At 64.4% G+C, this 47,115-nt stretch carries 41 protein-coding genes (1 of these 41 running past the window's edge); 19 read left to right on the top strand and 22 right to left on the bottom strand.

The window, feature by feature from the left end:
* Window positions 1-141 precede the first annotated feature (141 nt).
* The 3 genes from D6B98_RS30605 (at window position 142) to D6B98_RS30595 (ending at window position 4,462) form a co-directional block, all read left to right on the top strand.
* Complete coding sequence (locus tag D6B98_RS30605) at window positions 142-2,433, top strand: hypothetical protein (RefSeq protein WP_205680536.1); 2,292 nt, start codon at window positions 142-144, stop codon at window positions 2,431-2,433.
* A 45-nt stretch (window positions 2,434-2,478) separates the two neighbouring features.
* Window positions 2,479-3,813: a T6SS phospholipase effector Tle1-like catalytic domain-containing protein gene (locus D6B98_RS30600; protein WP_126260738.1), complete on the top strand. Its 1,335-nt coding sequence runs from the start codon at window positions 2,479-2,481 to the stop codon at window positions 3,811-3,813.
* A 349-nt stretch (window positions 3,814-4,162) separates the two neighbouring features.
* Complete coding sequence (locus tag D6B98_RS30595) at window positions 4,163-4,462, top strand: PilZ domain-containing protein (RefSeq protein WP_164718967.1); 300 nt, start codon at window positions 4,163-4,165, stop codon at window positions 4,460-4,462.
* A 262-nt stretch (window positions 4,463-4,724) separates the two neighbouring features.
* Here D6B98_RS30595 and D6B98_RS30590 read toward each other — a convergent pair whose 3' ends face one another.
* From D6B98_RS30590 to cobS, 5 genes are all read right to left on the bottom strand, one after another.
* Window positions 4,725-5,132, bottom strand: a complete 408-nt coding sequence (locus D6B98_RS30590; protein ID WP_126260736.1) for a hypothetical protein — start codon at window positions 5,130-5,132, stop codon at window positions 4,725-4,727.
* A 240-nt stretch (window positions 5,133-5,372) separates the two neighbouring features.
* Window positions 5,373-6,485: an NADH:flavin oxidoreductase/NADH oxidase gene (locus D6B98_RS30585; protein WP_126260735.1), complete on the bottom strand. Its 1,113-nt coding sequence runs from the start codon at window positions 6,483-6,485 to the stop codon at window positions 5,373-5,375.
* Window positions 6,486-6,719: 234 nt separating this feature from the next.
* Window positions 6,720-7,802, bottom strand: a complete 1,083-nt coding sequence (locus tag D6B98_RS30580; protein ID WP_126260734.1) for an esterase-like activity of phytase family protein — start codon at window positions 7,800-7,802, stop codon at window positions 6,720-6,722.
* Window positions 7,799-9,703, bottom strand: a complete 1,905-nt coding sequence (gene cobT, locus D6B98_RS30575; RefSeq protein WP_126260733.1) for a cobaltochelatase subunit CobT — start codon at window positions 9,701-9,703, stop codon at window positions 7,799-7,801. Before cobT ends, D6B98_RS30580 begins: the two co-directional genes overlap by 4 nt.
* A gap of 211 nt (window positions 9,704-9,914) precedes the next feature.
* On the bottom strand, window positions 9,915-10,898 hold the full coding sequence (cobS, locus tag D6B98_RS30570) for a cobaltochelatase subunit CobS (RefSeq protein ID WP_430642544.1): 984 nt from the start codon (window positions 10,896-10,898) through the stop codon (window positions 9,915-9,917).
* Window positions 10,899-11,209: 311 nt separating this feature from the next.
* Between cobS and D6B98_RS30565 the strand changes: the two genes are divergently transcribed.
* Window positions 11,210-11,863: a DedA family protein gene (locus tag D6B98_RS30565; protein WP_126260731.1), complete on the top strand. Its 654-nt coding sequence runs from the start codon at window positions 11,210-11,212 to the stop codon at window positions 11,861-11,863.
* 840 nt (window positions 11,864-12,703) lie between these two features.
* On the opposite strand, the gene D6B98_RS40185 is transcribed toward D6B98_RS30565, so the two are convergent.
* A complete protein-coding gene (locus tag D6B98_RS40185) occupies window positions 12,704-12,865 on the bottom strand; it encodes a hypothetical protein (protein ID WP_164718966.1) in 162 nt (53 codons plus the stop codon).
* Between the two features lie 786 nt (window positions 12,866-13,651).
* On the opposite strand from D6B98_RS40185, the gene D6B98_RS30560 reads away from it, so the two are divergent.
* Window positions 13,652-14,161 carry a methyltransferase family protein gene (locus tag D6B98_RS30560; RefSeq protein WP_126260730.1) on the top strand — a complete coding sequence of 170 codons (510 nt, stop codon included), beginning with the start codon at window positions 13,652-13,654 and terminating at the stop codon, window positions 14,159-14,161.
* A 268-nt stretch (window positions 14,162-14,429) separates the two neighbouring features.
* Here D6B98_RS30560 and D6B98_RS30555 read toward each other — a convergent pair whose 3' ends face one another.
* Window positions 14,430-15,647 carry a citrate/2-methylcitrate synthase gene (locus D6B98_RS30555; RefSeq protein WP_126260729.1) on the bottom strand — a complete coding sequence of 406 codons (1,218 nt, stop codon included), beginning with the start codon at window positions 15,645-15,647 and terminating at the stop codon, window positions 14,430-14,432.
* A gap of 78 nt (window positions 15,648-15,725) precedes the next feature.
* On the opposite strand from D6B98_RS30555, the gene D6B98_RS30550 reads away from it, so the two are divergent.
* Window positions 15,726-16,820: a citrate synthase/methylcitrate synthase gene (locus D6B98_RS30550; RefSeq protein ID WP_126260728.1), complete on the top strand. Its 1,095-nt coding sequence runs from the start codon at window positions 15,726-15,728 to the stop codon at window positions 16,818-16,820.
* A gap of 165 nt (window positions 16,821-16,985) precedes the next feature.
* On the opposite strand, the gene D6B98_RS30545 is transcribed toward D6B98_RS30550, so the two are convergent.
* On the bottom strand, window positions 16,986-17,618 hold the full coding sequence (locus D6B98_RS30545) for a J domain-containing protein (RefSeq protein WP_126260727.1): 633 nt from the start codon (window positions 17,616-17,618) through the stop codon (window positions 16,986-16,988).
* A 96-nt stretch (window positions 17,619-17,714) separates the two neighbouring features.
* On the opposite strand from D6B98_RS30545, the gene D6B98_RS30540 reads away from it, so the two are divergent.
* Window positions 17,715-17,993 carry a BolA family protein gene (locus tag D6B98_RS30540; RefSeq protein WP_205680535.1) on the top strand — a complete coding sequence of 93 codons (279 nt, stop codon included), beginning with the start codon at window positions 17,715-17,717 and terminating at the stop codon, window positions 17,991-17,993.
* Window positions 17,994-18,120: 127 nt separating this feature from the next.
* Here D6B98_RS30540 and D6B98_RS30535 read toward each other — a convergent pair whose 3' ends face one another.
* From D6B98_RS30535 to D6B98_RS30525, 3 genes are all read right to left on the bottom strand, one after another.
* A complete protein-coding gene (locus D6B98_RS30535) occupies window positions 18,121-19,473 on the bottom strand; it encodes a hemolysin family protein (RefSeq protein ID WP_126260725.1) in 1,353 nt (450 codons plus the stop codon).
* Between the two features lie 67 nt (window positions 19,474-19,540).
* A complete protein-coding gene (aroB, locus tag D6B98_RS30530) occupies window positions 19,541-20,683 on the bottom strand; it encodes a 3-dehydroquinate synthase (protein ID WP_126260724.1) in 1,143 nt (380 codons plus the stop codon).
* Window positions 20,680-21,303: a shikimate kinase gene (locus D6B98_RS30525; RefSeq protein WP_126260723.1), complete on the bottom strand. Its 624-nt coding sequence runs from the start codon at window positions 21,301-21,303 to the stop codon at window positions 20,680-20,682. The genes aroB and D6B98_RS30525 overlap by 4 nt, the downstream gene beginning before the upstream one ends.
* Window positions 21,304-21,475: 172 nt before the next feature.
* On the opposite strand from D6B98_RS30525, the gene D6B98_RS30520 reads away from it, so the two are divergent.
* The 4 genes from D6B98_RS30520 to D6B98_RS30505 all read left to right on the top strand — a co-directional run bounded on the left by D6B98_RS30520 (window position 21,476) and on the right by D6B98_RS30505 (window position 25,827).
* Entirely contained in the window at window positions 21,476-21,622 is a 147-nt protein-coding gene (locus D6B98_RS30520; protein WP_035685402.1) for a hypothetical protein, read from the top strand.
* A gap of 17 nt (window positions 21,623-21,639) precedes the next feature.
* Window positions 21,640-22,596, top strand: a complete 957-nt coding sequence (gene xerD, locus D6B98_RS30515) for a site-specific tyrosine recombinase XerD (RefSeq protein WP_126260722.1) — start codon at window positions 21,640-21,642, stop codon at window positions 22,594-22,596.
* A gap of 265 nt (window positions 22,597-22,861) precedes the next feature.
* A complete protein-coding gene (locus tag D6B98_RS30510; RefSeq protein ID WP_126260721.1) occupies window positions 22,862-23,824 on the top strand; it encodes an acetyl-CoA carboxylase carboxyltransferase subunit alpha in 963 nt (320 codons plus the stop codon).
* Between the two features lie 437 nt (window positions 23,825-24,261).
* A complete protein-coding gene (locus D6B98_RS30505; protein WP_164718965.1) occupies window positions 24,262-25,827 on the top strand; it encodes a L,D-transpeptidase family protein in 1,566 nt (521 codons plus the stop codon).
* A 1,009-nt stretch (window positions 25,828-26,836) separates the two neighbouring features.
* Here D6B98_RS30505 and D6B98_RS30495 read toward each other — a convergent pair.
* The 7 genes from D6B98_RS30495 to D6B98_RS30465 form a co-directional block, all read right to left on the bottom strand.
* Window positions 26,837-27,532 carry a branched-chain amino acid ABC transporter ATP-binding protein gene (locus tag D6B98_RS30495; protein WP_126260720.1) on the bottom strand — a complete coding sequence of 232 codons (696 nt, stop codon included), beginning with the start codon at window positions 27,530-27,532 and terminating at the stop codon, window positions 26,837-26,839.
* A complete protein-coding gene (locus tag D6B98_RS30490; protein WP_164718964.1) occupies window positions 27,525-28,259 on the bottom strand; it encodes an ABC transporter ATP-binding protein in 735 nt (244 codons plus the stop codon). Before D6B98_RS30490 ends, D6B98_RS30495 begins: the two co-directional genes overlap by 8 nt.
* Window positions 28,246-29,349, bottom strand: coding sequence for a branched-chain amino acid ABC transporter permease (locus D6B98_RS30485; RefSeq protein WP_126260718.1), 1,104 nt, complete (start codon window positions 29,347-29,349; stop codon window positions 28,246-28,248). Before D6B98_RS30485 ends, D6B98_RS30490 begins: the two co-directional genes overlap by 14 nt.
* A 6-nt stretch (window positions 29,350-29,355) precedes the next feature.
* Window positions 29,356-30,573, bottom strand: a complete 1,218-nt coding sequence (locus tag D6B98_RS30480; protein ID WP_126260717.1) for a substrate-binding protein — start codon at window positions 30,571-30,573, stop codon at window positions 29,356-29,358.
* Window positions 30,574-30,577: 4 nt separating this feature from the next.
* Entirely contained in the window at window positions 30,578-31,435 is an 858-nt protein-coding gene (locus tag D6B98_RS30475; RefSeq protein ID WP_126260716.1) for a branched-chain amino acid ABC transporter permease, read from the bottom strand.
* A 36-nt stretch (window positions 31,436-31,471) separates the two neighbouring features.
* Window positions 31,472-32,986 (bottom strand): amidase, encoded by a 1,515-nt coding sequence (locus tag D6B98_RS30470; RefSeq protein WP_126260715.1) that lies wholly within the window; start codon window positions 32,984-32,986, stop codon window positions 31,472-31,474.
* Window positions 32,987-33,139: 153 nt separating this feature from the next.
* A complete protein-coding gene (locus D6B98_RS30465; protein ID WP_164718963.1) occupies window positions 33,140-34,324 on the bottom strand; it encodes a substrate-binding domain-containing protein in 1,185 nt (394 codons plus the stop codon).
* 179 nt (window positions 34,325-34,503) lie between these two features.
* Here D6B98_RS30465 and D6B98_RS30460 point away from each other — a divergent pair, with 179 nt between their 5' ends.
* Complete coding sequence (locus D6B98_RS30460) at window positions 34,504-34,947, top strand: MarR family winged helix-turn-helix transcriptional regulator (protein ID WP_126260713.1); 444 nt, start codon at window positions 34,504-34,506, stop codon at window positions 34,945-34,947.
* A 177-nt stretch (window positions 34,948-35,124) separates the two neighbouring features.
* Here D6B98_RS30460 and D6B98_RS42015 read toward each other — a convergent pair whose 3' ends face one another.
* Complete coding sequence (locus D6B98_RS42015) at window positions 35,125-35,526, bottom strand: DUF6006 family protein (protein ID WP_502699946.1); 402 nt, start codon at window positions 35,524-35,526, stop codon at window positions 35,125-35,127.
* Between the two features lie 327 nt (window positions 35,527-35,853).
* Here D6B98_RS42015 and D6B98_RS30455 point away from each other — a divergent pair, with 327 nt between their 5' ends.
* Both D6B98_RS30455 and D6B98_RS30450 read left to right on the top strand, forming a co-directional pair.
* On the top strand, window positions 35,854-36,396 hold the full coding sequence (locus D6B98_RS30455) for a protein NO VEIN domain-containing protein (protein ID WP_245481493.1): 543 nt from the start codon (window positions 35,854-35,856) through the stop codon (window positions 36,394-36,396).
* 899 nt (window positions 36,397-37,295) lie between these two features.
* The gene (locus D6B98_RS30450; RefSeq protein ID WP_205680534.1) at window positions 37,296-37,496 is read left to right on the top strand and encodes a hypothetical protein; all 201 of its coding nucleotides are present in this window, start codon (window positions 37,296-37,298) and stop codon (window positions 37,494-37,496) included.
* 38 nt (window positions 37,497-37,534) lie between these two features.
* Here D6B98_RS30450 and secA read toward each other — a convergent pair whose 3' ends face one another.
* On the bottom strand, window positions 37,535-40,375 hold the full coding sequence (gene secA / locus D6B98_RS30445) for a preprotein translocase subunit SecA (RefSeq protein ID WP_126260712.1): 2,841 nt from the start codon (window positions 40,373-40,375) through the stop codon (window positions 37,535-37,537).
* Between the two features lie 354 nt (window positions 40,376-40,729).
* Between secA and D6B98_RS30440 the strand changes: the two genes are divergently transcribed.
* The gene (locus D6B98_RS30440; RefSeq protein ID WP_126260711.1) at window positions 40,730-41,638 is read left to right on the top strand and encodes a peptidylprolyl isomerase; all 909 of its coding nucleotides are present in this window, start codon (window positions 40,730-40,732) and stop codon (window positions 41,636-41,638) included.
* A gap of 155 nt (window positions 41,639-41,793) precedes the next feature.
* Entirely contained in the window at window positions 41,794-43,035 is a 1,242-nt protein-coding gene (gene argJ, locus D6B98_RS30435) for a bifunctional glutamate N-acetyltransferase/amino-acid acetyltransferase ArgJ (protein WP_126260710.1), read from the top strand.
* A gap of 103 nt (window positions 43,036-43,138) precedes the next feature.
* On the opposite strand, the gene D6B98_RS30430 is transcribed toward argJ, so the two are convergent.
* Window positions 43,139-44,491: a TadE/TadG family type IV pilus assembly protein gene (locus D6B98_RS30430; RefSeq protein WP_126260709.1), complete on the bottom strand. Its 1,353-nt coding sequence runs from the start codon at window positions 44,489-44,491 to the stop codon at window positions 43,139-43,141.
* A 140-nt stretch (window positions 44,492-44,631) separates the two neighbouring features.
* Between D6B98_RS30430 and D6B98_RS30425 the strand changes: the two genes are divergently transcribed.
* The gene (locus tag D6B98_RS30425; protein ID WP_126260708.1) at window positions 44,632-45,042 is read left to right on the top strand and encodes a (deoxy)nucleoside triphosphate pyrophosphohydrolase; all 411 of its coding nucleotides are present in this window, start codon (window positions 44,632-44,634) and stop codon (window positions 45,040-45,042) included.
* A gap of 110 nt (window positions 45,043-45,152) precedes the next feature.
* Here D6B98_RS30425 and D6B98_RS30420 read toward each other — a convergent pair whose 3' ends face one another.
* A complete protein-coding gene (locus D6B98_RS30420) occupies window positions 45,153-46,001 on the bottom strand; it encodes a methyltransferase domain-containing protein (protein ID WP_126260753.1) in 849 nt (282 codons plus the stop codon).
* A 144-nt stretch (window positions 46,002-46,145) separates the two neighbouring features.
* On the opposite strand from D6B98_RS30420, the gene D6B98_RS30415 reads away from it, so the two are divergent.
* Entirely contained in the window at window positions 46,146-46,943 is a 798-nt protein-coding gene (locus D6B98_RS30415) for a ComF family protein (protein ID WP_126260707.1), read from the top strand.
* A gap of 47 nt (window positions 46,944-46,990) precedes the next feature.
* Window positions 46,991-47,115, top strand: partial view of a glutaredoxin 3 gene (gene grxC / locus D6B98_RS30410; protein WP_126260706.1) — the 5' end (the start) only. Its footprint extends 151 nt past the window's final position; only the first 125 of its 276 coding nucleotides appear in the window; the start codon lies at window positions 46,991-46,993; the stop codon falls past the right edge of the window.

The following is a 47,115-nucleotide window of genomic DNA, read 5'->3' as shown; positions in this document are numbered from 1 at the left end:
GCACGGCAGCCTAACCCCGGCAGAGGCTCCACTTATCGACGCGGATATTCTGTTCAGACAACCGGGGCCAGCTCAGACAGCTGGGTTGGTCGACTCGCAGCGAACTGCCCGACGGCGCTTCAACCAGAACTACAGCGTGATTTGCCTGAGCATCCGTATGAGCTTATCCGTACAGCCTTGGTTCAAGACCTCTTCGAGACGGACGCGTTTTCATCAGCTCTTGCGCCGCTTAAGAGTGGTCTGAGTGAATTGTGTAACCAGCGGCTCCCCCAACTTCCCGCCTTTGCAGAGCCGGAAATTCCATCGTTTCCCCCGGCATTGGCCAACGCAACATCCCCGCTACTCGTGAGCCTTAAACGGCTCGCACGCGCACGCGCATTTGCACAATGGCGAGAAACTTATAAGTCGGAGGTCGCGGCGACAACAAAGGCAATATTGCAACAAGATAACGACCCACACTCCCCGATCAACGAGCTCACTCCGATTGGGCGCAAACTTGACGCGCTATCATCGATAGTAAAGGGCGTTGCGCCAATCAACTCAGCCCTTGAATTACGCGAACGCATGTCAACTCATCTCGCAGCGCGCCGTGCGAAGGAACAGCGTATAGATCTCTATAAGCGAGCGGCGATCGCCCTCGAAAGCATCGTAGAACTTGGTGAACTCGCTCAAAAGCAAGTCGAAGCCCTCCGCAAACTCTTACATACTCGCGCAATCTATTGGCGTGATCGCTGCTACCACAATTCATTCCCGATGGCTGGCCACCAGCTGCGCACCACCTCCATGGACGTAAAGGGCGTGCTCGACATTCGCGTTGGGTTCGAAAAGGCGACTGCGCCCGCAGAGCATATTTCAAATGCGTCTGCACTACGAGCGAGCCTGATGGGCTTCTACTTGGCTTTTTGGGAGCACGTTCTCAATACCCGCGGTGGCTTATCTCTTCTAGTTTTCGACGACCCTCAGGAACTTCTCGACCACGACAACAAGCAAAAGCTGGCTCGTTTATTGCCGGAATTGGTGCAGCAAGGGGCGCAACTATTCGTTGCGACCTACGACCGACACTTTGCGCGCGCTGCCGTGGCAGCAGCACGCGAGCACGCTGATGTTGAACATCGAAGCGTCCATCCTGTGAATCCATCTCGGAGTCGCCTGGAGACCGCCCAGGCCGTCGAAGAGCTTGACCGGAAGCGGATCTCTTACGAACAAGACAAAGATAATGCGTATCTCGCGCAAGATTACGCTAACCAGGTTCGGGTATTTCTTGAGGCACGTCTAGCCGACCTATTTGACGACCCTGCTTATCCTGCTTACGGATTTCCATCGAGAGCCCCAACATTCTCGGACTATCTGGGGCGCCTCCGTGGACTCGTCGGCACTCCTCCGAACGCTCTATTCAAGGCCCCTGCCATCAAAGAGTTCGCTGCTTGCAGCGCCTTAATCCAAGGAGCAGATTGCCTCAGAATATTGAATACATCTCATCACGATCGCGCATCTTTGAGCGCGGGCGACGTGTATTCTGTCGTCAATGATCTTATCGCTGTTCGTAAACTGGCTGAGAAGATGCACAGCGAATTTCGTCATTGGCGCTGGCACGAGCCGATACAGGCTCAATCGGTTCCGATTAATGTTGTCCCCTTCAATCCCTCTAGGGTGCGGCCTTTCCGAGTTCCTACGTACCCAGACTTAGCAGCGTTCACCGCGAGTTCACCTTCCGTATCTAGCCAGGCGGAGGCAGAGGAACTTGACCATTCGTGGTTTGATGACAAATCGCTATTTCTCGTCCGCACGAACAATCTCGGATTTTCTGTACCGGAGGGCTGCATAGCAATTGCTGAGAGCGCACCGTATGCAGGTAGAGACCACAACTTGGTTATCGCACGTCAACGCGGACATTTGCTCGCGCGGCGTCTTTTTCGCACGACTAGAACAGATCAGCTTGCGCTGGCTGCTGAAGCGCCCGATCCCCGAGGGTCCAAACCAACTCTCTTTTTTGATGTCGGGAGCATCACATTACATCGAATCGTCGGGCTGTTGACCGAACAGCCTATGCCCCCAATAGGGGGTGGCGAAGCAACGCTGCTTTCGGAAGCAGCCAGCCTAGCGCAGATTGAAGCGGCTTATCGCGTCCGAGAGGAAAGCGGTATTCCATTGGTGCTTCCGGGCCAAGTCGTTCTAGGCGGGCGTACCATTTTGAAAGACGAGCTGAGTAGTTTGGAGGGCACGCTGATCGCATTGGGGCTCGATGACGGAAATAATGTTTTTAAGCGGATAGGCAAACCCGTGCCGGGCACGGGCGGCCGGCTGCGACAGTTTGAGAGTGTTGGGGGTCTTGGCTCGTCACTGATCGTGTCTTTGGTTGAATCGGATGAGGAAAGCGACGCACCCCGATTTATTTGTGCTCGTGAAATTATTGGCGTTCTTTATGCGGTCTAAATTCCGCTATACTCGCCCCGGTAGCATCCCTCCGAGGCGCATCCCATGGACCACGCGCGCGATCCCGACCCCCACCCCACCGCCAAAAACCTCGTCATCTGCTGTGACGGCACCGGCAACGAGATCTCGGAGAACATCTCCAACGTCCTGAAGCTGTATCGCTGCCTGCGCAAGACCGACAGGACGCAGCCGCGGCAGATGGTGTTTTACGATCCCGGGGTCGGCACGGTGACGGAGCCGACGACGTGGCACCGCTTGAAAGCCAATATCAATCTGGTGCTGGGGCTCGCCACCGGCTACGGGCTCGATGACAACGTGCTGTCGGCCTATTGCTTCCTGGTCGAGCATTACGCGCCGGGCGACCGCATCTATCTGTTCGGTTTTTCGCGCGGCGCCTATACTGTTCGCGTGCTGGCGGGGCTGATCCACAAGATCGGCCTGATCAGGCCGGAGCAGGCGAACCTCGCAGGCTCGGGCCTCGTCGCCTACAAGCAATATTCCGGCACCGGGCGCGGCAACGACGTCGAGGATCTCAGCGACGTCGCGTTCGACGAGAGCGGGCCGCTGCCGAAGGACGAATTCGACCTCGCCGCGCAGTTCGCGCGCATCACCTCGACGCGCTGGCCGACCATCCATTTCATCGGCGTGTGGGACACCGTGGCGAGCGTGATCGTGCCGCGGCGCGACAACTTCTTCTTCCTGTTCAGCCTGGAGGAGCTCGCCTTCACGCGGCGCAATCCGAGCGTCAGGATCTTCCGGCAGGCGATCGCGATCGACGAGCGGCGGCGCATGTTCCGCCTGAACAGATATGAGGAGCCGCAGGAGTTCTGGAGCAACCGCTACGTGCCCGATGAGAAGAAGGTGCCGCAGGACATCCTGCAGGTGTGGTTCGCCGGCGTGCACAGCGACGTCGGCGGCGGCTATGAAGAGGCCGAGAGCGGCGAGTCCAAATATCCGCTGCTGTGGATGATCGCGGAGGCGGAGAAGGCGGGGCTGAACTTCAACCCGGCGACCATCAAGCAGCTCGCCTGGGGCATCCAGCGCAAGAACTCGCCGTTCAAATACGTCGAGCCGGCCTACACCGGCAAGACCGGCATGCTGCACGATTCCATGACGGCGGGCTGGCGGCTGCTGGAGTTCTTTCCGAAGCGCGCGACGTACCGAGAGTGGCCGGAGCGGAAGGTGTTCTTGGGCTTCTACATCCCCGATTGCGAGCCGCGCCTCATTCCCGACGGCGCGCATGTGCATGAGAGCGTGTTGAAGCGGATGGCGGTGGAGCCGGATTATCGGCCGGTGAATCTGCCGAAGGATTATGTGACGGTGCCGATGCCGGTGCCGCCTGGGATGGAGCTGGCGGCGGGGGAGAGCGTGACGGGGTGATGGGGAGCGCGCTCTCTCTCCCTCCTGGGGGCAGGGCTATCGCATATCCCGCCTTGCGGGATCCTGAGCGCACGCCTCGTCCTTCGAGACGACCGCTTTCAGCGGTCTCCTCAGGATGAGGCTAAGCAGCATTGGTGCTCGTCGAAACAGATGCCGCGCACCCGGTCCTCATCCTGAGGGCCCGCCAACGGCGGGCGTCTCGAAGGATGGCCACGGGCGAGATCGCTCCCCTATGCGATTGCCCCGGCCGAGAGGGTGGCCGGCTACCTTTGCTTTCTTCCTTCGCCGACACTTTTCATTAAAATTCTCCCGCGCGCCTTAGCTGGATCGGCATCATCTGCGTTCCATCATGGTCCCTCGAACACGCCGCGAAACCTTGCGGAGGCTGGAGGAGACGGTGCCGCAATTCCCACGCAAATATGCCCGCGTGAAGCCGGCCGGGCTGGTGTCGCGCCAGGCCAAGATCATCACCGATGCGCGCGCGCCGGTGATCCCCTGCACGCTGATCGACTATTCGCCCGGCGGCGCCTGCGTCGATCTCGGCGGCCAGGTCAACATCCCCGACCGCTTCGAGCTGTTGCACGTCAACACCAAGAAGCGCTGCCGCATCGCCTGGAAGCGCGGCACGCGCGTGGGCGTGGTGTTTTAGGCCAGGCGGCTGCTTGCGCTGAGCGCGGACGCATTCGCAACAACGTCGCCCCACACTCCGCTCGGCTCCCTCCCCCCTTGTGGGGGAGGGTTGGGGAGAGGGGTGGCCCAGCAAAAGGTGTCGGTCATAGGCGAAGAAGCGGCAATAAAGTCTCGCCTCGTTCGATAGAGCTCGCCGTGTGGCTACCCCTCTCCCTAGCCCTCCCCCACAAGGGGGGAGGGAACGCAGCGAGTGCGGGGCGCGATCGTCTCTAACGATGAAACTACTTCCGCATCCTGGCCTTTGCTCCCGCGACGATCTGCATGGCGACGCCGGCGATCCAGCCGGCGAAGACGAGCCAGGTCCAGCCCACATGCGGATCGAGGCGGAGCACGATGACGGCGACGGAGACGAAGGCGGTGAGCGTGGCGCAGAGCGTGCCGGCAGAGCTCATGAGTTCGGCGGCGTCGATCTGGCTGTGCGCATCGTCGAACGGCATCTGCGGCGTGTCGATGCCGAGATAGAAGCCGATCCCGCCGAGCAGCATCATCAGCAGCAGGAAGCCCTGCGTGGTCAGCGCCGGAATGGCCGAGCCGACATAGGCGCCGACGAACAGCCCGCACGCGGCGCCCGCCATCGCAAGGCCGACACGCTCGAAGATGTGAGCCGTTTTGCGGACGGGATAACGCATGGCGGGCCTCCGCGAGGAATTGACTGCGCAGAGGTTAGGCCAGATTGGGGGAGTGTGGAAGCTCGGAGGAGAGTTACGGATATAGCGCGCGAACTCCCTCTCCCCGTTCTTACGGGGAGAGGGTTGGGGTGAGGGGCCTCTCTCCACACGTGAGATTGTAGCCGCACCTGTACCCCCTCACCCGAATTCGATCTGCGATCGAATTCGACCTCTCCCCGCAAGCGGGGAGAGGTGAAGAAGCTACCTCGCCCCGAACGTGGTCTTGCCGAACAGCGCCTTCTGCGCCTGTGGCTGCGAGCGCCAATATTGCGGCGGGGCTTCGACCTCGCCGCCGAGCTCGGCGGCGGCGTGCCAGGGCCAGCGCGGGTCGTAGAGCATGCCGCGGGCGAGCGCGACCATGTCGGCCTTCCCCGATGCGACGATCTCCTCGGCCTGCTTCGCCTCTGTGATCAGGCCGACGGCGATGGTGGCAAGGCCGGTCTCGCGCCTGATGGCCTCGGCGAACTGCACCTGATAGCCGGGGCCGAGCGGAATCTTCTGCAGCGGCGAGACGCCGCCGGAGGAGGCATCGATCCAGTCGACGCCGCGCGCCTTCAATGCTTTGGCGAATGCGATGGTCTGCGAAAGATCCCAGCCGCCCTCGACCCAGTCGGTCGAGGACACCCGCATGCCGACCGGCTTGTCGTGCGGGAAGGCGGCGCGCACCGCGTCGAACACTTCGAGCGGAAAGCGCATGCGGTTCTCCAGGCTGCCGCCATATTCGTCGGTGCGCTTGTTGGAGATCGGCGACAGGAATTGATGCATGAGATAACCGTGCGCGCCATGGAGCTCGATGGCGTCGATGCCGAGGCGCGCGGCGCGCCTGGCGCTGTCGACGAAGGCCTCGCGGATGCGTTTCAGGCCCGCGGCGTCGAGCGCGAGCGGGGCGGCCTCGCCCTCCTTGTGCGGCACCGCCGACGGCGCCACCGTCTGCCAGCCGCCCTGTTCGATCGGAATCAGCTGGCCGCCGTCCCAGGGCCGCGCACTGCTCGCTTTCCGGCCCGCATGGGCGAGCTGCATCGCAATGGCTGTGGAGGAATGCTTGCGCACCGAGGCGAGGATCGGTTGCAGCGCGGCCTCGCAGGCATCGCTGTAGAGCCCGAGGCAGCCCGGCGTGATGCGGCCGATCGCCTCGACATGGGTCGCCTCGATGCAGAACATCGAAGCGCCCGACAGGCTGAGATTGTTGACGTGGGTGAAGTGCCAGTCAGTGGCGACGCCGTCCTCGGCCGAATATTGGCACATCGGCGACACCACGATGCGGTTCTTCAAGGTCAGGCCGCGCAGCTCGATCGGGGAAAACAGGACGCTCATGCGGGGGAGTTCCGAAGGTGGGAGGGCAATGGGAGGAGTTTAGTGAGCGAGGTGCGGATTGCCAGCCGCGCGTAGGGAATGGCGGGTAGTGGCGGCACGCATTGCGCCTAGTCCCTGGATGCGAGCCTACCTCCACGTCATCATTGCGAGCGCAGCGAAGCAATCCAGTCTGCCGCCGCGGAAGGATCCTGGATTGCTTCGCTGCGCTCGCAATGACGGGGAGGGATTGGTGCCCTACTCAGCCAGCGTGAATTGCAGCAGCAGCGTCCGCTGCAGCATCGAGAAATTGTCGTCGGAGATCAGCGTCAGCACGGTCTCGCCCTCGGGCGTGACGTGGGCGTCGATGCCTTCCATGTTGTCGATCTCGTGGCCGAGATCGGCGACGAACAGCGCGGGGCCGTCGACCAGCGCGCCGGGCGCGATCGATTTCAGCGGGATCGAGCGGATGCGGATGTTGACGCCGGTGAACCAGGAGAACTTGCGCTCGAGAATCAGAAGCTCGCCGGAGGGCAGCAGCACGGCATCGCTGATATCGTATTTCTCGGTGCGGCGCACGCTGAACTGGCCGGGCGTGGGGCCGCCGATCAGGAAGGCTGTGAGATTGCCGTCGGCGTCGAGCCCGCGCTCGGAGAAGGCGATCAGGGTGCCCGCCAGCGGCAGGCTATGGTCTTTGCCTTTGGGCACGACGACCAGCGCCTCCAGCCCCTTGTTGGACGGCAGCCTGCGCACGCCCGCCGGCACCGGGATCACCTCGCCGCGCGCGCGCGTGCCGCCCCTGGCAAAATCGTAGCGCAGGATCTGGTTGACGCGCTCGAGCCCGACATAGACGAGGCTGCCGTCGCGCGCGATCGATTCCGAATCCCACCACAGCCGCTTTTCCGTGATCGGCCGGCCCTCGGCACCGAGCAGCGGCGCGGCCTCGACCTCATCGAGGCCAACCATTTTGCCCTCCGCGTAGCGGATGCGGCCGGTGAACCAGCCGCCCTGGTCGGACACCGCGAGGAAGCGCTCGCCCCTGGCATCGAGCCGGATGCCGGACAAGCCGCCGAAGCCGCGATAGGGCGAGGTCAGCACCAGGCCGCTGCGGTACTCCAGCGAACCGAAGCGCGTGCGGGTGCGGTCGCGCGGCTCGAAATTGGGAATGGGGCGCGCATTGACCTCGACGCTGACGGGGTCGGTGACGGCGTTCTCGACCTGAAGCGCGCGCGGCGGCGGCTCGGCGGGGGCTTGCGCCAGCGCGATGCGGGAGGCTGCGAGAGTGGAGAATCCCGCCGCTGCGTACTGAAGAAAGCTGCGGCGGGATGAATGCGTGCTCACGAATGCAATTTGCGCCGCGGGCGGCCGGGTGCCTGCGTGGGCGCCGTGGCGGTCTCGCTGAACAGCTCGGCGAGCTTCTCGGTGATGGCGCCGCCGAGCTCCTCGGCGTCCACGATCGTCACCGCGCGGCGATAATAGCGCGTCACGTCATGGCCGATGCCGATCGCGATCAGCTCGACCGGCGAGCGGGTCTCGATCTCCTCGATGATGTGGCGCAGGTGCCGCTCGAGGTAATTGCCGGGATTGACCGACAGCGTGGAATCGTCGACCGGCGCGCCGTCCGAGATCATCATCAGGATCTTGCGCTGCTCGGGCCGGCCGAGCAGGCGCTTGTGCGCCCAGTCCAGCGCCTCGCCGTCGATGTTCTCCTTGAGCAGACCCTCGCGCATCATCAGGCCGAGATTCTTTCGCGCACGACGCCACGGCGCATCCGCCGACTTGTAGATGATGTGGCGGAGATCGTTGAGGCGGCCGGGATTGGCCGGCTTGCCGGCGGCAAGCCAGGCCTCACGCGATTGCCCGCCCTTCCAGGCGCGCGTGGTGAAGCCGAGAATCTCGACCTTGACGCCGCAACGCTCCAGCGTGCGGGCGAGAATGTCGGCGCAGGTGGCGGCGACCGTAATCGGCCGTCCGCGCATCGAGCCGGAATTGTCGAGCAGCAGCGTCACCACGGTGTCGCGGAACGTCGCCTCCTTCTCGTGCATGAAGGACAGCGGATGATAGGGATCGGTGACGACGCGCGACAGCCGTGCGGGATCGAGGATGCCCTCTTCGAGGTCGAACTCCCAGGCGCGGTTCTGCTGCGCCATCAGCTTGCGCTGCAGCCGGTTGGCGAGGCGGGCGACGATGCCCTGCAGATGCGCGAGCTGCTTGTCGAGATAGGCGCGCAACCGCTCCAGCTCGTCATGGTCGCAGAGGTCCTCGGCGGCGATGACCTCGTCGAACTTGGGCGCGAAGGCGTGATATTCCGGCCCGCGCGGCTCATTTTTGCCGTGCTGGTTCGGACGCGTCGCCTCGCCGGGCGTCTCGTCGTCGCCGAGCTCGCCGTCGTCGAAGCTGTCGGAGGTCGAGGCCTGCGCGCTTTCCATCGCGCTCTCGCTCATCTCCTCGCTGGTCGCCTGCGCCTGGTCGGCGCTCATCTCCTGCGCGGCATCGGAATCGGGCGAGCCCTCGGCGCCGGACTGATCGTTGTCGCCGTCCTGGTTCTCGTCGTTGTCGTCATCGTCCTCGCTGTCGGCGTTGCGCTCGTCGCCGAGCTCGAGCGCGGACAGCAGGTCATGCACGGCATCGCCGAATCGGGTCTGGTCCTCGACGACGCTATCGAGCCGGTCGAGCCGCTTGCCGATCTTGTCCTCGAGAATCGGACGCCAGAGGTCGACCATCTTCTTCGCGGCGGTCGGCGGCGCCATGCCGGTGAGGCGCTCGCGCACCAGCATCGCCAGCGCATCGGCGAGCGGGGCGTCGGCTCGGTCGGTGATCTCGTCGAACTTGCCGCGATGGAAATGGTCGTCGAGCATCGCGGTGAGGTTCTTGGCCACGCCCGCCATGCGGCGCGCGCCGATCGCTTCGACCCGCGCCTGCTCCACCGCCTCGAACACGCCGCGTGCCTGCGGATTGCCCGGCATCAGCTTGCGATGCAGCTTGGCATCATGACAGGCGAGCTTGAGCGCGATGGAATCGGCATGGCCGCGCACGACCGCCGCATCGCGCTTGGTCATCTTGCGCGCGGGCTCGGGCAGCCGCGCCTTGCCGGGCGCGAGGCCCGGGCGCTCGGCGGCGAAGGAGACGTCGAGCTCCGGCGTCTTGGCGATCGCCTTCAGGCAGGAGGCGACCGAGCGCTTGAACGGCTCGGTCGGCGCTTCCTTGCTGCTGCGGAATTTGGAGTTGGAGGTGGTGCTCATCTCGATCTCACCGTCATCCCAAGCTCAACCTGAGCCGTCGTCCCGCGAAAGCGGGGACCCATAACCACAGGACGTCATTTGGCGAAGGGTGGCAATTGATCGCTCGCGCCACAACGCGGGCCTGTGGCTATGGATCCCGGATCTGCACTCACTCCAGACGGCGCTTCGCGCCGCCAGGAGTGAGCTTGTCCGGGATGACATCATTGTTGAATCAGCTCAGCGCCACGTTGACCGCCGATTCCGGCAGCTCCGCGTTGAAGCAGCGCTGGTAGAACTCGGCGACCAGGGGACGCTCGAGCTCGTCGCACTTGTTGAGGAAGGTGACCCGGAACGAAAAACCGATATCGCCGAAGATGTCGGCGTTCTCCGCCCAGGTGATCACCGTGCGCGGGCTCATCACCGTCGACAGATCGCCGTTGGCGAAGGCGTTGCGGGTCAGGTCAGCGAGGCGCACCATCTTGTTGACGATGTCGCGGCCTTCGCCGGTGCGATAGTGCTTGGCCTTGGCCAGCACGATCTCCACTTCCTCGTCATGGCTGAGATAGTTCAGCGTGGTGACGATCGACCAGCGGTCCATCTGGCCCTGGTTGATCTGCTGGGTGCCGTGATAGAGGCCCGACGTGTCGCCGAGACCGACGGTGTTCGCCGTGGCGAACAGGCGGAACGCCGGATGCGGCTTGATCACCTTGTTCTGGTCGAGCAGCGTCAGGCGGCCGGAGACTTCGAGCACGCGCTGGATCACGAACATCACGTCCGGGCGGCCGGCGTCGTATTCGTCGAACACCAGCGCGACGTTGTGCTGCAGCGCCCAGGGCAGGATGCCGTCGCGGAATTCGGTGACCTGCTTGCCGTCGCGGACCACGATGGAATCCTTGCCGACGAGGTCGATACGGCTGATGTGGCTGTCGAGGTTGACGCGCACGCAGGGCCAGTTCAGGCGGGCCGCGACCTGCTCGATATGGGTGGATTTGCCGGTGCCGTGATAGCCGGTCACCATCACGCGGCGGTTGCGGGCGAAGCCGGCGAGAATGGCGAGCGTGGTGGCGCGGTCGAAGCGATAGTCGGAATCGACTTCGGGCACATGAGGATCGACTTCGGAATAGGCCGGCACTTCGAGATCGCTGTCGATCCCGAACACCTGGCGCACCGACACCTTCATGTCGGGCAGACCGGAAACTTCCTCAACTTTGGACATGGCGGCGGTCGTCATCAATCCTCCGAGGTCCCGGGCGGTCCCGAAACCGGTTATTCGCACGTTGGCTGCGGCTGGGTGCTGAAACTCAACCTATCAGAGTCAAGTGGCCGGCAGAAGCCCGCCCGCCAATCAAAGTTCCGTTGTCTTTTCATTTAGATAGGCAAGGAACGCAGTTTTTGGAGGGCTGCCTTGCGAATCACGCCCAAATTCGGGCGGGTTCGCAGGGAGCCGCCCACGCGAATGGCAGTTTGGCCGCATGCCTTTACTTATGTAGGGTCGCAAGCCCCGTGCTCCAGCCCGCCAGAGGCGACGTGACGTCCTTTCTCGATCCGCTCATATCCTTCGTCTCGGCCCATCCGTGGCTGGGCTATCTGACCCTGTTCCTGGCGGCGCTGCTCGAGGCCGTCCCGGTGGTGGGATCGGTGATCCCCGGCTCGACCATCATCCTGGCGCTGAGCGCCCTGGTCCCGGGCGGCGAACTCAAGCTGCAATGGGTGTTGCTGGCGGCCGCGCTCGGCGCCGTGCTCGGCGACGGCTCGGCCTACTGGATCGGGCACCGGCGCCAGCGCGAGATTCTGAACACCTGGCCGCTGACCAACTACCCGCGCGTGGTCGCCGAGAGCGAGAGCTTCTTCAACCGCTTCGGCACCTGGGCCGTGTTCTTCGCCCGCTTCGTGCCGCCGGTCCGGGCCTTCGTCCCCGTGACCGCCGGCGCGCTCGGCATGGCACCGGCCAAATTCTACGCGGTGAACATCCCGGCCATTCTGGCCTGGGCGCCCGCCCATGTACTGCCGGGCGTGCTGGCGGTCTCGGCCCTGCACGAATATGCCGGGCTGCATCTTCATGGGCATGTCGGCAAGCACATCTGGATGCTGACCGTCGTGGGCGTTGCGATCGTGGCGGGTCTGGCCCTGTGGATCCGTCACCGCCGCAATGGCGTCGCGGCGGCGAAGTCGCAGGCATGACGCTCAGTTGATGGTCGTCCTGGCGAAAGCCAGGGCCATTCGGGCGTGTACTCAACTCAATCAGCCCGTGCCGATGCCCGATCAGTCTTCAAAACCAGACATGGCAAGTTGGCCATGGCTAGTCGGCCAAGGCCCAACGCGGGGTCCAAAGCGCTTGTCGAGAAAGTGGAACAACGAAATGAGAGTGAGAAGTGGCAGTCCCCAAAACATGCTGAATAGGACGAAGAGTCCCGCGAAATTGCGCGCGTATCCGCCCGCGCCGGTCGTGAGCACTAATAGTGAAACAACGACCATCACTACAATTCGCGAAAACGATCTCAAGGCAACTCTCTAGACACGCGATCATCGTCACCGCCAACGTGCGCGGCAGGTGTTAACACTCCCTAAAATTGCATGTCCGCTTTGGGTCAAAGGCTGCCCTCGGCAGTCGCTTCACCGTGATCGGCTTACCTGTCGAAAGCAGACGAAGCGGCTCTCTGCGCGGAGGTCGGCAGCGGGCCATTTCCGGACTCCTTGATTGACGCCGTAACCGTTGTTGACAGGTTTTCAATGTCTACGTGAGAGAATCGCTATGGTGAGCGTCGCACCATTGCGAGGGCAAATACTAGCGCGATCACTACCACAAAGCCCACGTTCATTGGCCAGTTTGGCGACGATAGATTGTCACTGCGATCCGAGTCTTCGGAAGATTCTCTGGATCGCTCACCCTGATCATTCCCGATGAAAACGATGGACTGAAAAAGCTCCCCGCCCACCTTGGACGGGGAGGTTGCAAGCACGACGGGGGACGGCCCCGCCGCCTACAGGCTAAAAAAGCCAGATGACGGTGATGTAACGCAGCTAATTGATTTTGTCCAAAGGAAGCCGCAATGCGGCCGCGCGCTCCTCGCGATCCTTCTTGCGGAATTCGCTCTCTTGCCGCTCAAACCGCGCCATCTCATGGATCGCGGCTTCCAATAATCGGCTGCGTCGATCTTCATGCAATTGCGCGTTTTCCGTCATGTCGCACTCGCCATGCTGGCGGCCATGCCACCATAGACAAGGCCGGCCACCCCAAGAAGGTTCTGCGCCCCAACATGACGTATTTATGACGATTGCGCTGAGGCGGCCCTAGTTTCGGACGTTCGCTCAGTCCGGTCACCATAGCACGGCCTGCGGCATGTGTGCCGTTTCACATCTTTTACGTGAAAAGATGCTACCATCCAACGGAACGCCATTTTTGCGAACGTGAGTGTTTTTAGCAGTTGCACTTCTTGGGATTCGCAATGAGTAATCGTGGTCAGATCTACGACCGTATGGTCATTTTGGATCAACGAGTCTGGTTGCTCAACTGTCAACTTGCCGAACTTCGGGATCTTCGTGCTCGCGTATCGAAGACCGTTGAAAGAAGCAGCCGCAAGCGATCGAAAGTCCGAGGTATCTGGGCCAAGCGGCGCAGGCGACCGCTCTAATAAAGTTTCTTGTCGCTGTCCGGTTACTCATTCTTCCCGCGGCTGACCAAAAGCTGCGTTGGTTACCGATTGGCTCGCGCCGCCTAACGCGACTTCTGTTCCGGGTCAAAATGCGAAGAGCTCAACCTGAGCAAATCTTGTTCGCCAAGCCTCAACAAGCGGACCTCATGGAGCGATGCTGCCACTTCGCCGAAGGGCCATAAGCGGTCTTGAGGAGCGTGACCCGGGCCAGTCAATCCTTGTCGCCCCAATCGCCGGCCGCTACGATGAGGCCGCCGATCGCGACCGTGTCGCTATCGCGGGTGCACGCTGGGATTTGTGAGGCCGGAGCAACATCATGACCAGGGGCTTGGCAGCTCTGGGGTCGGCGGTCTTTTTTCTGATTGCCCCCACGACGGTCGCCGGTGTCGTGCCGTGGTCGATTTCGCGATGGCATCTGCAAGCGCCGTTCTTCGATCTCCAGCTTATCCGATGGTTCGGCGTTGTTCTGATCCTGCTTGGCATTCCGGTGTTGGTCGAAACCTTCACACGATTTGCGTTGCAAGGCGGTGGCACGCCAGCGCCGGTCGCACCACCGCAACATTTGGTGATCACCGGCCCCAATCGTTATGTCCGCAATCCGATCTATCTTGCCCTGGTGGCGATTGTACTGGGCCAAGGACTGATCCTCGGAAACACAGGGCTTCTGGTCTACGGCGCGCTACTGTGGATCGCTTTCCACGTTTTCGTTCTGGCTTATGAGGAGCCGACGCTGCGTAGGACATTTGGAGCGGAGTACGACACCTATTGCGCCAACGTGTCGCGCTGGTTGCCACGCTTGCCCGGCTCTACGTCGGCGTCGTCCTGATCGACCGCGAGTGCGAGTGCCGCGGCCATCGTCGCCGGATCGGGGCGTGTAGGGCCTATCTCGCATTGCGGGATTTCGATCCCGCTAATGTCTCTTGTGGGGTCAAATGCTGCCGGTCACGCTCAGGCCGGAGACTTCCGCTTTGCGTTAGTAGGCTGACGTCTTGGGATATCCCGGTCCTTGAGAGTTTTGCCGGAACTCCCACTGCCGCGAGGATGGTATGGGTCCTGGCCTTCAGGACGACGGCGGAGAAGATCACTTGACGACGCTAGGTCGCGCCCCCCGCCCTTCGCCCCGGCGCCGGCCCGACATACCTGGCCCTTGGCCGTATCAACTTGCCGAACTGCAATTGCTCGCTGGCGTGGGCGATCCAGCCGACGCTGCGGGCCATTGCGAACAAGGCGAGCTCGCTGCCCCCGGGCAGGCGCAGCGCGTGCACGAGCACGGCAAGGGCATAGTCGATGTTGACGAATTCGCCGGTGGCTTCCGCGATGCGTTCCGGCACCTCGCGGGTGAATTTGCGCGGCGCGCCGGCGCGCGACAGCGCATTCAATAGCGATTGCGCGCGGGGATCGCCACGCTTGTAGACGCCGTGGCCGAAGCCGGCAAAACGTTCGCCGAGCGCGACGCGCTCGCGCACCATCGGCTCGACGTCGCGATCGATCAGCGTCTTGACGAGCTGCGAGGCCAGCACGCCGGCGCCGCCATGCTGCGGACCCTTCAGCGCGGCCAGGCCGGCGATCACGGCATCGTACAGGTTGAGGCCGGTCGAGGCCGCGCAGCGCGCGGTGAAGGTGGAGGCGTTCAGCTCGTGATCGGCGAGCAGGACGAGAGCGCGGCGGATCAGGTCGGGCGCGTGCTTGTTGTCTGGCGCCCAGGCTGTTGCGACCTGCTGATGCAACGGCTCGGCCGAAGGCTCGGCATTGAGCATGGTCGCCACCAGCAGCCGGACGATGCGCGCGCCGACCATGGCGCGGCCATCGGGCGCCCGGGTGAAGGCGCGGGGATCGGCGCTGGCGGCCAGCGCCAGCACGGCGATGGCGCGGTCGATCGGCGCCGCCCGGCGCGCGGCTTGCCCGATCGCGCCCATCTCCTCGGATATTTCGGGTTGATTGTCCTGCTCGAACGGATCGACCCCGGAGACGTCCCACAGCAAGGTGGCGGCGTGCTCGAGCGTGCCGCTCTCGGAAAGATCGACGCAGTTGACGCCGCGATAGATCGCGCCCTCCTCGGTGATGGTCGAGATCTCGGTGTCCATCACCGGCAGGTCGGCATCGAAGCTGCGCAGGCCGCGCGGCTCCGGCGACGGCACCCGGCGCTCCTTCAGGGCCCGGACGTCCTCGGCACGGTAGCGGTTCTTCCGCGAGTCCGGTGTCGGCTCGGAGCGGATCAGGCCGCGGCTGACATAGGCGTACAGCGTGGCCGGCGAGATCGCGAGCTCGGCCGCGGCCTCCCGGGCGGACAAATAGAGCGCCGAATTTTTCATATTGATTTATGTAATCAAGATTGATCAATGTGTCGAGAGGCCTGACCTTGTGTGCTCCCTGAACAGGAGATTTGGGCCATGAATATCCACCTCACCAAGAGCCAGATCGGGTTGGACGGCGTTGCCGCGGCCGAAACCGTGCTGAGCCATGTCGATGGCGAGCGCGGCGAGCTGATCATTGCCGGGGAGCATGTTGGCCGGCTGGCGAGCCAGTCGAGCTTCGAGGGCGTCACCGCCCGGCTCTGGAACGGCGCCAGCAGGACCAGCCTGAGCGAAGCCAACGTTCGGGCAAGCTTGGGCGCGGCGCGCGAGCGCGCCTTCGCACGCCTGCCGGACCTGCTGCCGGCGACGCGCGGCATGGGCGTCATCGACGGGTTTCGCGCGGCGGTCGCGGGACTTCGCGCCGAGCACGGCCTCGAGCATGAAGCCACCATCGTCGGCGCGTTTCCGGTGATCGCGGGCGCGCTGGTGCGCCGCGCCAAGGGGCTCGATCCGGTCGCGCCCGATCCGAATGCCAGCCATGCCGCCGATACGCTGCGCATGCTGCGCGGCGCCGCGCCTGAAACGCGCGAGGTGGCCGCGCTCGACGCCTATTTCGTCACGGTCTGCGATCACGGCATGAACGCCTCGACCTTCGCCACGCGCGTGGTTGCCTCGACGCAAGCCGATCTGTTCGCCGCCGTCACGGCCGGCTATTGCGCACTCACCGGCCCCCTCCACGGCGGCGCGCCGGAGCCGGTGCTGGAAATGCTCGACGCGATCGGCACGCGCGAGCGGATCAAGCCGTGGGTCGACGCGGCGCTGGCGCGCGGCGAGCGGCTGATGGGCTTTGGCCATCGCGTCTATCGCGTGCGCGATCCGCGCGCCGACGTGCTGAAGGCGGCGATCGAGCGGCTCGCGGCGGACGGCGCCGACCTGCCCTTCGCCGGCGAGGTCGAGGCCTATATCCGCAGCGCGCTGCGCAAGAAGAATCCGGAGCGACCGCTGGAGACCAATGTGGAGTTCTTCACCGCGATCCTGCTCGACGCGCTCGCGATCCCCCGCCAGGCCTTCACACCGATCTTCGCGGTGGCGCGCAGCGCAGGCTGGACCGCGCATGCGCGCGAGCAGCAGCGCACCGGTCGGCTGATCCGGCCGAGTTCGTCCTATGTGGGGGCGATGCCGGAAGGGTGAGGGCGGATGTCTTCCCCCGAGTCCGAAATCGTAGGGTGGGCAAAGCGAAGCGTGCCCACGCATTTCTTGCGATCGAGAAAGATGGTGGGCACGGCGCAAGCGCGCCTTTGCCCACCCTACGAGACTGGCGAAAGCCGGGACGACACCACAAGGTGCCGCAAGGCCTTAGGCCTCGCGCACCACCGTCTTCAGATAATTATACGCCTTGATGATCTCTATCAGGCGGTCCTCGGTGGAGCGGTCGCCGCCATTGGCGTCGGGGTGGTGCTGCTTCACCAGCGCCTTGTACTTGGTCTTGACGTCGGCGAGCGTGGCACTGGGGCCGAGGCCCATGACCAGCAGCGCCTTGCGCTCGGCGTTCATCACCTTGCGCGTCTCGGCCTTGGGCGCGGCTTCGGGGCCCTTGCGCCAGCTGGCGCGGCCGTTGATCTCACTGAACATGCTGAACGGATCGGACGCCATGTCGATCTCGGCTTCCGCGCCCTTCTTGCCGCCATTGGCGCCCATCTTCCAGGTCGGGCGGTGACCGGTCAGCGCATCCTTCTGGTAGCGCGCGACGGCGTCGGCATTCATGCCGGAGAAGAAATTGTAGTTCTGGTTGTACTCGCGCACGTGAGCCAGGCAGAAGTGCCAATACTCGCGCTGGTTCTCGCGGCCCTTGGGCGCACGATGCGCGCCCTTGTTCTGACACCCGGCCCACTCGCAGCCGACGGCGGTGTCGCGCGGCTTCACGTCCGGCTGCTTGCCCCGCGGCTTGACGCGGATGGAGTCGAAGAATTTTGATGAATCGATCGGCATGGCTGACTTTGACTACGCAATGCAAAAACGTTCAAGTCTTGACATTGCAATTCGCCGAAAACCCGGCAATCAACGGGGCGAGACCTCTGCACCCGAATGGCACAAATGGCTATGCGAGACACTATCAGCAACAAGTTGCAGGAAGCTTTCACGCCGGAAAGCCTGCAAGTCGTCGACGAGTCACATTTGCATGAGGGCCACGCCGGCCATCGGCCGGGCGGTGAGACACATTTCCGCGTCTATATCGTGTCTGCGGCCTTCAAAGGGAAGAGCCGGGTGGAGCGCCATCGCATGATAAATTCGGCGCTGGCCGCGGAACTCTCCGGCAGCGTTCACGCCCTGGCGATCCAGGCCAAGGCGCCGGGGGAAGGCTAGCCGTAAAACTCCGCTGTCGTGCCCCGCGAAAGCGGGGCATCCAGTACTCCGCGACGGCGCGGCCAGGCCGAGCCGCTGCGGCGTACTGGATCGCCCGCCTGCGCGGGCGATGACACCGAGCGTGAGGCTAAAACGACGTCCCGGCCCTTCTCGGCTTCGCCTCTTCCAGCTCCGCCTCGCGTGCCACCGGCGAAATACGGAGCGCGGTGATGCGGTTGCGCTCGCGGCGGAGCACGCGGAAGCGGAAGCCGTGGAAGGTGAAACTCTGGCCGCGGTCGGGGATCGAGCGCGCCTCGTGAATGACGAGGCCGGCGACCGTCGTTGCCTCTTCATCGGGCAGGTGCCAGTCCAGCGCGCGGTTGAGGTCGCGGATCGGCACCGAGCCGTCGACCACGACGGAGCCGTCGGGCTGACGGCGTACACCGGCGACCACCACGTCGTGCTCGTCGGAGATATCGCCGACGATCTCCTCCAGAATGTCTTCCAGCGTCACGAGGCCTTCGACCTCGCCATACTCGTCGACGACGAGCGCGAAATGGGTCTTGCGACGGCGGAACGCCTTGAGCTGCTGGGATATCGGCCGCATTTCCGGCACGAACCAGGGCGGCAGCATGATGGTGGTGACGTCGATGCGCGAGGTATCGCCCTCCGACGCGCGGATGGCCCGCAACAGATCCTTGGCGTGCAGGATGCCGATGATGTTCTCCGACTTCTCGCGCCACAGCGGAATGCGGGTGTACTCGGTGGCCAGCACCTCACGCACCAGCTCCTCCGGCGGCAAATCGGCGTTGATCATCACCATGGCGGTGCGATGAACCATCACGTCGGACACGGTCAGCTCGCCAAGGCGGAAGACGTTGTGAATGTATTCGGCCTCGCCGCTCTCGATCTTGCCGTGCACGGCCGATTCCTCGACCAGGCCCTCGATCTCGGAATCCGTCAGGATCTCGTGCTGCGAAAACTCCTGGACCCCGATCAGACGCAGGATCGCGCTCGAAGCCGCGTTGAGACACCAGCTGAGCGGATAGAACACCAGGTAGGAGACATGCAGCGGATAGGCAATCCACTGCGACACCGGCATCGGCTCCCTAATCGCCAGCGTTTTCGGCACCTGCTCGCCGATGATGATGTGCAGCGACGAGAAGACCAGGAAACCTGCCACGAACGAGACGAAATGCAGCGTGGCCTCCGACAGGCCGATCGGCTCGAGGATCGGGCTCAGCAGCGCAGACACGGTCGGCTCACCGATCCAACCAAGACCGAGGGAAGCCATGGTGATGCCGAGCTGGCAGCAGGCGAGATAGGATTCGATATTTCCCATCATCGTCTGCAACAGGCGGGCGCCGAAGCGATTCTGCTCGACCATGGCCTTGACGCGAAAGCCGCGGCTCTTCACGAGCGCAAATTCCGCAGCCACGTAAAACGCATTGGCGGCGAGCAAGAGCACCGCCAGCAGCAGATTGATCGTGATCGAACTCATGTTTGCCTCGCGACCGCCTCGGCATTCCCCGCCGTTTCGCGGGCGGCCGGCCTGAACGGTCCCGCCATCACTGCGATAGTTTCGATTGCAGGAAATCGCGCACCGGGGCCGGCTCGACGTCCTTGGCGATCACCGCGCGCCCGACGGCCTCCAGCAGGATGAAGGTGAGCTTGCCGCGCTTGACCTTCTTGTCCTGCGCCATCAGCGCCATCAGCGCGTCGGCATCGGCAAGCCCTTCCTGCGCGAAGCCGGCGATGTCCTGCAGGCGGGTCGGCAGGCCGGCCTCGATCAAATGCCGCTCGACGCGTGCGGCGTCCTGCTCGCCGATCATGCCGAGCTTTGCCGAGAACTGCGCCGCCAGCGTCATGCCGATCGCGACGCCCTCACCGTGGAACAGGCGGTCGGAGAAGCCGGTCGCCGCTTCCAGCGCGTGACCGAAGGTGTGACCGAGATTGAGCAGCGCACGCTCGCCGGTCTCGCGCTCGTCGCGGGAGACGACGCCCGCCTTGGCGCGGCAGGAGGTCGCGATCGCGTGCTCGCGCGCGGAGCCGCCCTTGACGATGTCGGAATGGTTCTTTTCCAACCAGGAGAAGAAGGCCTCGTCGCCGAGCACGCCGTATTTGGCGACCTCGGCATAGCCGGCGCGGAACTGGCGCGGCGACAGCGTGTCGAGCACGGCGGTGTCGGCGATGACCAGCACCGGCTGGTGGAAGGCGCCGAGCAGGTTCTTGCCCTGCGGCGAATTGATGCCGGTCTTGCCGCCGACGGAGGAATCGACCTGCGCGAGAAGCGAGGTCGGCACCTGCACGAAATCGACGCCGCGGCGCAGGATCGCCGCGGCAAAGCCGGCGAGATCGCCGACCACGCCGCCGCCGAGCGCGATGACCAGATCGTTGCGCTCGATCCTGGCGGCGATCAGGGCCTCGCTGACCTTCTCAAGGCCGGCATAGGTCTTGGAGATCTCGCCTTCCTCGACCACGATCCGCGAGGTCGGGATGCCGCTCGCCGCGAGCGAGGCCTCGGTCGGCTCGAGCCAGTGCTTTGCCACGGTGCGATCCGTCACGATCGCGGTGCGCACGCCGGGACGCAAACGCGCCACGCGTTCGCCGAGCGAGGCCAGCACGCCGCGGCCGATGACGATGTCGTAGGCGCGATTCTCCAGCGCGACCTCGACCTTGACGGGCTCGGAATGTTTCAACGGCGCAGTCATCTCAACGCACTCGCTACGTCGGCAGATGGTGGAGCGGCCTGTTCGCCGCAAAGATGGGCGCGCAGCGCCTCGATGCATTCCTCGACGATTCTGTCGTGCGGCACGTCGCGCGAGGCGATGGTGAGGTCGGCATGGCCATAGACCGGCTCGCGCTCGGTGAGCAGGCGCGTCACGGTTCCTTCGGGATCGGCGGTCTGCAGCAGCGGGCGGTCGGCGCGGCGGCGCACGCGGCGCATGATGACGTCGTGGTCCGCCTTGAGCCAGATCGACACCGCCTTTGCCGCGATGCGCTTGCGCGTCTCCTCGCGCATGAAGGCGCCGCCGCCGGTCGCCAGCACCACCGGCCCGCCGTCGAGCAGCCGCGCGATCACCCGCGCCTCGCCGTCACGGAAATAGGCCTCGCCATGGCGCTCGAAGATCTCCGGGATGGTCATCTGGGCCGAGGTCTCGATCTCGGTGTCGGCGTCGATGAAGGGCAGCTTGAGCCTGAGAGCCATGCGACGGCCGATGGTGGATTTGCCCACTCCCATCATACCGACGAGCACGACCGAGCGCGATCCCAGCGCCGACAGGATGTCGGCTTCGGGCGAAGCTGGTATCGGCAACGCGGCGTCGGACATGTCTCGCTCGATTGGATCCCGCTCGATCTGCCGCCAAAGGCGGCACGCTTCGGCCACCTATACGACCCCGGAAGGGGCCTCGCCAGAGGACTCTTGCCACGAAACGGCGAACATGTTGGATGATTTCATTGGTTAATTTGCCCGTCTGGACCTTCTCCCGAGATCTTGCCCGATGCCCAGCCTGTTCCGCTTCCTGACGGTCGTCGCCGTGATCGCCGGCATCGTCTATGGCGTGGTCTTCGCGCTGGCCAACTTCGTCACGCCCAAGTCGCGGGAAATGACGGTGACGATCCCGCCTGACAAGTTTCTCAAGAAATAGGAGCTAGCCTGACGGGCATGCGCAACCCGCCCTCAGACGCCAAGCTCACCGGCCTGTTCCTCGACATGCTCGCGGCGGAACAGGGCGCCGGGCCCAATACGCTCGACGCCTATCGCCGCGACCTCACTGATTTCTCGGAATTTCTGGGCCGCGTCGGCCGCAGCTTTGCGGACGCCGAGACGCAGACGCTGCGCGACTACCTCGCCGATCTCGACAGCCGCGGCTTCAAATCCACCAGCGTGGCGCGGCGGCTGTCGGCGATGCGGCATCTCTATCGCTTCCTGCTGAATGAGCGGATCCGAGCTGAGGATCCCGCCGCGATCCTGTCCGGCCCCAAGCGCGGCCGCGGCCTGCCGAAAGTGCTGTCGATTGCGGACGTCGACCGCATGCTCCGCCGCGCCAAGGAATTGAGCGAGGCGGACGATGCCTCGCCGGCGAAGCGGCTGCGCGCCTTAAGGCTCTACTGCCTGCTCGAGGTGCTCTACGCCACGGGCCTGCGCGTCTCCGAGCTGGTGGCGCTGCCGCGCTCGGCGGCCAAGCGCGATGCGCGCATGATCGTGGTGCGCGGCAAGGGCAACAAGGAACGCCTGGTGCCGCTCAACGAGGCCTCACGGCAGGCGATGGCGGATTATCTCGCCGCGACCGACGCCGCCAAAGCCGACAAGAAGAATGGCCTCGCCGCCTCGAAATGGCTGTTCCCCTCGTTCGGCGAGAGCGGACATCTGACCCGGCAGCATTTCGCCCGCGACCTCAAGGAGCTCGCAATCGCCTCGGGCCTGCAGGCCCGGCTGGTTTCCCCGCACGTGCTGCGCCATGCCTTTGCCAGCCACCTCCTGCACAATGGTGCCGATCTGCGCATCGTGCAGACCCTGCTCGGCCACACCGACATTTCCACCACCCAGATCTACACCCATGTGGTCGAGGAGCGGCTGAAGAGCCTGGTGCGCGACCTGCACCCGCTGGCGGAGAAATAGGACTTTCGTAGCCCGGATGAGCGAAGCGACATCCGGGATTGTGCCCAAGGCACGACCTGCCCCGGATATCGCTTCGCTCATCCGGGCTACGGCGACCCATGAACCGCCTTGACTTCGGCCACATCTCCGCAGAAAGAGCCGTGGCCTCATGCATGATTTGGCTCCCTGCCCGGAGTGCACAAGCCAACTCATTGAAGACGCTGCACTTCTTCCCGCGACCCCGACCTCGCTTCGCCTCTTAGCCCCGTCCCCCTATACTGAGTTGATGCAAGACCAGATGCGCAGCTATCTCGACTTCGAAAAGCCCGTCGCCGAGCTCGATTCCAAGCTCGACGAGCTCAGGACGCTCGCGGCGTCCGGCACGGATATCGCTGATGAGATCGGGCGGATCGAGGACAAGGCGGCGCAGGCGCTGGCCGACCTCTATCAGAACCTGACCCCGTGGCAGAAGACGCTGGTGGCGCGGCATCCGCAGCGGCCGCATTTCAACGACTTCATCAAGGGCCTGATCACCGAATTCACCCCGCTCGCCGGCGACCGCAAGTTCGGCGAGGACGAGGCGCTGGTCGCCGGCTTCGGCCGCTTCCGCGGCGAGCCGATCTGCGTGATGGGCCAGGAGAAGGGCGATTCCACCGAGAGCCGTATCAGGCACAATTTCGGCATGGCGCGGCCCGAGGGCTATCGCAAATGCGTGCGGCTGATGGAGATGGCCGAGCGGTTCGGCCTGCCGGTGCTGTCGCTGGCCGATTCCGCCGGCGCCTATCCCGGCATCGGCGCCGAGGAGCGCGGCCAGGCGGAGGCCATCGCGCGCTCGACCGACGCCTGCCTGGCGCTGACCGTGCCGAACGTTGCGATCATCACCGGCGAGGGCATGTCGGGCGGCGCCATCGCCATCACCACCGCCAACAGGGTCCTGATGCTGGAGCACGCGATCTACAGCGTGATCTCGCCGGAAGCGGCGTCCTCGATCCTCTGGCGCGACGGCACCAAGGCGCAGGAAGCCGCCAACAACATGAAGATCACCGCCCAGGACATGCTTCGCTTCGGGGTGATCGACCAGATCCTGAAGGAGCCGGTCGGCGGCGCCCACCGCGACCCCGCCGCCATGATCGCCACCACGGGTGAGGCCATCGCCAAGGCCTTCGACGAGCTGCGGAGCCTGGACGGCGACGCCATCCGCAAGCAGCGGCGGCAGAAATTCCTCGATATCGGCCGGAAACTGGGCTGATTCGGCTCGATTCCGGTGCCGTAGGGTGGGCAAAGGCGCAAAGCGCCGTGCCCACGAATCTCTTCCTGATTGAGAAAGTTGGTGGGCACGCTTCCGCTTAGCCCACCCTACGAGACCTCCCGGGGCTTCCCGGTAACCCCGCATTAACCCTTTTTTTGCCCAAATCAGCGATCTCTGTGCTGGTCTGGCCGCATGGTCCAAGTTCCGGCCCACTTTAAGTCTCTGTTGACCACACCTTTGGGCCAACGCCCTCGTGATCCCTGCTCGGGTTGCGACCACATGACCCAGAGGTTAGAATTTTAATCAATGGCTTCAGGGCACAAGCGCTGGGGCGTGAGCTGAAAAGCCCGTGGTGACGGGTCCGGTTCGCCGGTCGGATCATGCGCCAAACGAATTGGGGTTCGCGCATCAATGCCCGGCACGGTGTGGGGTCCATCTTGATTTCTCGTTCGCTTGCTCGCGCGCTCTTGGCTTCGGTTGCGCTGATGACGGCCGGCGGCCTGCTGGCCGGCTGCAACAGCGACCAGGTCTCGCTCGCGACCAACGCCAAGGCCAACCAGCCGGTGCCGCCGAAGCTGATCGCTGCGATGGCCGAGAAGGACATGGACCTGCAATCGCCGATCCTGGTCCGCCTGTTCAAGCAGGAGGCCGAGCTCGAGGTCTGGAAGCAGACCCGCTCGGGCCAGTTCGCACTGCTCAAGACCTATCCGATCTGCCGCTGGTCGGGCGACCTCGGCCCCAAGGTGCGCGAAGGCGACCGCCAGGCGCCCGAGGGATTCTACTCGATCAACCCGGGCCAGATGAATCCGCAATCGGCCTATTACCTCTCCTTCAACACCGGCTATCCGAACGCATTCGACAAGGCGCTGGGCCGCACCGGCTCGCAGCTGATGGTGCACGGCGACTGTTCTTCGCGCGGCTGCTACGCGATGACGGACGAGCAGATCGCGGAGATCTATTCGCTCGGGCGCGAATCCTTCTTCGGCGGCCAGAAGGCGTTCCAGCTGCAGGCCTATCCGTTCAAGATGACCCCGGTGAACATGGCCAAGCACCGGAATAATCCGAACATGCCGTTCTGGAAGATGATCAAGGAAGGCTATGATCATTTCGAGGTGACGCGGCAGGAGCCGAAGGTCGATTTCTGCGAGAAGAAGTACGTCTTCGACGCGGCGAAGCCGGCGGACGCCAAGCGCGATCCGGTGTTCGACGCCTCGGCAAAGTGCCCGGCCTATGTCATCCCCGAGGACATCGTCGCCGCCGTGCGGGGCAAGCAAGCCAAAGACGAGGCCGAATACGCCAAGCTGGTCGCGAAGGGCACCCCGGTGGCGCGCATGAACACCGGCATCGACGGCGGCATGAACAAGGTGTTCGCCGCCAAGATTCCGGAAGGCTCGACCGGCCTGTCCGAGGGCGCCGAAGGCACCACGCTGCAGATGCTGGCGATGGCCAAGGCGCCGGGCACGATCCCCAGCCACGTCAATCCGCCGAAGCCAAATCTCGACGCGGTGGCGTCCGCGCCGGCGCCGCAGCAAGAGCCGGTGGTCGCCGTCAGCGCACCCGCGACCAGCACCCGCGTCGCCTCGGCTCAACCTGCCGAAAAGTCGCAGGAAAAATCCGGAGGCTTCTTCTCGAATCTCGGGCGCAAGATGGGCATCGGCTCATCCGACACCACGGCGACCACACCGCCGCCGCAGGCCACCGCATCCGTCGCCCCGGCCGCCGCGACGACGACACCCACGACCGCGGCGTCGCGGCTCAAAGCCGCCGTGAGCCGGTTCGTGCCGGGGAACGACAAGAAGGATGCCGCAAAGGACGCGCCGAAGCCGACTGTTGCCGCCGCCAAGCCCGCCGAGCCCGCAAAGCCCGACACGCGCCTCGCCCAGACCCGCCCGGTGCTGAAGCCGTCGGTGAGCGATGGTGCGGGTGAAGCCACGCAGATCATGGGCGCCGCGCCGGTGGTGTCGTCGAACTCGTTCGACAGCCGGTTCTCGGCGATGAAGTAGGGCGACTGTCTTCCGGCCTACTTGACGACAATCTCTCCCCGTCACCCTCCGCGCAACGTCGAAGCCGTTGTCGCTCGAGGTGGCCGCTTCTTCAGCGGCCGGCGACGGCCCGACTGGCTGCTCGGCCGCTCATCCTTCGAGGCTCACGGCACGATGCGGCGCATCGCGCCGCTCGCGCCTCAGGATGACGGGATCAGCGGCACGTAGCCTGGATGGGCGAAGCGACATCCGACCGCCTAGCCCGAATGACCATTCAAGCAATTATCCACTTCGGATAACAGTAATTTCTCTTTATCCGAAGCACGACACACCCTATACTCCCGCGCCATCTCATCCCTCCGGAAGGGGCGGGTCGCGATCGTCACGGTTCGTGGGGTGAGTTGCGGTGGACGCGGGCGGTCTGGCGCCAGAGGCGGTCGCAGGGCGGGGTCTCCCCGTGAGCGGTCAGCGGGCGCGTGTACGACAGGCCGACCGCGTACGGCAAAATCGTGTGGTCCTGGCGTCCGCAGGCTGGCGCCAAGTCCTGTGGTAATGTGGCGGCCCGACCGGGTGCGCGCATCAGCGATCCGCAGGGCGACGGGGGCAAGAGTGCATCGCTCCCCGGGGAGAGCGCGACATAAGCCGTCAAACCATCGCGCAGGGAAGGCCGGTTATCGGGCTGCACCTGTGTCTCCCCCTGTGAGCGTCTATCCACGCATCATTGCACAGGGGCTCGCGGGTGCCAGCCGGTACCCGGCCTTCCCTGCGCCCTTCCGATTTCAAGGGGCGCCAGAAGCGAAGCAAAACCCGGGCGCTGGGCGCCGCGGGATCGCGGTGTCGCGTCGGCTGTTTGACAATTGAAGAGAGGAAGGCTGCCGCAACTCCGCTGTCGTCGCCCGCGAAGGCGGGCGATCCAGTATTCCAGAGACGGTCGTTTTCAGTCGAGAAGCCGCGGCGTACTGGATGCCCCGCTTTCGCGGAGCATGACAGCTGAGATCTGTGTGAGAGCGGCGCGCTTCACACGCGGATCCTACGGCGCCAGATAGCGCATCAGCTCCGGATTGCCCCGCACCTGCCCCGCCTCGCCTTGCAGCGCGACGCGGCCGCGGTCGAGCACATAGGCGTAGTCGGCGACGCGGAGCGCGAGGTCGAGGTGCTGCTCGACGATGATGACGGCGATGGTCCTGGCGAGCTCGATCAGGCGCTCGGTGATCTCCTCGATCACGCCGATCCAGACGCCTTCGGTCGGCTCGTCCAGCAGCAGCAGCTTGGGATCCCCCAGCATGGCGCGGCCGATCGCGAGCATCTTGCGCTCGCCGCCGGACAGCGTGCCAGCGGGCTGGTCGAGGCGCTGGCCGAGCTTGGGGAAGATGGTCAGCACGTGGTCGACGGCGTCGGCCTTGCTGCTGGCGAGCGAGCCGACGGCGAGATTGTCGCGCACCGACAGGCGCGCGAACACCGAATGCTCCTGCGGCACGTAGCCGATGCCGGCGCGAACGCGCTCCTGGGTGGCGCGGCGGCTGATGTCGCGGCCGTCGAAGGCGACCTCGCCCTTCCACGCCGGCAGCTCGCCGACGATGGTCTTCATCAGCGTGGTCTTGCCGGCGCCGTTGCGCCCGAGCACGGCGACACCGCCGCGCCAGGGAATGCCGAGGGTGACGTCGAACAGGACCTGGCTGCGGCCATAGCCGGCGTCGAGATGCTTGATGTCCAAAAATTCAGGCACGGCGCAGATAGATCTCCTGGACGGATGGGTTGGCCTGGATCTCCGGCACCGTTCCCGACGCCAGCACCCTGCCCTGGTCGAGCACAGTGAGGCGATCACAGATGTCGCGGATGAAATCGAGGTCGTGCTCGACGATGACGAGGGAGCAATGCTGCTTGATCGGCTGCAGCAGCTCGCCGGTGACGCGACGCTCCTCCAGGCTCATGCCGCCGGTCGGCTCGTCGAGCAGCAGCAGCTTGGGCTTGCCGGCGAGCGCCATCGCGATCTCCAGCCATTGCTGCTGGCCGTGCGACAGCGCAGCGGCGGCCTCGAAGGCGCGGTCGGCCAGACGGAATTGCCTGAGCATGGTCATGACCTGGTCGTGCAGCGCGCCTCGCGTGCGCGAGAACACGAGGTCGAACAGCGAGGACTGCGCCTGCAACGCGAGCAGGATGTTGTCGTAGAGCGTCAGCGACGGCAGCACGGATGTGATCTGGAATTTCAGGCTCATGCCGGCCCGCGCGCGCTCGGTCGGCGTGTACGCGGTGATGTCGGTGTTGACGAAGGAGACTGTGCCCTGCGTCGGCACTTCGGCGCCGGCGATGCACTTCATCAAGGTACTCTTGCCGGAGCCGTTGGGTCCGATCAGGCCGTGAAACTCGTTCTCGCCGACGCTGAGCGCCGCGCCATCCAGCGCGGTGAGCTTGCCGAAGATCTTCTTGATGCCGGCGGCTTCAAGGAGCATCACGATTCTCCTTCGCCTTGGCGCCGAAGCTGCCGACGCGCTCGCGCTCGCCGAGCACGAAGCTGATCAGGCCGAGCGGGCGGAACAGGATCACCAGCAGCAGCAACACGCCGAGAATGATCGGCCAGATGTCGCGGTAATTGTCCGACAGCCAGAAGCTGACGCCCTCGACGATCACGGCGCCGATGACGGCGCCGATCAGCGTGCCCGAGCCGCCGAACAGCACGTAGAGCACCACCTGCGTCGAGACCACGACTCCGACCATGTTGGGCCAGACGAAACCCTCGTGGAAGGCATAGAGGCTGCCGGCGAGGCCCGCCACGGCGCCGCCGATGGTGAAGATGATCGCCTTGAGGTGCTGCGCCTTGTAGCCGAAGAAGGCGATGCGCTGCTCGTTTTCGCGCAGGCCCGCGAGCGCGAGGCCGAACTGCGACCGCACCAGGAAGCGGCAGAGCAGGTAGACCACGACCAGAATGCCGAGCACGAGATAGTAGAACGCCGGCCCTTCCGTGAACTCGTAAGTGCCGAGCGACATCGGCGCGATCGAGGGGATGCCGTTCTGGCCGCCGAGATAATACCAGCCGCGCGCCAGCCGATCGGCGGCGTAGGAGCCGGTCAACGTGCCGAGCGAGACGAAGATCACGCTGGAGGGATGCCGGCCCAGCAGCAGGAAGCCGCCGAGCAGCAACGCGAAGGCGAGGCCGATCAGCGTGCCCGCCGGCAGCACCAGGAAGATGTTGGTGACGTCGAGATCGCGTGCGAGCAGCGCCACGCCATAGCCGGCGGAGCCGAAGAACAGGGCCTGGCCGAAGCTCATGATGCCGGCATAGCCCCAGACCAGGTCGAACGACAGCGCGAACAGCGCCAGGATGATCACGCGCGTTGCGAACACGGTGAGATAATCCTGCAGCACCAATGGCGCGAGCAGCGCTGCGACGAGCACTACGGCCTCGACGATCGGCAGGATCTTCCGTCCTGCCTTGACGCGGTCCTTGGCCTGTCCCGCCGCTGCGCCCTCAGCCATCGCACCGTCCGCTTCGTCGCCCATGTCGGTGGCGATGGCTTCTCTTACCACACTCATCGGCTTCAGCATTCCACCTCAGCATTCCTTGGGATCGACGAGGCCGCTGCTGCGCGCGACGATCTCGTAGTTCCCGCCCTTGGCGACCGCGGTGTACATCTTCATCTTGCAATGGCGTTTGCCCGGGACCATCTCGGCAGGTCCGCCCGGACCTTCGGCGATCTTGGCATGGTCGAGCGCGGCGGCAACGGACTCGCGGTCGATCTTGCCGGCCTCCTTCACCGCGGCTTCCCACAGCTTGAGGCCGCGATAGGTGCCGGTGGCGGCACTGCCGGCCGCGAACAGGAAGTTGCCGGGGAAGTCCTTCTCGTAGGCCGCCTGGATCTTGGCGTCGAACGGGTTCTCCTTGGTCAGGACCTTGAAATAGTCGAGGCAGCTGGCAAGGCCCTCGATCTCCGCGGCCTGATTGATGTTGAGCGTGTTCTCGTCATAGTAGACGCAGGCGAGTCGCCCGCCGTTCTTGAGGAAGCCGGCTTCATAAAGCTGCTTGAAGAACGGCCCGACGCCGGGCGGAATGACGGTGTTGAAGACGACGTCGACCTTGTTGGAGACGATGCGGTTGACGGTCGCGGAGAAATCGACCTGGTCGAGCGGATAGTATTCCTCGAACACGACCTCGCCGCCGTTCGCCTCGATCACCTTGCGGGCATAGACGTTGAGCGTGTGCGGCCAGACGTAATTGGCGCTGGGGAGCGCGAACTTCTTGCCGCCGTTCTTGATCAGCCAGGGGATGAACTCGTCGCATTGCTGCGCCGGCGTCGGCCCGGTGCAGAACAGGTAGGGCGTGCACTCCTTGCCCTCGTAGAGCTGCGGATAGATGTAGAGCGTCTTGCCGCGCGCCACGATCGGATCCTTGATCGCGTTGCGCATCGACGAGGTGATGCCGCCCAGCACCATGTCGACCTTGTCGCGCTGGATCAGCTTGCGCACGTTGCCGACGGCGACGGATTCGTTGGAGGCGGTGTCCTCGATATAGAGCTCGAGCGGACGGCCGAGCAGGCCGCCGGCGGCGTTGATCTCCTTGATCACCATTTTGGCGACATTGGCGTCGGCATTGCCGGCATAGGCGATCGGGCCGGTGAGGTCGGTGGCGATGCCGACCTTGATCGGGGCTTCGGCCGCATTTGCCCAGGGCGCCGGGATCACCCAGCTGCCGACGCCGGTTGCGACCGCGCCGGACGCAAAGGCGAAATTGGAGAGAAAGCGGCGGCGTGAGAGCTGAGTGCGATCGAACATGTGACTAAACCCCTTTTCCAGCGATGAGGCCCTGCGGGCGGAATTTGATGAAGACAATGGCGAGCACGAAGACGAGAACATCGGCGACGACGGGCGCCATGATCCACGGCAGCGCGGCGCTGAGCGTGCCGATGACGCCGGCACCCGCGACCGGCCCAATGAAGGAACCGACCCCGCCGACCATGACCGCCACAAAGCCCTGGATCAGGAAGCGCAGGCCGAGATCGGCATAGAGGCTGAACACCGGGACGATCAGCGCGCCGGCAAGACCGGCGAGCGCGGAGCCGAATGCGAAGGTGGCGCCGTACATCAGGGGCGTGGAGATGCCCGAGGCCCGCGCCAACGAGGGATTTTCCAGCGTTGCGCGCATGCGCAGGCCGAAGCTGGTGCGCGACAGCAGCAGGTAGCAGCCCGCCATCACCAGGAGCGTGATGACGATGATGGTGAAGCGCCAGGCCGAGATGTGCATGGCGCCGATGTCGATCGAGCCGCCGATCGGCTCGGGCACGGTGAGATAGAAGCCACCGATCAACCCGCGCACGGATTCGCGGATGATCAGGCCGAGCGCATAGGTGCCGAGCATGGCGACGATCGGCGCGGCGTAGAAGCGGCGGATGATTAGCGCCTCCAGCGCGAATCCGAGCGCGCCGACCACGAAGGGCGCCGCGACCATGCCGACCCAGATCGGCATGCCCTTGGCGTAAGCGAGATAGGTGATGTAGGCGCCGAGCAGGACGAACTCGCCCTGCGCGAAATTGAAGATGCCCATCATGCTGGCGATGATCCCGAGCCCCAGCACGATCAAGACAATGATCGCGCCAAAGCTCAGGATCTCGAACGCTGCGACGAACGCGTTAGCCATGCGTGGCGTTTCCAGCGGTCTGCATCAATGCCCCGCTCACATCTTCTTCCAGTCACCGATCTGCTCGAAGGCGTGGGCGGCACGATAGATGGTGGATTCCTCGAACATGCGGCCGACCAGCATCAGGCCGACCGGCAGGCCGTCGACCATGCCGCAGGGCAGCGACATGGCGGGATGATGGGTGATGTCGAACGGCGCGGTGTTGGAGATCATCTCCAGCGCGCGGGCAACGTATTCCTCGCGGCTGGCGTTGGGCTCCGGCAGCTTGGTCGCCTTCATCGGCGTGGTCGGCATCAGCAGCAGGTCGTAATCGCTGAACGCCTTGTCGTAGGCCGCGGTCAGCCGGCGCGAGATGTTGAGTGCCTTGCCGTAGAAGCGCGGGCCGAAATTGTTGTTGATGTAGGTGCCGAGCATCATGAACAGCTTCGTGGTCTCGGACAGCGAATCAGCCTGCCGGCGCCAGCCGCGATGGAAATCCATCAGCGAGGTCGAATAGAGATCGCCGCGGCTGAGGCCGTAGCCGTCGCCGAACATCATGGTCTGGGTCAAGCCTTCGGTACCGATCGGAGTCCAGATCGCGCCGCCCAACAGGTGCATCGGGATCGAGACGGTCTCGACGGTGGCACCGAGATCCTTGAAGCGCTTGGCAGCCTCACGAACGCTCTCGTTGACGGCGGCCTCCGCGGTCGGCTGCTCAAAACCTTCCTTGACGATGCCGATCTTCATGCCCTTGACGCCCTGGCCGAGCGCCTTGGTGTATTCCTCGACCTTGGGCGCCTTGATGCGGGGATCGTAGCCGTCGTCGCCGGCGAGCACTTCGAGCAGCAGCGCGTTGTCGGCGACGGTCGCCGTCATCGGGCCGGTATGATCGACATAGATCTCGATCGGCATGATCCCGGTATAGGGAACGAGGCCCCAGGTCGGCTTCATGCCGTAGACGCCGCAGAACGAGGACGGCATCCGGATCGAGCCGCCCTGATCGCCGCCGATCGCCATGTCGACCTCGCCGAGCGAGACCACGACGCCCGAGCCCGAGGACGAGCCGCCGGCGGAGTAGCCCATCTTGTGCGGATTGTGCACCGGCCCGTAGGAGCCGGTGTGGCTGCCGCCGGACAGGCAGAAATGCTCGCAATGCACCTTGCCCTTGATCTCGGCGCCGGCATCCAGCATGCGCGTGACGATGGTGGCGTCGAAATCGGGCACATAGCCCTCCAGCGTCGACGAGCCGTTGGTCATGGGAACGCCGGCCAGCATGATGTTGTCCTTCAGCGCGACGGTCTTGCCCTTGAGCTTGCCGCTGGCGGCGCCTTTCACGGTCGACTTGCGGTACCAGGCATTGCGCGGGTTCTCTTCGGCCGCGGGGCGATAGCCCGGCGTGCGCGGATACTTCACCTCCGGCAACTCGTCCGGCATCGCGGCAACGAGATTGTAGGCCTCGATCGAGCCCTGCATCAGGCCGCGGAAGGAGGCGACGTCCTCATCGGTGAGCGAAAGGCCGCATTGCTCGGCGACACTGCGAAGCTGGGCTGGCGTGGGAAGGACAACTGTCACGGCGCTCTCCTGAGAGTTTTTCGGAACGTTTGGGCGTGGCCGCCCCGGCGCGACGCACGCGTCAGCGGCCTCGCGGGAACATTCAAAACGGAAATATTTTCCTTTTCAAGTATTATTTTGCGCGCCGGCCTGCTCGGGAATGCCGGGGCGAGGTCAGAGCGGCTTGATCAGCTTGAAATCGAGGCCGTCGGCCTCGGCAAGATGCATCGGCATCCGCGCGCGTCCGTCGCGGACCGTGACCGGGCCGCGGGCGCCGCTGTAGACGATATTGCGGCCGGCCGCGAGCATCGGGCCCATCGACAACGAACCGGCCTTGTTTGCGACGGTTTCGAGAAAGCGCAGACCTTCGTAGCTGGACTGTCCGACCGAGCCGATCGGTGGCGCATTCGGCCCGAACATGGCGTGATAGCGGCTCTGGAAGTCGTCATTGGCACGCGCGCCCGTGCCGGTGAAATAGCCCGAGGCGCAGAACATGTTCTCGCTGTTGTCGGCGCCGATGCCGAGCAGAACCGTCTCGTCCATCGCGCCGGCGAGCCGCAGCGTGGTGGCGCCGAGCCCGCATTCGCCGAAGGCGCGGTTGAAGGTGATGCTGTCGGTGCCGATCAGCGAGATCAGCACGACGTCCGGCTTGGTTGCGCGGATGCGCGCCAGATGCGGCTCGTGATTGTCCTCGCCGAGGGGAACGAACTCTTCGCCGACGACGTGGCCGCCTGTTTCCCTGATGTAGGTCTTCACCGCGCGATGCGACTGCCAGGGCCAGACATAGTCGCTGCCGATCAGGTACCAGCGCCGGGCCTTCTTGACGTCGGCAAGCCAGTGGATGGCGGGGCGGCTCTGCCAGCGCGGCGTCTCGCCGATCGCCATCACGCCGGGCGTGCGCTCGCCGCCCTCGTAGACCGGCGTGTAGATATAGGGGATACGATGACGCGTGGTGACGTCGCGCAGGCCGACGCGGACCGCGCTGGTGTGCAGGCCGACGATGAGATCGACCTCGTCGAACGCGATCGCCTGCTCGGCGCGGTCCAGGACGTCATCCAGCGGCCCGCCGGCGTCGTAGATGGAGAGTTCGATCTCCCGGCCGAGGATGCCGCCGCGCTTGTTGATCTCGGCGACGGCGAGCTGCGCGCTGTTGGTGGCGCAGGGGCCCCAGACGCCGGGCGAGCCGGTGCAGCAGATGAAACCGCCGATGCGGAGCCTGTTGGTGCCGCGCCGTTTGAACAAGGCATGATCGCGCGGCGACAACGCACCGTCAGCTGCCGGTGACGACAGATTCCTGAACAGCAAAGACGGCGGCAACGCCGGACCGCCGTGAGCCGGGAAGTTTACCGTCGCGCGCACGCCAACTCCTGTCTGGCTCCAGACCTGCAAGCACATTCTGCGGGCGGCCGCGGCATCCGCCCCTTTGTTGGGCAATTATCCTATTTTGAAAATATTGAAAGTTCAACAATTGAAGTGCATATAGATGCAGCATTGATTGCAAGACATTCACTCATTTGGGTCAAGACGAAGTCTTAGCCGTGGCAAAACCGACCAAAGCAAACACCCCGATCACCGAACACCTCGCCTATCTGCTCGCGCAAGCCAACCGGGAGATCAACCGGCAGCTGGAACTGCGGTTGAGCAAGGAGGGGGTTCCCGTCGAGCAATGGCGTATCCTGAAAGTGCTGTCCGATGGCAACGGCCATTCGATGGGCGAGCTCGCAGAGGCCGTGCTGCTCAACCATCCGACGCTGACCAAGATGATCGACCGCATGGTCTCGGACACCCTGGTCTATCGCGTCCAGGATCCGAACGACCGCCGCAAGGTGCTGATGTTCATTTCCGACCGCGGCAAGGTGCTGTGCAAGAAGCTCAACTCGCTCGCGGTGGACCAGGAGGAATACATCCTGGAGAGCTACGGCGACAAGTCGACCAGCGAATTGAAGCGGTTGCTCGAGAGCCTGATCGACAGTTCGAATTGAACATGATCGGAGCGTCGGGTCCGAGCCTCAAGCCTCGCTCATCCCTTTGCGCGTGGAGCGGTGATGCTCGTCGCTCGCAGGCTCAACGTGCCCAACGAAACGCATGCGAGCCTCATCGAGTGCTTGGGGTTCGCCCTCGAGTCCATGCGCAGGCCGAACGGGCGACGCACAAATGCATCATCGCCAGCATGAGAGCGGATAGCGCTGGCGGTTCCATGTTGTCCAGCCCACGGCCCTGTTGCTGACCGGTTTAGCCAGGTACCATTTGTTGCCGTCAGCGTGCTGGAAGTACAGGCCGCCCTGCGTACCGCTGCGTGGATTTGTCAGCTTCACCCATCGCGAGCCATTGTCTGAAAAGCTGCCTGACCAGCGTGCTCCCGAGGTGCTGCTGCAAATGTTCCCGTCGCAGGTTGTCTGACTGTCGTCCACGGCGGCCCACTTCATCCGGGCCGGCCGGCCGTCGATTTTGCAAGACCATGTTCCGCCCCACCATCCGGCCACTTGGCTCGCAGGGGCAGGACCGCCGCCGCAAAAGCTGAATGCAAGAACACAAAAGGCAGTCGGCAGCGCACGTCTCATTCCAGACATTCTCCGATCTCCCATTTTTGCCGCGCGGTGTGATTCAATCAAAGCACAGATTGAGCTCTCTTCAGGTGAAGCAGATCACAAGAGCCGTGGCGGAAAATTGGATGGGCTAGCCGGCGGCGTTCCCGTTCGCGACACGATCCCGCATCCTGCCGTTGGCATTCCGGGACGTGAGACAGTCCTTCAACCTGCGCAGCCAGACGAAAGCACTGAGCCTCCGAAATCTGCGCAAGCAGCAACACTAGGAAGTGATCGCTGGAGCAGCCGCGGCGGGCCGCCGGGGATTTGCGTCGAAGCCGTTTGCCCGGTGATTAAAGCGCGATGAGATTTGAGCCGCGCTCATACAGCGTGCGCCGCCGGTCCGTGATGCACCTGAAGATCAGGAGCCCGATATGGACCGGAGGCGTTTCAACGCCGAAGGTGCTTCCGCCTGCGATCCGCCAGCTTGTCGGGAAGTTTGATCCCGCAGAGCGGGATGCCAGAAACCGCGACTTGGGGAAGGCCGGAGAAAAGTTCGTCGTAGAGTTCGAACGCATCCGCCTCCGACGAGCTGGGCGCGAAGATCTCGCCGATAACGTTCGTTGGGTCTCCGACCTGGATGGCGACGGATACGGGTACGATGTCCGTTCCTTTGAACCCGATGGACAAGAGCGGCTACTGGAAATCAAAACGACGTGCGGACACGAACGCACGCCGTTTTGGCTCACCAAACGGGAGGTCGACGTTGCTGAAGCGAGAAGCGACAAATATCGAGTTCGGCGCGTCTTTCACTTTCGCAATCAAGCGCAGATGTTTGAAATCGCTCCACCTCTTGAAGATGCGCTCTTCATGACGCCAACGACGTATTCTGCGGTCTCAAGATGACCTTTTGATCTGGTTCGAGCACCCTGCGCGCCAAAGTCGCGGGGCAATGCAGCCCTTTTCCACAAGAACATTCGGATATACATAATTTCTCTTTACCCGAAGCGCGACACACCCTATACTCCCTCGCCATCTCATCCCTCCGGAAGGGGCGGGTCGCGATCGTCACGGTTCGTGGGGTGGGTTGCGGTGGACGCGGGCGGCGGTGGCGCCAGGTGCGGTCGCAGGGCGGGTAGTCCCCGTGAGCGATCAGCGGGCGCGGGTACGACAGCGCGGCTTGTGTACGGCAAAATCGTGTGGTCCTGGCGCCCGCAGGCTGGCGTCAAGTCTCCGCGGTGGTGTGCGTGCCCGACCGGGTTGCGCATATCAGCGATCTGCGAGGCGACGGGGGCAATAGTGCAACGCTCCCCGGGGAGAGCGCGACGTAAGCCGTCAAACCATCGCGCAGGGAAGGCCGGTTATCGGGCTGCACCTGTGTCTCCCCTGTGAGCGTCTACCTACGCATCATTGCACAGGGGCTCGCGGGTGCCAGCCGGTACCCGGCCTTCCCTGCGCCCTTCCGATTCCCGAGGGGCAAGAATAAAGCAAGGACCTGGGCGCAGATGCGCCGCGGGATTGCGACCTTGCGCGCGCAGAGCGCACATGGGCGACCAGCTTGACGGCATCGAACAATAAATATACTATACCGTATAGTTCATTAAATGGAGATCATGGTGCCGCTTTCTTCCCCTTGTCCCTCGCGCTGGTGGGACGAGCTCCGCTCGAAGACCCGCTTGATCCGGCCCACACGAAAGTCGCGACGGCTGAAGGTTCTGGTCGCAATCGCGGTGATCGCAACGACCCCCGCGACAGCTCAGATGCCGCCGCCGCCTCCCGAATTGCCTCCGGAGGGCCCGCTGGACATGATCGCGGGAATCGTCATCCAAAAATACAAGACGTCCAGCTGCGAGGATCTGAAAGCAAAGAAGGGAGAGCCCCCGCCAGAAATCATCGGAGCAGCGGTTGCCTTCCTGAAGGGCAATCCCTCCCTCAAGGTGAAATTCATCAACAAGGTGGCCGCGCCGGTCGCCAACAAGATGTTCGACTGCGGAATGATCCCCTGAGGACCTTCAGCGACGCTGCAGCTCGGGGGCCTCAGCCCTCAAGCATACCGTCCGTGACAGTGCTTGTACTTCTTGCCGCTTCCGCACGGGCAATCCTCGTTGCGACCGACCTTGCCCCAGCTGGCGGGGTTCTTGGGGTCGCGAAGCGTGGCATCGGTGGCCTGCGCGCCGAGCGTGACGCTGGCAAGCGCCATCTCGTCCTCGCCGGTGTTGGGGTCGAACTTGTGCGCCTCCATCGGAGGCAGGACCGGGGCTTCCTGCTCCGGCGGGACGATCTCGACCCGCATCAGCTGCGCCGTGACGGCCTCGCGCAAATGGGCGCTCATCTCCTGGAAGAGATTGAAGGCTTCGGTCTTGTACTCCTGCAAGGGATCGCGCTGGCCGTAACCGCGCAGGCCAATGACCTGGCGCAGATGGTCGAGCATGATCAGGTGCTCGCGCCAGAGATGGTCGAGGGTCTGGAGCAAAATGGTCTTCTCGACGTAACGCATCACGTCGGGACCCCATTGCGCCACCTTGGCCGCCATGTGCTCGTCGGCCCTGGTCTCGATCCGGTTGAGCAATTCCTCGTCGGCGATGCCCTCTTCCTTGGCCCATTCGTCGACCGGCAGGTCGAGATCGAGCACGCGCTTCAGCTCGTCCTTCAGGCCTGCGACGTCCCACTGCTCGGCATAGGCATGCTCGGGCACGTGCTTGGCGACGAGGTCGTCGATGAAGGCGTGGCGCATGTCGGTGACGGTTTCGGCGACGCTGTCGTCCTTCATCAGCTCGACGCGCTGGTCGAAGATCACCTTGCGCTGGTCGTTCTGGACGTTGTCGAACTTGAGCAGGTTCTTGCGGATGTCGAAGTTGCGCGCCTCGACCTTCTGCTGCGCCTTCTCGAGCGCCTTGTTGATCCAGGGATGGATGATGGCCTCGCCCTCTTGCAGGCCGAGACGCTGCAGCATGCTGTCGAGACGGTCCGAGCCGAAGATGCGCATCAGATCGTCTTCCAGCGACAGGAAGAACTTCGAGCGGCCGGGGTCGCCCTGACGGCCGGAGCGGCCGCGCAGCTGGTTGTCGATGCGGCGGGATTCGTGACGCTCGGAGCCGATGATGTAGAGACCGCCCGGCTTCTTCACGGTCTTGGCGGGCTTGGACCCCTTCGCCGGCTCGATCTCGACGGTCTCCTCGGCCTTCAGCACGATATTGCGGAAGGTCTCGATGTCGGCCTTGATCTGCTCGATCTTCCTGGCCTTCTCAGCTTCGTCGGTGATCCCGGCGGTCTCCTGCTGGATGCGCATCTCCAGCGAGCCGCCGAGCTTGATGTCGGTGCCGCGGCCGGCCATGTTGGTGGCGATCGTGATCGCGCCGGGCACGCCGGCTTCCGCGACGATATAGGCTTCCTGCTCGTGGAAGCGCGCGTTCAGCACGGCGAACAGCTTCGCCGGCTTGCCGGCGCGGGCCGCCGCATAGAGCTTGTCGAGGGCGTGCTCCTTGCCGAAGTCGATCTGCTTGTAGCCGTTCTTCTTGAGGAATTCGGCGAGCACTTCCGACTTCTCGATCGAGGCCGTGCCGACCAGCACCGGCTGCAGCCGCGAATTGGCGCGCTCGATCTCAGCGAGGATCGCCTGGTATTTTTCCTGCTGGGTGCGATAGACCTCGTCGTCCTCGTCGAGACGGGCGACCGACAGATTGGTCGGGATCTCCACGACCTCGAGCTTGTAGATGTCGAACAGCTCGTCCGCTTCGGTCGCGGCCGTGCCGGTCATGCCGGCGAGCTTCTCGTACATGCGGAAGTAGTTCTGGAAGGTGATCGAGGCCAGCGTCTGGTTCTCGGGCTGGACCTGGACGTGCTCCTTGGCCTCCAGCGCCTGGTGCAGGCCTTCCGAATAACGGCGGCCCGGCATCATGCGTCCGGTGAACTCGTCGATGATGACGACCTCGTCGTCGCGGACGATGTAGTCCTTGTCGCGGGTGAACAGCGTGTGGGCGCGCAGCGCCTGGTTGATGTGGTGCACGACGGAGACGTTCTCGACGTCGTAGAGCGACTCGCCCTTGAGCTGGCCGGCATCGCGCAGCAGCGTCTCGATCTTCTCCATGCCGGCTTCGGTCAGCGTCACCGTGCGCTGCTTCTCGTCGACGTCGTAATCGGTCTTGTCGAGCTTGGGCAGAAAGCCGTCGATGGTGTTGTAGAAATCCGAGCGGTCGTCGAGCGGGCCGGAGATGATCAGCGGCGTGCGCGCCTCGTCGATCAGGATGGAGTCGACCTCGTCGACGATGGCGAAGAAGTGCGGCCGCTGGACCATGTCCTCAAGCCGATACTTCATGTTGTCGCGCAAGTAGTCGAAGCCGTATTCGTTGTTGGTGCCGTAGGTGATGTCGCAGGCATAGGCCGCCTTGCGCTCGGAATCGTCGAGGCCGTGCACGATGACGCCGGTGGTCATGCCGAGGAAGCTGTAGATCTGGCCCATCCAGCCGGAGTCGCGGCGGGCGAGATAGTCGTTCACGGTGACGACGTGGACGCCCTTGCCGGCGAGCGCGTTGAGGTAGACCGCGAGCGTGGCGACCAGCGTCTTGCCTTCGCCGGTCTTCATCTCGGCGATATCGCCCTCGTGCAGCACCATGCCGCCGATCAGCTGGACGTCGAAATGGCGCTGGCCGAGGGTGCGCTTGGCGGCCTCGCGCACGGTGGCGAAGGCGGGCACCAGGAGATCGTCAAGCGTCTTGCCCTCGGCAAGCTGCTGCTTGAACTCGGCGGTGCGGGCCTTGAGCGCCTCGTCGGAAAGCTTGGAAACCTCGGGTTCCAGCGCGTTGATCGCGTTGACGCGGGACTGATATCCCTTCACCCGCCGGTCGTTGGCGGAGCCGAAAAACTTGCGGGCGAGCGCGCCGATCATGCCTAGTTCCTGTGTTCGCGATTTAACCGCGTTGGGCCCGAGAAAGTTGTCACCCGCTTGCCTATCAACTCACCGTGACGCCCGATGGCGTCTTCGGCCCGGACTGCGGGGGCGTCCGCCATATGGGTGGGAATTGGGCAAGCCTGGGTTCAACGGCCAAAAACGCAGCAAAATAAACGCCATCGCCATGGTCGCGACCGGCCAGAGATATGGCCCGGTCGGGGCCTTGTCAACGGCGGGCGCATTGCGGCTAATTCATCATTTTGACAGACTTTTCGCGTTGCCAAGCCCCCCTGACTTGGGCAAGTGTCCGCCCCGCTCGAGCAGCCCCCTGCTTCAACATAAGGATTTTCCATGACCAGCTCGTTCCCGGTAACCACCGGCCAGCGTTTCCGCCTTGCGACCGCCCTGGCTGGCAGCCTTGCTCTGGCGCTGTCGCTGGCGTTCGCGGGCCCGCTCCGGGCCGCCGACGATCCGGTGCTGGCGAAGGTCAATGGCGCGGAAATCAAGAAGAGCGACGTCGCCATGGCCGAGGAGGAACTCGGGCCGAGCCTCGCCCAGATGGACCCTGCGACCAAGGACGAGAACGTCCTGTCGTTCCTGATCGACATGAAGATCGTCAGCAAGGCTGCCGAGGACAAGAAGGTCGCCGACAGCGAGGAGTTCAAGAAGCGCCTGGCATTCGCCCGCAACCGGCTTTTGATGGACAGCCTGCTCGCCAATGAGGGCAAGGCCGCCACCACCCCCGACGCCATGAAGAAGGTCTACGAGGAGGCCTCCAAGCAGATCACCGGCGAGCAGGAGGTGCGCGCCCGCCACATCCTGGTCGAGACCGAGGACGAGGCCAAGGCGGTCAAGGCCGAGCTCGACAAGGGCGCCGATTTCGCCGAGCTGGCCAAGAAGAAGTCCAAGGATCCGGGCTCGGCCGATGGCGGCGACCTCGGCTTCTTCACCAAGGAGCAGATGGTGCCGGAATTCTCCACCGTCGCCTTCGCGCTGGAGCCGGGCAAGGTCTCCGACCCCGTGAAGTCGCAGTTCGGCTGGCACATCATCAAGGTCGAGGAAAAGCGCAACCGCAAGGCGCCGGACTTCGAGCAGGTCAAGGCGCAGATCGAGCAGTATGTGACCCGCAAGGCCCAGGCCGAGTATGTCGCCAAGCTGCGCACCGAAGCCAAGGTCGAGCGGCTGGACCAGCCGGCGGCTGATGCGTCCAAGGACGCCAAGCCGTCCGACAGCAAGATGGCGCCGCCGGCGAAGAAGTAAATCGACTTCCCTCTCGCACTTCAGTAGTTTGACGTCATGCCCGGGCTCGTCCCGGGCATCCACGTCTTAAGACCCTCATCAACGTGTGCTGAAGGACGTGGATGGCCGGGACAAGCCCGGCCATGACGGCTTCCATTTGTCCAAAAGGCCCCGCGATGTCCTCCTCCGTCTCTCCCCTCGCCCCGACGACCGTCCCCGATATGCCCGTGATCGCGGGCGTCCGCCTGGCGACCGCCGAAGCCGGCATCCGCTACAAGAACCGCACCGACGTGCTGCTGGCGGTGATGGACAAGGGCACCGCGGTCGCCGGTGTCTTCACCAAATCGAAATGCCCCTCGGCACCGGTGGAATGGTGTCGCGCCAAGCTGAAGGGCGGCAAGGCGCGCGCCCTGGTCGTCAATTCCGGCAACGCCAACGCCTTCACCGGCAAGACCGGCCGCGCCTCCACCGCGCTGACTGCCAAGATCGCGGCCAAGGCGGTCGGCTGCAGCGAGAGCGAGATCTTCCTGGCCTCGACCGGCGTGATCGGCGAGCCGCTGGATGCCACCAAGTTCGACGGCGTGCTCGGCCGCCTCGCCGAAACCGCCGAGCCCGGCGACTATCTCGCCGCGGCCAAGGCGATCATGACCACCGATACCTTTCCGAAGGTCGCGACCGCGACCGTCAAGCTCGGCAAGGCCAGGGTCACCATCAACGGCATGGCCAAGGGCGCCGGCATGATCGCCCCCGACATGGCGACGATGCTGTCCTTCATCTTCACCGACGCGCCGATCGCGCCCGCGGCCTTGCAGGCGCTGCTCAAGGCCGGTGTCGAGGACACCTTCAACGCAGTGACGATCGACGGCGACACCTCGACCTCGGACACGCTGCTGGCCTTCGCAACGGGCGCGGCTGCCGAACACGGCGCACCGAAGATCAGCCGCACCAGCGATCCGCGCCTGAAGGCCTTCGTCAAGGCCTTCAACCAGGTGCTCGCCAACCTCGCCGAGCAGGTCGCCCGCGACGGCGAAGGCGCGCGCAAGCTGGTCGAGATCATTGTCGAGGGCGCCAAGACCAAGGCCTCAGCGCGCAAGATCGCGATGTCGATCGCCAACTCGCCGCTGGTCAAGACCGCGATCGCGGGCGAAGACGCCAATTGGGGGCGCGTGGTGATGGCGGTGGGCAAGGCCGGCGAGCCGGCCGATCGCGACAAGCTCTCGATCTCGTTCAACGGCATCCGCGTCGCCAAGAACGGCGCGCGCGATCCGTCCTACGACGAGGCCCAGGTGTCGGACGCGATGAAAGCGCCGGAGATCGCGATCAAGGTCTCACTCGGCCTCGGCAAGGGCCGCGACCGCGTGCTGACTTGCGACCTCACCAAGGAATATGTGGCGATCAACGGGGACTACAGGTCGTAGGCTCCGCGGCTGTCATTCCGGGGCTCGCGAAGCGAGAGCCCGGAATCTCGAGATTCCGGGTTCGATGCTAGCGCATCGCCCCGGAATGACCCGCAAAACCACATCAGCCCGAGATCCGGGCGTCGGCGACCGCTTTCTTGAACAGCGCGTTCATCGCGTCCGCGATGCCCTCGGTCGGGCTCACCTCGAAATACAGCCCTGGCGAAGCGCAGCTCTGCATGTTCTGCGCGATCTCGCTGTTCGGCGACGGGCCATAGGGCCCGGCATTGAACGGATCGATCCATTTCTTGTACCAGTGGTTGGTGGGCAGCGCGAGATAGGTCGTGTAGAGCACGGCAACCTTGACGCCCCGGTCCTTCATCGCCTTGCAGAGCGAAGCGTTGAGCGGCGATTGGCACCGCGAGGAACCCGACAGCGGCTTCAGGCAGCCCGTATTGCTTTCGTCGGCGACACCGTCGGAGACGAAAAAGAGATACTTCAGGGGCGCGTTGGATTTGCCGCTTCCGGGATTGGGGATCTCGTTGTTGATCGCCGGAAAGATGGTGCTGAACGGCGTGTCCTGATCCTTGGTATATTTGTCGTTGTTGCCGTAGACGCCCATCAGGTCGATGTTGCCGGCCGCCGTCTTCGCGCTCGACAAATTCGAGGACAACGCGAAAAGCGCACGCAAGCCGATCGTCTTTGACTCCGCGCCGAAATCGTAGATCGCCATGCGGAACTGGTTCGAATAGGTCTGGCTCGCGGCAGCCGTGTCCATCAGAGATTGCGTCGCGCTGCGCAGCACGTCGATCCGCGTGGTCACGCCGATGCTCTTGGCCAGATTGTAGTAATTGTTGGAGTCGTTGTAGTCGTGGCAAGCGAAGGCGCACTGGTCGTTGGGCTTGAAGCTGCTGCCGGTGGTCGCGTTGACCAGCTTGGTCACGTCGGCCGGCGTCGCCGCCACGCCCATCGACGGCGAATTGTCCAGCAGGAGGTAGAAGTCGACATAGAGCGGCATGCTCGCCGTCGCCTTCGACGTGCCGGTCACGGTCAGCGCCGTCTTGCCGATCACGCCGAGGAACATGGTCTTGATGGTGCCGCTGAACGTAACGGTCGAGCTGACGGTCGAGCCGTTCTTGACCACGGTCGGCGTGACGCTGTCGAGCGTATAGCCGGTCAGATTGGCGACGTTGGCATTGAAGATGTTCCTCGCGTCGGTGACGCCCTCCGGGATCGCACCGTCCGAGTTCATCGAGCCCGCCGCCTTGAAGGCCGGCGATGCCTTGGCGACCGCGCCGACGCTGGCGGCGTCGGCCGCGGCCTGAAGCTTGGCTTGCATCTGCGTGGCGCGGGAATAATCGACCGCGCAGCCAACCGCCGTGATCAGGGGGACGCAGGCGAGTGCGAAGATCACCGCGATATTGCCGCGCCGGTCGCGTACGAATCGGCGGATGGTGGTGCGAAGCACAGCGCGCATGAAACGGGCCCGGAATGGTTTAAATATGTTCCCACTCTAGGAACCGTTGATTAAATATGACTTATGGGAGGCCAGACACGTGGCCCCTCGACGGGATTAACGAATCCTTGCGAACGACCTCAGCGAGCGACATTCCAGGCATGGCCGATCTTAAACTGACATTGGTGGTGGCCTGCGCCCTCGTGGATGCCGACAAGCGCGTCCTGATCGCGCAGCGCCCCGCGGGCAAGACGCTGGCCGGCCTCTGGGAATTCCCCGGCGGCAAGTGTGAGCCGGGCGAGCGGCCGGAGCAGAGCCTGATCCGCGAGCTGCACGAGGAGCTCGGCATCATCGTCGCCGAGCCGTGCCTCGCGCCGCTGACCTTCGCGAGCTACGGCTACGAGACCTTTCACCTGCTGATGCCGCTCTACATCTGCCGGCGCTGGGAGGGACAGGTGGCGTCGCGCGAAGGCCAGGCCCTGGCCTGGGTCCGCGCCAACAGACTGCGCGATTACCCGATGCCGCCAGCGGATATTCCGCTGATCCCGCATCTGATTGATTTATTGATGTGAGGCCGTGCCCCGGACGCAGCGCGAAGCGCTGCAGAGCCGGGGCCCAGGAGCCGCAGCTGGGTCCCGGCGCTGCGGAGCGTCACTTCGTGCCGCACCGCGTCCGGGACACGTTACTCTTTCCCCGCCTTCTTCACCGCTTCCGCAAGGCTCGCCTTCGCCGATCCCGGCTTCAGCGGCTGCTGCTGGCTCGCATGCGGGGCCCAGCCGGAGAGCCAGATGATGTCGAACGTCGCCCGGATGCGGCCGTCGGCATCGGCAAAGCGCTCGGCATAGATTTCGGCCATCCGCAGCAGCGTCGCGCGCCGCGACGGCGAGCGCCGCCGCTCGATCATCACGTTGGCCGCGCCCATGCGACGGAGATCCTGCATCAAGGCGAACGCATTGCCGTAACGCACCACGACGCGATCGACATCGGTGACCGGCAGTGCAAAGCCGGCCCGCTGCAACAGCGCGCCGACGTCGCGCAGATCGGCGAACGGCGCCACGCGCGGTGAGACGCCGCCCTCGCATTCGGCCTCGGCCGCGGCAAAGGCCTGGCGCAGCTCGGTCAGGCTGTCGCCGCCGATCATGGCGGCGAGCAACAGACCGTCCGGCTTCAGCGCCCGCCGGACCTGCGCGAGCACGCCGGGAAGGTCGTTGACGAATTGCAAAGCCAGCGCCGAGACGACGAGGTCGAGGCTTTCCGGAGAGATAGGCAGCTTCTCCGCGCCAGCCGCGTCAAGCGCGATGTGCTGGAGCGAGGGCAGGCGCGCGTGCAAATCCGCAAGCCCCTCGCCGGGCGTCCAGAGATCGGCCGGCGCGCGAAATTCCCGCATCACCGCCGCCAGCCGGTCGGACATGTCCTCGGCCACGCGATCGAGCAGGAAGGTCACGGCCCCCTGCGCCTGCGCGCGATGCTGCCGCGCATGCAGCAGGGCGCGATCGAACAAAGCGGGCGGGATTTGCGGGGTCGGAGCCATGCCGCTGGTTACGCTGATGACCACCGTTCTGGCAACGCTCTCGTGTCCCGGACGCGCTGCTGCGCAGAGCCCCCGGCGATGCGCTGCGTCCGGGGCACGAGACCATGACTTGAGCAATCCGGGGTGCAACGCTAGCCTCCCCGCATGGAAGCCGACGCCGCCCCGACCCGCTCCATCGCCGCGCCCTTCCGTGCCGCGTGGACGGCGAGCCGTCACGTGCTGTCGCGGGCAGCTCGGCTCGCGCTCGACATCGCGCTGCCGACGCTGTGCGTGTCCTGCCGCGAACCGGTCGACGGCGAGGGCGTTTGCGCCTCATGCTGGGCGCGGCTGTCGTTCATCGAGCGGCCCTATTGCCCGCGGCTCGGCATTCCCTTCGTCTACGACCCCGGCCCCGACATGCTGTCGATGGAGGCGATCGCGAGCCCGCCGGCCTACATGCGCGCCCGCGCGGCGGTGCGCTATGATGACGTCGCGCGCACGCTGGTGCATGCGCTGAAATACCAGGACCGCACCGATCTGGCGCCCGCAATGGGGCGCTGGATGGCACGGGCGGGCGGCGAGCTGCTGGCCGGCGCCGACATGCTGGTGCCGGTGCCCCTGCACTGGCGGCGGGCCTGGCGCCGCCGCTACAACCAGTCCGGGGCGCTGGCGCGAATCATCGAGCGGCAGAGCGGCGTGAAGGTACAGGGCGACGTGCTGCGCCGGGTGCGCGCGACGGAGCAGCAGATCGGCCTGTCGCGGGCCCAGCGCGCCACCAATGTGCAGGGCGCATTCCAGGTATCTTCCGACCGTCAGGCTGACGTTCAGGGCCGCCGTATTGTCCTGATCGACGATGTCCTCACCTCGGGCGCAACGCTGGATGCCTGCGCGCGGGCCCTGCTGCGCGCCAAAGCCGCCCAGGTTGACGTGCTGGTCTTCGCCCGGGTTGTGGAGGTCAGGTAAAGTCCCATATAATTCAATGAATTCATGACATGAGAGCGCCAGACGAGATGAACGCTGCTGTCGAGATCTACACCAGGCCGGGCTGCGGCTATTGTTCCGCCGCCAAGTCGCTGCTGACCCGCAAGAAGGCCGCCTTCACCGAATTCGACGTCGCCAAGAACCCCTCCTGGCG

It is taken from the genome of Bradyrhizobium sp. LVM 105 (assembly GCF_003957705.1).
Lineage (GTDB): Bacteria > Pseudomonadota > Alphaproteobacteria > Rhizobiales > Xanthobacteraceae > Bradyrhizobium > Bradyrhizobium frederickii.
Note: the sequence above shows the minus strand (reverse complement) of the source record. Positions and strands in the feature narration are given on the sequence as shown.

Bases quoted from the DNA above. Each gene is read 5' to 3' on its own strand.
- D6B98_RS30560 (WP_126260730.1), top strand. From the start codon at position 13,652: ATGACCAGGGGCTTGGCAGCTCTGGGGTCGGCGGTCTTTTTTCTGATT.
- D6B98_RS30450 (WP_205680534.1), top strand. From the start codon at position 37,296: ATGATCGCGGGAATCGTCATCCAAAAATACAAGACGTCCAGCTGCGAG.
- D6B98_RS42015 (WP_502699946.1), bottom strand. From the start codon at position 35,526: ATGAGACGTGCGCTGCCGACTGCCTTTTGTGTTCTTGCATTCAGCTTT.
- D6B98_RS30545 (WP_126260727.1), bottom strand. From the start codon at position 17,618: ATGCCGATCGATTCATCAAAATTCTTCGACTCCATCCGCGTCAAGCCG.
- D6B98_RS30600 (WP_126260738.1), top strand. From the start codon at position 2,479: ATGGACCACGCGCGCGATCCCGACCCCCACCCCACCGCCAAAAACCTC.
- D6B98_RS30415 (WP_126260707.1), top strand. From the start codon at position 46,146: ATGGAAGCCGACGCCGCCCCGACCCGCTCCATCGCCGCGCCCTTCCGT.
- D6B98_RS30590 (WP_126260736.1), bottom strand. From the start codon at position 5,132: ATGCGTTATCCCGTCCGCAAAACGGCTCACATCTTCGAGCGTGTCGGC.
- secA (WP_126260712.1), bottom strand. From the start codon at position 40,375: ATGATCGGCGCGCTCGCCCGCAAGTTTTTCGGCTCCGCCAACGACCGG.
- D6B98_RS30455 (WP_245481493.1), top strand. From the start codon at position 35,854: ATGAGATTTGAGCCGCGCTCATACAGCGTGCGCCGCCGGTCCGTGATG.
- cobT (WP_126260733.1), bottom strand. From the start codon at position 9,703: ATGAGCACCACCTCCAACTCCAAATTCCGCAGCAGCAAGGAAGCGCCG.
- D6B98_RS30540 (WP_205680535.1), top strand. From the start codon at position 17,715: ATGGCACAAATGGCTATGCGAGACACTATCAGCAACAAGTTGCAGGAA.
- D6B98_RS40185 (WP_164718966.1), bottom strand. From the start codon at position 12,865: ATGACGGAAAACGCGCAATTGCATGAAGATCGACGCAGCCGATTATTG.
- argJ (WP_126260710.1), top strand. From the start codon at position 41,794: ATGTCCTCCTCCGTCTCTCCCCTCGCCCCGACGACCGTCCCCGATATG.
- D6B98_RS30480 (WP_126260717.1), bottom strand. From the start codon at position 30,573: ATGTTCGATCGCACTCAGCTCTCACGCCGCCGCTTTCTCTCCAATTTC.
- D6B98_RS30595 (WP_164718967.1), top strand. From the start codon at position 4,163: ATGGTCCCTCGAACACGCCGCGAAACCTTGCGGAGGCTGGAGGAGACG.
- D6B98_RS30420 (WP_126260753.1), bottom strand. From the start codon at position 46,001: ATGGCTCCGACCCCGCAAATCCCGCCCGCTTTGTTCGATCGCGCCCTG.
- D6B98_RS30475 (WP_126260716.1), bottom strand. From the start codon at position 31,435: ATGGCTAACGCGTTCGTCGCAGCGTTCGAGATCCTGAGCTTTGGCGCG.
- D6B98_RS30485 (WP_126260718.1), bottom strand. From the start codon at position 29,349: ATGCTGAAGCCGATGAGTGTGGTAAGAGAAGCCATCGCCACCGACATG.
- cobS (WP_430642544.1), bottom strand. From the start codon at position 10,898: ATGTCCAAAGTTGAGGAAGTTTCCGGTCTGCCCGACATGAAGGTGTCG.
- D6B98_RS30535 (WP_126260725.1), bottom strand. From the start codon at position 19,473: ATGAGTTCGATCACGATCAATCTGCTGCTGGCGGTGCTCTTGCTCGCC.
- D6B98_RS30555 (WP_126260729.1), bottom strand. From the start codon at position 15,647: ATGAAAAATTCGGCGCTCTATTTGTCCGCCCGGGAGGCCGCGGCCGAG.
- D6B98_RS30430 (WP_126260709.1), bottom strand. From the start codon at position 44,491: ATGCGCGCTGTGCTTCGCACCACCATCCGCCGATTCGTACGCGACCGG.
- D6B98_RS30440 (WP_126260711.1), top strand. From the start codon at position 40,730: ATGACCAGCTCGTTCCCGGTAACCACCGGCCAGCGTTTCCGCCTTGCG.
- D6B98_RS30585 (WP_126260735.1), bottom strand. From the start codon at position 6,485: ATGAGCGTCCTGTTTTCCCCGATCGAGCTGCGCGGCCTGACCTTGAAG.
- D6B98_RS30425 (WP_126260708.1), top strand. From the start codon at position 44,632: ATGGCCGATCTTAAACTGACATTGGTGGTGGCCTGCGCCCTCGTGGAT.
- D6B98_RS30520 (WP_035685402.1), top strand. From the start codon at position 21,476: ATGCCCAGCCTGTTCCGCTTCCTGACGGTCGTCGCCGTGATCGCCGGC.
- D6B98_RS30525 (WP_126260723.1), bottom strand. From the start codon at position 21,303: ATGTCCGACGCCGCGTTGCCGATACCAGCTTCGCCCGAAGCCGACATC.
- D6B98_RS30550 (WP_126260728.1), top strand. From the start codon at position 15,726: ATGAATATCCACCTCACCAAGAGCCAGATCGGGTTGGACGGCGTTGCC.
- D6B98_RS30510 (WP_126260721.1), top strand. From the start codon at position 22,862: ATGCAAGACCAGATGCGCAGCTATCTCGACTTCGAAAAGCCCGTCGCC.
- xerD (WP_126260722.1), top strand. From the start codon at position 21,640: ATGCGCAACCCGCCCTCAGACGCCAAGCTCACCGGCCTGTTCCTCGAC.
- aroB (WP_126260724.1), bottom strand. From the start codon at position 20,683: ATGACTGCGCCGTTGAAACATTCCGAGCCCGTCAAGGTCGAGGTCGCG.